General features: G+C 70.1%; 46 protein-coding genes, 3 tRNA genes and 2 pseudogenes (1 of these 51 running past the window's edge). 22 read left to right on the top strand and 29 right to left on the bottom strand.

The genetic code is table 11. The features are described 5' to 3' along the window. From A4R44_RS42335 to A4R44_RS42310, 6 genes are all read right to left on the bottom strand, one after another. Window positions 1–314: the 5' portion of a thioesterase II family protein gene (locus tag A4R44_RS42335; RefSeq protein WP_067594502.1), read on the bottom strand. Its footprint begins 421 nt before the window's first position; 314 of the gene's 735 nt are visible here — the first part of the coding sequence; it begins with the start codon at window positions 312–314; its stop codon lies off the left edge, out of view. Beyond that, on the bottom strand, window positions 311–1,501 hold the full coding sequence (locus tag A4R44_RS42330) for an exo-alpha-sialidase (protein WP_067594499.1): 1,191 nt from the start codon (window positions 1,499–1,501) through the stop codon (window positions 311–313). Before A4R44_RS42330 ends, A4R44_RS42335 begins: the two co-directional genes overlap by 4 nt. Before the next feature lie 80 nt (window positions 1,502–1,581). Next, on the bottom strand, window positions 1,582–2,628 hold the full coding sequence (locus tag A4R44_RS42325) for an AAA family ATPase (RefSeq protein WP_067594496.1): 1,047 nt from the start codon (window positions 2,626–2,628) through the stop codon (window positions 1,582–1,584). A gap of 49 nt (window positions 2,629–2,677) precedes the next feature. Beyond that, window positions 2,678–3,715, bottom strand: a complete 1,038-nt coding sequence (locus tag A4R44_RS42320) for an aliphatic amidase (RefSeq protein ID WP_067594493.1) — start codon at window positions 3,713–3,715, stop codon at window positions 2,678–2,680. A 24-nt stretch (window positions 3,716–3,739) separates the two neighbouring features. Then, window positions 3,740–4,366: an AmiS/UreI family transporter gene (locus A4R44_RS42315; RefSeq protein ID WP_067594490.1), complete on the bottom strand. Its 627-nt coding sequence runs from the start codon at window positions 4,364–4,366 to the stop codon at window positions 3,740–3,742. 88 nt (window positions 4,367–4,454) lie between these two features. Beyond that, window positions 4,455–5,525: a substrate-binding domain-containing protein gene (locus A4R44_RS42310; protein WP_067594487.1), complete on the bottom strand. Its 1,071-nt coding sequence runs from the start codon at window positions 5,523–5,525 to the stop codon at window positions 4,455–4,457. 94 nt (window positions 5,526–5,619) lie between these two features. On the opposite strand from A4R44_RS42310, the gene A4R44_RS42305 reads away from it, so the two are divergent. Further along, window positions 5,620–6,021 carry a MarR family winged helix-turn-helix transcriptional regulator gene (locus tag A4R44_RS42305; RefSeq protein ID WP_067594484.1) on the top strand — a complete coding sequence of 134 codons (402 nt, stop codon included), beginning with the start codon at window positions 5,620–5,622 and terminating at the stop codon, window positions 6,019–6,021. A 5-nt stretch (window positions 6,022–6,026) separates the two neighbouring features. On the opposite strand, the gene A4R44_RS42300 is transcribed toward A4R44_RS42305, so the two are convergent. Next, entirely contained in the window at window positions 6,027–6,509 is a 483-nt protein-coding gene (locus tag A4R44_RS42300) for a hypothetical protein (RefSeq protein WP_067594481.1), read from the bottom strand. Between the two features lie 76 nt (window positions 6,510–6,585). Continuing rightward, entirely contained in the window at window positions 6,586–7,332 is a 747-nt protein-coding gene (locus tag A4R44_RS42295) for an IclR family transcriptional regulator (protein WP_067594479.1), read from the bottom strand. 106 nt (window positions 7,333–7,438) lie between these two features. Between A4R44_RS42295 and A4R44_RS42290 the strand changes: the two genes are divergently transcribed. Then, the gene (locus A4R44_RS42290) at window positions 7,439–8,560 is read left to right on the top strand and encodes a CaiB/BaiF CoA-transferase family protein (RefSeq protein ID WP_067594476.1); all 1,122 of its coding nucleotides are present in this window, start codon (window positions 7,439–7,441) and stop codon (window positions 8,558–8,560) included. Further along, on the top strand, window positions 8,557–9,747 hold the full coding sequence (locus A4R44_RS42285) for an acyl-CoA dehydrogenase family protein (protein ID WP_067594473.1): 1,191 nt from the start codon (window positions 8,557–8,559) through the stop codon (window positions 9,745–9,747). Before A4R44_RS42290 ends, A4R44_RS42285 begins: the two co-directional genes overlap by 4 nt. A gap of 78 nt (window positions 9,748–9,825) precedes the next feature. Here the strand turns inward: A4R44_RS42285 and A4R44_RS52905 are convergent. The 3 genes and pseudogenes from A4R44_RS52905 to A4R44_RS42255 form a co-directional block, all read right to left on the bottom strand. Continuing rightward, a pseudogene (locus A4R44_RS52905) lies at window positions 9,826–11,112 on the bottom strand (MFS transporter); the annotation flags it as partial. A gap of 116 nt (window positions 11,113–11,228) precedes the next feature. Then, window positions 11,229–12,320, bottom strand: coding sequence for a 6-phosphofructokinase (locus A4R44_RS42260; RefSeq protein WP_232792032.1), 1,092 nt, complete (start codon window positions 12,318–12,320; stop codon window positions 11,229–11,231). 109 nt (window positions 12,321–12,429) lie between these two features. Then, window positions 12,430–14,565 (bottom strand): phosphocholine-specific phospholipase C, encoded by a 2,136-nt coding sequence (locus A4R44_RS42255; RefSeq protein WP_067594455.1) that lies wholly within the window; start codon window positions 14,563–14,565, stop codon window positions 12,430–12,432. Between the two features lie 287 nt (window positions 14,566–14,852). Between A4R44_RS42255 and A4R44_RS47070 the strand changes: the two genes are divergently transcribed. Then, window positions 14,853–15,260, top strand: coding sequence for a YbaB/EbfC family nucleoid-associated protein (locus A4R44_RS47070; RefSeq protein ID WP_095213967.1), 408 nt, complete (start codon window positions 14,853–14,855; stop codon window positions 15,258–15,260). A gap of 16 nt (window positions 15,261–15,276) precedes the next feature. Here A4R44_RS47070 and A4R44_RS42245 read toward each other — a convergent pair. The 3 genes from A4R44_RS42245 to A4R44_RS42235 all read right to left on the bottom strand — a co-directional run bounded on the left by A4R44_RS42245 (window position 15,277) and on the right by A4R44_RS42235 (window position 16,722). Then, window positions 15,277–15,348 (bottom strand) — tRNA-Val (locus A4R44_RS42245). 34 nt (window positions 15,349–15,382) lie between these two features. Further along, a tRNA-Val gene (locus A4R44_RS42240) sits at window positions 15,383–15,454 on the bottom strand. Window positions 15,455–15,537: 83 nt separating this feature from the next. Then, window positions 15,538–16,722, bottom strand: a complete 1,185-nt coding sequence (locus tag A4R44_RS42235; protein WP_067594534.1) for a GAF domain-containing protein — start codon at window positions 16,720–16,722, stop codon at window positions 15,538–15,540. Window positions 16,723–16,896: 174 nt separating this feature from the next. Here A4R44_RS42235 and A4R44_RS42230 point away from each other — a divergent pair, with 174 nt between their 5' ends. Next, window positions 16,897–18,714, top strand: a complete 1,818-nt coding sequence (locus A4R44_RS42230) for an NAD(P)/FAD-dependent oxidoreductase (RefSeq protein ID WP_067594452.1) — start codon at window positions 16,897–16,899, stop codon at window positions 18,712–18,714. Window positions 18,715–18,750: 36 nt separating this feature from the next. Here the strand turns inward: A4R44_RS42230 and A4R44_RS42225 are convergent, their stop codons facing one another. Then, the gene (locus tag A4R44_RS42225; protein WP_232792031.1) at window positions 18,751–19,287 is read right to left on the bottom strand and encodes a TetR/AcrR family transcriptional regulator C-terminal domain-containing protein; all 537 of its coding nucleotides are present in this window, start codon (window positions 19,285–19,287) and stop codon (window positions 18,751–18,753) included. Window positions 19,288–19,441: 154 nt separating this feature from the next. Here A4R44_RS42225 and A4R44_RS52900 point away from each other — a divergent pair. Together A4R44_RS52900 and A4R44_RS42215 are read left to right on the top strand one after the other, a co-directional pair. After that, window positions 19,442–19,861: pseudogene (locus A4R44_RS52900) on the top strand (alpha/beta hydrolase); the annotation flags it as partial. 448 nt (window positions 19,862–20,309) lie between these two features. Then, window positions 20,310–21,812, top strand: coding sequence for a class I adenylate-forming enzyme family protein (locus A4R44_RS42215; protein ID WP_067594445.1), 1,503 nt, complete (start codon window positions 20,310–20,312; stop codon window positions 21,810–21,812). A 128-nt stretch (window positions 21,813–21,940) separates the two neighbouring features. Here the strand turns inward: A4R44_RS42215 and A4R44_RS42210 are convergent, their stop codons facing one another. Then, window positions 21,941–23,350 (bottom strand): PLP-dependent aminotransferase family protein, encoded by a 1,410-nt coding sequence (locus A4R44_RS42210; RefSeq protein ID WP_067594442.1) that lies wholly within the window; start codon window positions 23,348–23,350, stop codon window positions 21,941–21,943. On the opposite strand from A4R44_RS42210, the gene A4R44_RS42205 reads away from it, so the two are divergent. Next, window positions 23,349–24,296: a DMT family transporter gene (locus A4R44_RS42205; protein WP_067594440.1), complete on the top strand. Its 948-nt coding sequence runs from the start codon at window positions 23,349–23,351 to the stop codon at window positions 24,294–24,296. The genes A4R44_RS42210 and A4R44_RS42205 overlap by 2 nt on opposite strands. A 30-nt stretch (window positions 24,297–24,326) precedes the next feature. Here A4R44_RS42205 and A4R44_RS42200 read toward each other — a convergent pair whose 3' ends face one another. Both A4R44_RS42200 and A4R44_RS42195 read right to left on the bottom strand, forming a co-directional pair. Further along, window positions 24,327–24,668, bottom strand: coding sequence for a putative quinol monooxygenase (locus tag A4R44_RS42200; RefSeq protein ID WP_067594437.1), 342 nt, complete (start codon window positions 24,666–24,668; stop codon window positions 24,327–24,329). Between the two features lie 16 nt (window positions 24,669–24,684). Next, the gene (locus tag A4R44_RS42195) at window positions 24,685–26,382 is read right to left on the bottom strand and encodes a CocE/NonD family hydrolase (RefSeq protein WP_067594434.1); all 1,698 of its coding nucleotides are present in this window, start codon (window positions 26,380–26,382) and stop codon (window positions 24,685–24,687) included. Window positions 26,383–26,474: 92 nt separating this feature from the next. Between A4R44_RS42195 and A4R44_RS42190 the strand changes: the two genes are divergently transcribed. Beyond that, window positions 26,475–27,368 carry an NADP-dependent oxidoreductase gene (locus tag A4R44_RS42190; protein WP_067594431.1) on the top strand — a complete coding sequence of 298 codons (894 nt, stop codon included), beginning with the start codon at window positions 26,475–26,477 and terminating at the stop codon, window positions 27,366–27,368. Between the two features lie 141 nt (window positions 27,369–27,509). Here the strand turns inward: A4R44_RS42190 and A4R44_RS47065 are convergent, their stop codons facing one another. Both A4R44_RS47065 and A4R44_RS42175 read right to left on the bottom strand, forming a co-directional pair. Next, window positions 27,510–28,007: a G1 family glutamic endopeptidase gene (locus tag A4R44_RS47065; RefSeq protein WP_157905144.1), complete on the bottom strand. Its 498-nt coding sequence runs from the start codon at window positions 28,005–28,007 to the stop codon at window positions 27,510–27,512. 771 nt (window positions 28,008–28,778) lie between these two features. Next, window positions 28,779–29,999: an MFS transporter gene (locus tag A4R44_RS42175; protein WP_095213964.1), complete on the bottom strand. Its 1,221-nt coding sequence runs from the start codon at window positions 29,997–29,999 to the stop codon at window positions 28,779–28,781. Window positions 30,000–30,064: 65 nt separating this feature from the next. Here A4R44_RS42175 and A4R44_RS42170 point away from each other — a divergent pair, with 65 nt between their 5' ends. Then, entirely contained in the window at window positions 30,065–31,261 is a 1,197-nt protein-coding gene (locus tag A4R44_RS42170; protein ID WP_161269289.1) for a citrate/2-methylcitrate synthase, read from the top strand. Window positions 31,262–32,124: 863 nt separating this feature from the next. Here A4R44_RS42170 and A4R44_RS42165 read toward each other — a convergent pair. The 3 genes from A4R44_RS42165 to A4R44_RS42155 form a co-directional block, all read right to left on the bottom strand. Continuing rightward, window positions 32,125–32,198: transfer RNA gene (locus tag A4R44_RS42165), tRNA-Arg, on the bottom strand. Window positions 32,199–32,968: 770 nt separating this feature from the next. Next, window positions 32,969–33,391 (bottom strand): peptidase inhibitor family I36 protein, encoded by a 423-nt coding sequence (locus tag A4R44_RS42160; protein ID WP_095213963.1) that lies wholly within the window; start codon window positions 33,389–33,391, stop codon window positions 32,969–32,971. A gap of 187 nt (window positions 33,392–33,578) precedes the next feature. Next, window positions 33,579–34,619 carry a LacI family DNA-binding transcriptional regulator gene (locus A4R44_RS42155; protein ID WP_067594528.1) on the bottom strand — a complete coding sequence of 347 codons (1,041 nt, stop codon included), beginning with the start codon at window positions 34,617–34,619 and terminating at the stop codon, window positions 33,579–33,581. Between the two features lie 156 nt (window positions 34,620–34,775). Between A4R44_RS42155 and A4R44_RS42150 the strand changes: the two genes are divergently transcribed. The 8 genes from A4R44_RS42150 (at window position 34,776) to A4R44_RS42115 (ending at window position 48,887) form a co-directional block, all read left to right on the top strand. Continuing rightward, a complete protein-coding gene (locus A4R44_RS42150; RefSeq protein ID WP_067594417.1) occupies window positions 34,776–36,794 on the top strand; it encodes a cytochrome c oxidase assembly protein in 2,019 nt (672 codons plus the stop codon). A 102-nt stretch (window positions 36,795–36,896) separates the two neighbouring features. Continuing rightward, window positions 36,897–38,573 carry an energy-dependent translational throttle protein EttA gene (ettA, locus tag A4R44_RS42145; protein ID WP_067594414.1) on the top strand — a complete coding sequence of 559 codons (1,677 nt, stop codon included), beginning with the start codon at window positions 36,897–36,899 and terminating at the stop codon, window positions 38,571–38,573. Window positions 38,574–38,591: 18 nt separating this feature from the next. Further along, complete coding sequence (locus A4R44_RS42140) at window positions 38,592–41,183, top strand: hypothetical protein (RefSeq protein WP_067594410.1); 2,592 nt, start codon at window positions 38,592–38,594, stop codon at window positions 41,181–41,183. A gap of 646 nt (window positions 41,184–41,829) precedes the next feature. After that, a complete protein-coding gene (locus tag A4R44_RS42135; RefSeq protein ID WP_067594407.1) occupies window positions 41,830–46,812 on the top strand; it encodes an NAD-glutamate dehydrogenase in 4,983 nt (1,660 codons plus the stop codon). Further along, window positions 46,809–47,231, top strand: a complete 423-nt coding sequence (locus tag A4R44_RS42130; RefSeq protein WP_067594404.1) for a thioesterase family protein — start codon at window positions 46,809–46,811, stop codon at window positions 47,229–47,231. The genes A4R44_RS42135 and A4R44_RS42130 overlap by 4 nt, the downstream gene beginning before the upstream one ends. After that, window positions 47,224–47,859: a hypothetical protein gene (locus tag A4R44_RS42125; protein WP_067594401.1), complete on the top strand. Its 636-nt coding sequence runs from the start codon at window positions 47,224–47,226 to the stop codon at window positions 47,857–47,859. The genes A4R44_RS42130 and A4R44_RS42125 overlap by 8 nt, the downstream gene beginning before the upstream one ends. 45 nt (window positions 47,860–47,904) lie before the next feature. Further along, window positions 47,905–48,162, top strand: coding sequence for a hypothetical protein (locus A4R44_RS42120; RefSeq protein ID WP_067594525.1), 258 nt, complete (start codon window positions 47,905–47,907; stop codon window positions 48,160–48,162). A 278-nt stretch (window positions 48,163–48,440) separates the two neighbouring features. Next, a complete protein-coding gene (locus A4R44_RS42115) occupies window positions 48,441–48,887 on the top strand; it encodes a DUF6292 family protein (protein WP_232792028.1) in 447 nt (148 codons plus the stop codon). A 103-nt stretch (window positions 48,888–48,990) separates the two neighbouring features. Here the strand turns inward: A4R44_RS42115 and A4R44_RS42110 are convergent, their stop codons facing one another. Both A4R44_RS42110 and A4R44_RS42105 read right to left on the bottom strand, forming a co-directional pair. Beyond that, window positions 48,991–49,887: an acyl-CoA desaturase gene (locus A4R44_RS42110; protein WP_067594398.1), complete on the bottom strand. Its 897-nt coding sequence runs from the start codon at window positions 49,885–49,887 to the stop codon at window positions 48,991–48,993. 387 nt (window positions 49,888–50,274) lie between these two features. Then, entirely contained in the window at window positions 50,275–50,478 is a 204-nt protein-coding gene (locus tag A4R44_RS42105) for a cold-shock protein (RefSeq protein WP_037814060.1), read from the bottom strand. A 389-nt stretch (window positions 50,479–50,867) separates the two neighbouring features. Between A4R44_RS42105 and A4R44_RS42100 the strand changes: the two genes are divergently transcribed. After that, window positions 50,868–51,056, top strand: coding sequence for a hypothetical protein (locus tag A4R44_RS42100; protein ID WP_009081303.1), 189 nt, complete (start codon window positions 50,868–50,870; stop codon window positions 51,054–51,056). Window positions 51,057–51,120: 64 nt separating this feature from the next. On the opposite strand, the gene A4R44_RS42095 is transcribed toward A4R44_RS42100, so the two are convergent. The 3 genes from A4R44_RS42095 to A4R44_RS42085 are packed head-to-tail and all read right to left on the bottom strand — an operon-like array spanning window position 51,121 to window position 54,129. Further along, entirely contained in the window at window positions 51,121–52,710 is a 1,590-nt protein-coding gene (locus A4R44_RS42095; protein WP_067594394.1) for a glycoside hydrolase family 13 protein, read from the bottom strand. Continuing rightward, window positions 52,710–53,099: a globin gene (locus A4R44_RS42090; RefSeq protein WP_369806064.1), complete on the bottom strand. Its 390-nt coding sequence runs from the start codon at window positions 53,097–53,099 to the stop codon at window positions 52,710–52,712. The genes A4R44_RS42095 and A4R44_RS42090 overlap by 1 nt, the downstream gene beginning before the upstream one ends. A 28-nt stretch (window positions 53,100–53,127) precedes the next feature. Further along, window positions 53,128–54,129, bottom strand: coding sequence for a mechanosensitive ion channel family protein (locus tag A4R44_RS42085; RefSeq protein WP_067594391.1), 1,002 nt, complete (start codon window positions 54,127–54,129; stop codon window positions 53,128–53,130). Window positions 54,130–54,581: 452 nt separating this feature from the next. On the opposite strand from A4R44_RS42085, the gene A4R44_RS52895 reads away from it, so the two are divergent. After that, window positions 54,582–55,034 carry an HNH endonuclease gene (locus tag A4R44_RS52895; RefSeq protein WP_051171840.1) on the top strand — a complete coding sequence of 151 codons (453 nt, stop codon included), beginning with the start codon at window positions 54,582–54,584 and terminating at the stop codon, window positions 55,032–55,034. 100 nt (window positions 55,035–55,134) lie between these two features. Here A4R44_RS52895 and A4R44_RS52890 read toward each other — a convergent pair whose 3' ends face one another. Next, window positions 55,135–55,560 (bottom strand): hypothetical protein, encoded by a 426-nt coding sequence (locus A4R44_RS52890; RefSeq protein ID WP_067594388.1) that lies wholly within the window; start codon window positions 55,558–55,560, stop codon window positions 55,135–55,137. A gap of 286 nt (window positions 55,561–55,846) precedes the next feature. Between A4R44_RS52890 and A4R44_RS42070 the strand changes: the two genes are divergently transcribed. Beyond that, window positions 55,847–56,101: a hypothetical protein gene (locus tag A4R44_RS42070; RefSeq protein WP_067594386.1), complete on the top strand. Its 255-nt coding sequence runs from the start codon at window positions 55,847–55,849 to the stop codon at window positions 56,099–56,101. Then, on the top strand, window positions 56,088–56,570 hold the full coding sequence (locus A4R44_RS42065) for a DUF5130 family protein (RefSeq protein WP_067594383.1): 483 nt from the start codon (window positions 56,088–56,090) through the stop codon (window positions 56,568–56,570). Before A4R44_RS42070 ends, A4R44_RS42065 begins: the two co-directional genes overlap by 14 nt. Window positions 56,571–56,693 lie beyond the last annotated feature (123 nt).

Below are 56,693 nucleotides of genomic sequence, written 5' to 3'. Positions count from 1 at the left end.
GCCTCCAGGCGCAGGCCGACTTCGTACGCGAGCGTCGCGCCCATGCTGTGGCCGAACAGCACTACGGGCAGGTCGAGCCACGCCAGAAGGGCTTGGGTGACGCCGTCCGCCAGTTCTTCGATGGTGTGCAACGCTGGTTCGGCCATTCGGTCTTGGCGGCCGGGGTATTGCACTGCCAGGACGTCGACGGCTGGGGACAGCGACTTCGACAGCGGGTGGAAAAACGGGGCTGCGCCGCCGGCGTGCGGCAGGCACACCACCCTGGCGGGGGCGTCGTCGGCGGGGTGGAAGCGGCGTAGCCACGAGTCCGTCATGCGGGCGATTTTACCGGGGACGGCCGCGGGTACAGGGGCAAGCGGCGGAATTCGATCTTTTCGTACGCGCTGGTGACGCCGGTCTCGAACAGGACTCCGACGGTGAAAGGGTCTGGCTGTACCAGGTCGGAGTACCCGGCGGGGGCGTCGGCGAGAACGGTGGACGGTTGCCAGGTTCTGCCTCGGTCTGAGCTGGTCCTGAGTTGCATCGTGCGGCGAACCGCTGGATCGGACGGGCCGGAGTAGAGGAGTACGCGGCGGTTCGTCGTTTGCAGGGCGCTGCCTTCTACTTTCGGACCGGACAGGGTTGGCTGCACTTGGTAGGGGCGGGTCAGAGTGCGGCCGCCGTCGGTGCTGTAGGCGTCCAGGCGGTTCTCGGGCGCGGAGCCTTGGTTGCGGCTCAAGAAATACACCGTGCCGTCGGATAGTTCGGTGGCGGTGGTTTCGTTGGGGGCGAGGACGCCGTCGGTCGGGTCGTCGGTGAAGCCGATGTGCCAGGTGCGGCCGTTGTCGTCGCTGTAGAGGTCGTGCCCGCCGTAGTACTTGGCTTCGGTTCCCACGTCGGCGGAGCCCGCGGGTGGGGCGCTGGAGTGGTTGGCGGGGACGATGATTCGCCCGGCGTGGCGGCCGTGGTGGAGGAGGGTGGCGTGGCCGGGGGCGGTGGCATACCAGCGCCAGGACGGGAGTTTTGCCGTGGCGGTGAGGTCGCGGGCCGGGGTCCAGGTGCGGCCGTTGTCGGGGCTGCGCCGGACGAAGACCCGGCGGCTGTCTTGGGGGGACACGGTGCCGGACATGATGGCTTTCTCGCTGACGGGTCCGTTGTGGACAGTCAAGAGCACCAGGTCGCCGTTGCGGGCTGCGACGGGGGTCGGGTTTCCGGCGGTGGCCTCGCCGTTGCTGTCGACTACGCGCAGGTCGCCCCAGGTGCAGCCGCCGTCGTGGGAGGTTTTGGCGACGGTGTGGATCGCGCCGGAGTCTCCGGGGGAGTCGCGGCGGCCTTCGGTGAAGGCGAGCAGCGAGTTGTTCGCCGCGCGGACCACCGCGGGGATGCGGAAGGTGTGGTAGCCCTCGGTGCCCGAGACGAACGGGGCCGACGACGTGCAGCTGCCGTGCGCGCTGGCCCGCGGGGCCGGGACGACGCTCAAGATCGTTGCGGCGAGCGCGAGCGTGATTGTTCTCGGGAGCACCGGGGGGACCGCCTCTCGCTCCGGACGTGGGATGTCCGACGTCCTATGTCCGGAGAACTTAGAGAGGCGGTCGCGCGGCGTCAAGACTCCGGATCGGTGGCGGTCGCGCGGACGGTTCCGGTCTCGGCGGTCGCGGTGATCCGCAGCGGGGCGGTGCCGGCCGGGCGTACTCGCATGATTTCCGCGGCTACCGGGGCGGCCAGGCGGGTGCGCAGGGTCCGGCGCAGGCCGCGGGCGCCGTATACCGGGTCGAAGCCTTGATCGGCCAGCAGGCGGACGGCGGACTCGGCTACCTGGAGGTCGACGCCGCGGCGGCGGAGTCTCGTGCGCAGCAGGTCGGTTTCGAGGCGGGCGACTTGTTCGATGGTGGTGCGGTCCAGTTCGTCGAAGATCACCGTTTCGTCGATGCGGTTCAGGAATTCCGGGTCGAAGAACGACTGCAGGGCTTTGTCGACAACGGTGCGGCGGGTGTGGCCGCGGTCCAGGAGCGCGCGCCAGCGGGAACCTCGGCGGCGAGCCAGTTCTTTCGAGCCCAGGTTCGAGGTGAGGAAGACGAAGCTGTTGCGGAAGGAGATCTTCTCCTGGCCGTTCGCGAGACGCAGCATTCCGTTGTCCAGGACGCCCAGAAGCGCGCGCAGGACGGTGGGGTGGGCTTTTTCCACCTCGTCGAAGAGGACGATTCCGGGAGTGTACGGGTCACCCTCCACAGTGGACCGGTCGAAGACGGTGAAGGCTTCCTTGCTGCCCGCGTAACCGGGCGGGGCGCCGTTGAAGGAGGCCGCGTAGTGCTCTTGGGCGAGGGAGTTCATGTCCACTCGGCACAGGTCGTCCGGGCCGGAGCGCAGGGCGGCGGCTACTTGGCGGACCAGTTCGGTTTTGCCTACGCCGGTGGGGCCGAGAAGCAGGACTGTCGCGGGTGGACGGTCAGGTTCCGTCGCGCCCGCGCGGGCCAGGGTGATGGCCCGGACGACGGCGTCGATGGCTGGGTCTTGGCCAAGGACGCGGCTGCGCAGGCGTCGCGCCAAAGCATCGGGGGTGTCCGGGGCGGACGGAACGGGGCCGGCGGCCGGAGCGGCTGGCTGCCGGTTCCGGTTCTGGTCGTGGTACCTGTCGGTGATGAACGGCATGGTGTCCTTTCCCTGAACCGAAAAACCGGAACCGGCGGCCAGCGGAGGATCAGGCCTGCTTGGTCTTTTCCGCGGGCAGCTGGCCGACCGGGCATTCGGCCACGCCGATCGTGCTGCGCGTGATGGCCTCGACGTTTTCCTGCGCCTTCTGCGCGTCGGTGACCCACGTGCGGTAGAACTCGAACGGGCAGTCCGCCACGCCCTTGTCGCCGTCGCCGGCCGCGTGCACGCCCGAGTAACCGCGATGCAGCAGCTTGAACAGGTGGTTCTGCGACTGGTCGTACTCGCGGGCGTCCCGGATCGCCGAAAGCGACAACTGGGCGAACTGGATGCCGTATTCCTCCTCGCCGGTTTCGCCGAGCGTCCGGCCGTCGAAACCGATGATCGAGGAGTGGCCGAAATACGAGTACACGCCGTCGAATCCGGCCGCGTTGGCGACCGCGACGTAGCAGTTGTTGGCCCACGCCATGGCCTTCGCCATCAGCACCTGCTGGTCCTTCGCCGGGTACATGTAGCCCTGGCAGCGGACGATCAGCTCGGCGCCCTTCATCGCGCAATCCCGCCAGATTTCCGGGTAATTGCCGTCGTCGCAGATGATCAGCGAGATCTTCATGCCCTTCGGGCCGTCCGTGACGTACGTGGTGTCGCCCGGGTACCAGCCCTCGATCGGGCACCACGGCAGGATTTTCCGGTACTTCTGCACGATCTCGCCGTGGTTGTCGATCAGCACCAAGGTGTTGTACGGCGGCTTGTCCGGGTGGTCCTCGTGCTGTTCGCCGGTGATCGAGAAGACGCCCCAGGTATCGGCTTCGCGGCAGGCGGCGGAGAAGATCGCGGTCTCCTCGCCGGGGACGGTCGCCGCGGTGTCGTACATTTCCTGCTCGTCGTACATGATCCCCTGGGTCGAGTATTCAGGGAACACGACGAGGTCCATTCCGGGCAGGCCGTCCTTCATGCCGACCACCATGTCGGCGATCTTGCGCGCGTTGTCGAGCACCTCGGCCTTCGAATGCAGCCGCGGCATCTTGTAGTTCACGACCGCGATGCCGACTGTGTCCGGGCTTGAGGAAATGTCACCGTGTCGCATGGGGTTTCTCCTTCAGGTGGCGGGTCAGGCCGCGGCCGCGGCGCGGTCGTGGACGGGGCGGGACTGGCCGCGGAAGCCGAGCACCGCGGCGAGAGCGACGAGCAGGACAGCGCCCGCCGCCGCGAGGAGAGCGGCGGTCGCGGTGGAGCGGTAGCCGCCGGTGAGCGCGAGGAACGCGGGCAGCGTGCAGGTCGGCTGGCTGAGCAGGACGGTCGTCCAGCCGGTGAACCGGGTCAGCTCCTCGCGGCCGAGCCCGAGCACGAGGAAGAACAGGCCCCACAGCAGCGCCCAGGACAGCCAGATCACGCCGAACACCGGATCGTGCTGCCGCCAGAACGCTATGCCGGCGTACACGATCGCGGCGCCCGAGACGAACAGCGAGAACCAGCCGATGCCCTCGGGTTCGAGCCCGGCGAGGTTCGCGATCCCGACGTACAGATAGGTGAAGCCGAACAGGAACAGCCCGGACGCGCCGAGGATCGCTTCGGAATCCCCGTGCGCCTGGACGATCAGCACTGTCGGCGTCACGCACTGGAGCCCGCCCACGAACAGATTCAGCGCGGCGGCCGACCGCGCGGGCACTCGCCCGAGCAGCATCAGCCCGTTGACCAGCAGTACCGCCCCGACGTAGAGCAGGCCGACGTTGTTCATCGCACGCTCCTCAGTTGGTACCAGATGAAATACTGTCAAGTGAAAATAAATGGCCGGACGGCGGGCGTCAAGACCGGAACGGAACGGGTCAGAGCCGGGTGATCGGATCGAAGTCGCAGCCGCGCGCGGCGGCGAGGTGCACGTGCTGGGCGGCTTGCTGGCCGTGGAATTCGACCGTGCCGCGCGGTCCGTCGTAGGCGACGCCGTCGATGGCGGCGTTGAAGGCGCGCATGTCCGGAGTGCCTGCCCGGCGAGCGAGTTCGGCGAGCGTATGCAAGCCCTCGTAACAGGATTCGGCCGCGTTGTTGAGCGGCGGCGCGGCCGGGCCGTGCAGGCGGACGTAGCGGCCGAGCAGGTCCATCGCGTCCGCGGTGACCAGGGAGCGGAAGTACGCGGCGGACGCGAAGAGGTTTCGGGTCGCCTCGGCTCCGCTGGCCAGCAGCATGTTTTCTTCCATCAACGGACTGAACCGCAGCATCTGCTCGTGAAGTCCGCGGGCGGCGAACCGGCGGTTGAACCGGACCGCGTCCTGTCCGACGAACAGCATCAGAACACCGTCGCACGCCGAGGTTTCGACGCGCCGGACCAGCCGTGCCATGTCGCCCGAACCCAGTCCGACGAACGCCTCTCCGGCGATCCGGAGGTCGAGTTCTCTTGCGTAGCGCCGGATCGCGTCCGCGGAACCGCGCGGCCACACGTAGTCGTCGCCCGCCACGAACCAGCTGCGCGCGCCGCAGTTGTCGCGCAGCCACCGCAGCGCGGGCTGGATCTGCACGCGTGGGACTTCGCCGGAACAGTAGATGCCAGAACGACTTTCGCCGCCTTCGTAGAGCGATGTGTACACGTACGGCACGCGGTCGGCGAGGACCGGCGCGAGCGCGTTGCGGACTGAGGAAATGTGCCAACCGGTGACCGCGTCGATCTCGCCCGCGTCGACCAAGCGCCGCACGGCCGACGCGACCTGGGCGGGCGGAGCGCCGCCGTCGACGACTTCCAGCGTCACCTCGCGGCCGAGGATTCCGCCCGCGTCGTTCAGTTCCCGGACCGCGAGTTCGCTGATCGCCTCGCACGAGGGCCCGAACAGGCCCGCCGGTCCCTGCAGCGGGACGACCAGCGCGACGCGCAGCGCGCTCGCGCGGCTGGCGACTCCGAGTCCCATGCCGGCTCCGGGCTTCTTCGCCGGTTGACTTGCTTCCATTTGGAAGTCTTACAATGCGGAGGCATTTGCGCAAGGGCGGAACGAGGGCGGGCGGATGAGGCAGGCACAGGCGGCCGAGGCGTCGTTGATCCGCGCGCTCACCCGCACCGCACGCGCGGTCGCGCTGCGGATCGAGCCGCTGCTCAAACAAGAGGGGCTGTCCCTCGACGGCTGGCTGGTGCTGGACGCGCTCGCCGCGGGCGACGGCCTCACGATGACCGAACTGGCCGGGCGCACGCTGGTCACCGGGCCGACGCTGACCCGCGTGGTCGACCGGCTGGTCACCACCGCGGCCGCGTATCGCGAGGTGGACGCGGAGGACCGGCGGCGGGTCCGGGTGTATCTCGCGCCGCGCGGACGCGGCGCGCATCAGCGGGCGACGGCTCGGCTGGTCGAGGTGGAACGCGAACTGGATCCGGACGGCGGGGTGCTGGCGAAGCTCTCGGAAGTCGAGTAGGGCGATCAGTTCTCCTGGCGTTGTGCCCACGGCGTTCGGAAGACGACGAGACTGCCGAGCAAGGCCAGGGCGAGCAGCGCAGCGCCGCCGTCGGTGATCACTGACGGGAGGATTCCCGCCGGTCCGTAGAGGGTGACGGAGGCGTCGAAGACCGCGGGCGGGATCGCGAAGACCCCGGCGGCTTGGGTGACGTTGACGGCCACGACGACCCAGAACGTCCGCGTCCGGCCCCGCAGCGCGAGCAGGCCGGCCGCGTTGCCGACGATGTAGAGACAGCCGACTGTGCGAAGCCCGGTCAGGAATCCCGGTGCGTCGGAGGCACTGGCTCCGGCCGACCGCATTGCGAGGCGAAGCATGTCGAGGTCGATGATCACGAAGTTCTGCAGGATCGTGCCGACAGTGAAGACCAGTGAACAGACGACGGTGGCGATCTGCAGCGGAGGAGTCCACGCGGTGGGGTGGTGCTTCCGGACAAGCGGGTGCGACATGAGTCCAGCTTTGCCCGGTTCGTGCTCGCGGACATCCGGTACGAGCCCCGGATGACGACCCCGGAATTCCCTGAGGCTAGGGCCGCTTCCGCCATTCGCGCTGATGCCGGGTCAGCACGTCGATCAGCTCGGCTTTGCGCTCGGCCACTTCGGTGTGACTGCCCATGATCCCGACCGCGGCGACCGTCCGGCCGTCCTCCACGACCGCGACCGACACGCCGTCCGCTTCGGTTGACGCACTCGGCGCGGCGACCAGGCCCTCGGCCTGGATCCGGGTCAGGTCTTGGAGAAAACGCTCGACCAGCTCGGCGTCCGCGGGCGGCAGAGCGCCGATCTGCGGCCACAGATCGCGGTTTTCCATGGCAGCCAGCAAGATCCAGCCGGTCGACGTGCGGATCGGCGAGCGGCGCACGAACCCTTCGGCGAGATAGGCGTAGCGGGGGTCGTGCGAGGCGTAGTCCACGTAATAAAGGTCGCTGCCCACCATGATCGCCAGCACCGCGGTCATCCCGGTTTCCGCGTGCAGCGCTTCGAGATCCTCGTGCGACACCGTGGTGACAGTGGGGCGGCCGACCAGCCGGATGAGCAGGAACGGAGCTGGGCCGAGGGAGTAGCGGCGGTCGTGCTCGTCGAGGTAACCGGTCGCGACGAGGCCGTTGACCAGGCCCTGGATCGAACTCATCGGTGCGTCGAGCTCGCGGGCGAACTCGGTGAGCGTGACCCCGTTCCGGGAGCGCGCGGCCTGCTCCAGGATGGTCGACACCCGGTCGATCATCCGGTGGTGCGGCCTCGGGCGGCCGTCCGGCGTGGGGTGCGTCGGCATCGGTGCTTTCTCTCCTCGGGTGATCGGGAACTCTACCCGGACCTGCGGGTTGCGTAAATACGTATTTTGATGCCAGTATGCGTAGCGAGGAGGTGCGCTCGTGAGCATGCCACTGGACGGTGTCGTCGTCGCGGACTTCAGCCGGGTGCTCGCCGGTCCGCTGGCGTGCGTGAACCTGGCCGACCTCGGGGCGACGGTGATCAAGGTCGAACGGCCCGGTTCCGGGGACGACACCCGTGGCTGGGGGCCGCCGTGGACGGCGCACTCCAGCTCGTACTTCGAATGCGCGAACCGGTCCAAGCAGTCCGTGGCGCTCGACCTCGGCGATCCGGACGACCTGGTCCTGGCGCGCGAGCTCGCCAGCCGCGCCGACGTGCTCGTGGAGAATTTCCGCTCCGGCGCGCTGCGGCGGCGCGGGCTCGACTACGAATCCGTCCGCGTGGGTAATCCCGGCATTGTGTACTGCTCGGTTTCCGGCTTCGGCGGCGACGCGGACCTGCCCGGCTACGACTTCCTCGTGCAGGCGATGGGCGGGCTGATGAGCGTCACCGGCACCGACGAACCGGCGAAGGTCGGTGTCGCGCTGGTGGACGTGCTCGCCGCGAAGGACGCCACCATCGGCATTCTCGCCGCGTTGCGGGCCCGCGAGCAGAGCGGACGGGGACAGCGGGTCGAGGTGAATCTGCTGTCCAGTTTGCTCGGTTCGATGGCCAACCAGGCTTCCTCGTACCTCACGACCGGACGCGCGCCGCGGCGGATGGGCAACTCGCATCCGTCGATCGCGCCGTACGAAACGTTGCGCTGCAAGGACGACGTGCTCGCGTTGGCCTGCGGCAACGACGGGCAGTTCCGCCGCCTCGCCGAGGTGCTGGGCGTTCCGGAGCTGGCCGACGACGAGCGGTTCGCGACGAATGCCGAACGCGTGCGCCATCGTCCGGAGCTGAGGGCGGCTCTCGAACAGCGGCTCGGCACCGACACTGTGGTCGCGTGGGCTGAGCGGCTGACCGAGGCCGGCGTGCCCGCCGGTCCGGTCGGCGATCTCGCGGACGGGTTCAAGCTCGCGGAATCGCTCGGTCTGGCTCCCATCGTGCCGGTCGGCGACTCGCCGCCCCAGGTCCGTCACCCGATCGGCTATTCGGAGACGCCGGTCGCCCGCTACACCGCCCCGCCCCGGCTGGGGCAGCACAGCGACGAGATTCGCCGCTGGCTCGCAGAGGAGAAGAAATGAGCGCCACGAAGTCCCTGCCGCCGCTGGATCCGCGCGACCCCGCCGGGCTCGGCGACCTGTTCACCGAAGACGAGAAGGCGATCGCGGACGCGGTCCGCCGGGTCTGCGCCGACCGGATCGACCCGTACGTCGGCGACTGGTTCGAGCGCGGCGAACTGCCCGACGTCCGCGGCCTCGCCAAGGACCTCGGCTCGCTCGGCGTGCTCGGCATGCACCTGGAGGGCTACGGCTGCGCCGGGATGTCGGCGACCGAGTACGGGCTCGCCTGCCTTGAGCTGGAGGCGACCGACTCGGGCATCCGCTCGCTGGTGTCGGTGCAGGGTTCGCTGGCGATGTTCGCGATCTGGAAATGGGGTTCGGAGGAGCAGAAGCAGCAGTGGCTGCCCTCGATGGCGGCGGGCGAGGCGATCGGCTGCTTCGGGCTGACCGAACCGGACGCCGGCTCGGACCCGGCCAGCATGCGCACCCGCGCGCGGCGCGACGGCGACGACTGGGTCCTCGACGGCCGGAAGATGTGGATCACCAACGGAAGCGTCGCCGACGTCGCGGTGGTGTGGGCGCAGACCGACAAGGGCGTGCGCGGCTTCGTGGTGCCCACCGACACTCCGGGCTTCTCGGCTCCGGAGATCAAGCACAAGCTGTCGCTGCGCGCTTCGATCACGAGCGAACTCGTTCTCGACGGCGTGCGGCTGCCCGCGGACGCGGTGCTGCCTGAGGTCACCGGGCTGAAGGGACCGTTGAGCTGCCTCAACGAGGCCCGCTTCGGCATCGTGTGGGGTTCGGTCGGCGCGGCGCGTTCGTGCTTGCAAGCGGCGATGTCCTACGCCGAGGACCGCACGCAGTTCGGGAAGCCGATCTCCGCGTTCCAGCTGACGCAGCAGAAACTTGTCGACATGACGCTGGAGTACACGAAGGCGTTGCTGCTCGCGATCCACTTGGGACGGCGCAAGGACGCCGGGGTGCTGCGGCCGGAACAGGTCAGCCTCGGCAAACTGAACAACGTCCGCGAGGCGATCGAGATCTGCCGCACCGCGCGCACGATCCTCGGCGCGAACGGGATTTCGCTGGAGTACCCGGTGATCCGGCACATGAACAACCTCGAATCGGTGCTGACCTACGAGGGCACTGTCGAGATGCACACGCTCGTGGTCGGTCAGGCGATCACCGGGCAGTCGGCTTTCCGCTGAGGGACGGCCATGGCCGCCAGCGCGGCTGCCGCCGGGGGCAAGGCTGAACGCGAGATGCCAGGCCCCGGCGGAGGCGGTCGTTTCGGCGAGGGTGAGCAGGAGTGCGCCGGCCAGTGCCAGGACCACCGGGTGTTCGGAAGCGCTGAGCGAGCCGAAGACGGTGCAGGCGGCGATCAGGAAGATTCCGGCCACGGCAAGGGATCGGCGGGCCGTGCGGGCGTCGCGGACCTGTCGGCTGATCGGCAGCTGGAGGAGTACGACGAGGACGGTATTGGCCAGCAGCGCCATTGCGGACGTCCATTGTGGAGCGGAGCTGCGGGTGACTATCCACAGTGGAACCGTGACGCTGAGGATCGGCATGGTCAGCTGCGTGACCGCCGCCAGCACCGNCCAGCCGGTCTGGCGTTCGGCCGGTGCGTCCGGTCGGGCGTGCAGGTACAGCGCGGTGGCGAAGACGAATAATCCAGCATCGGCAACAAAAACGGTGACTGCGTTCGTGCCTGCGGCGAGGACGAGTGCGCCGAGTCCGGAGCCCGCGCCGATGCCGATGTTGACGGCGGTGTGCAGCAACGCACGGGCTCGGACGCGGCCTTCGGGAGCGACGACGGCTTGGCGGCCCGCCGCGAGCGCGCTCTGCCCGCAGGCGAAGAGCGCGCAAGCGGCGATGTACAGCGGAACAGAGCGCGCGACGGCGAACAACAGCAGGCCCGCGACCGCGGCGACAGTCGCCGCGGCGAGCGCTCGGCGAGCGCCGATCCGGTCCAGCAGCGTCCCGAACGGAACGGTGGTGGTCAGGCTCGTCGCGGCGCCGAGCGACAGCCCGAGCGCCACGATTCCCGCCGGCAGGCCGACCCTGGTGGTGAAGTGGACGGCGGACACGGCCAGCACCGCGCCGTCGCCCGCCGAGGTCAGGGCTTGTGCGGTGGCGAGCCGCCGGATCGCCGTGCGCGCGGTGGTCATGCCGGGCTGACCGACCAGCAACGGGTCGTCACGCCGACCGTGTTCCACATGGTGATGGCGGTGAGGAGCGCGATCAGCGCGGCCGTGCCTTCCTCGCCGAATGCCGTGACGGCCTCGGAAACGGTCGACTCGGGCACGTGCGTTTCGGAGAGGCGCGTGACGTCCTCGGTGAGCGCGAGCGCGGGTTCGCTCGGCAGCGGTGAACAGGCCGGATTCCGTCCAGACCGCGAGCGCGTCGACCCGCTGTGCTGGCACGCCTTCCTTGCGTGCGGCTTGCGAATGCATGTCGACGCAGTATGCGCAGCCGTTGAGCTGGGACGCGCGGAGGCGGACCAGTTCGCGCAGGGCCGGGTCGATGCCCGCGTGGTCAAGCTGCTGGGTCGTGGCGTCGTCCAAAGTGCTCATCGCACGGGAGAAAATCGGGGCCAGAGCGTCGAAATCGAGGCGTGATGGGATGGGATCGGCGTGGTCACGGACCTAGGCTAGGTCGCGAATGGACCGGATTCTCGACCAATCCGGAGCTAAGAAATCAGTCCATTTGCCAGGGCGTCGGCAGCCAAGGCGAGGGCGAGCGTGCGTTCTTCGGCGGCGAGTCGCGAGTAGACCTCGGAGACGGTGCTGCGGGCGATGCCGAGGTCGGTGGCTAGTGCGCGCGAAGCGGGCAGCCGGGTGCCTGCCGGAAGACGGCCGTCGACGACTGCGGCGCGCAAAGCCGTTTCGAGCGCGTGCGCTGGGCGGGTGGTGGACGCGGGCAGGTAGAGGTCGAGCCCGTCGGCCGCCGATGCGCGCTTCATGCGCCGGACTTTAGCCCGCTTCGTCAGCTGAGCAGAGCGTCGACTTCGCGGTAGCGCTCGGGAGAGACCGTTTTGCGCACGGCTGCCGCGGCCAACGGGACGGTGATGACATCGGTGCCGCGCAACGTGACCATGACGCCGGACTCGCCGGAGTGCACCGCGTCGACCGCGCGCAGGCCGAACCGGATGCCCAGTTCCGGTCGGACGCGGTCGGCCGTCCGCCTTCCTGGCTCGCCGCGAAATCTCCTCGGACAGCCAGGTCGCCACGCCGTTCGGCACCGGAATCCCGTCCGGGAGCGCGCCTTCGGAGACCACGATGATCGGCGCGCGGCCTCGGTCGAAGCGGCGCGTCACCCGGGGCAGCACTCGGTCGAGACCGCATGGGTGCTCCGGGCCGAGGATCACGTCCGCGCCGCTGGCCAGCCCGGCGTGCAGGGCCAGCCAGCCGGAATCCTGGCTGGCGACCTCGACGACCAGCGCGCGCTCGTGCGATTCGGCGGTAGTGCGACAGCGGTCGAGCGCGTCGGCGGCGAGTTTCGCTGCCCCGGCAAGGGCATCCGCCGAGCCGAGCACGACGAGCGCGTCGAGGTTGTGCAGCGAATCGCCCGGCTTGACCGGGCCGCGCGACGAGCTGAGAAAGGGCCGGTGGCGGATTTCGCCGATCTCGGGAGACCCGATCGGCACGCTCCGGTTCTCCCGCAGCCCGGCCCAGCCGTCCTGGATGCCGGAGATTTCCCAGTCGTGCACGTGAATGCCTTTGCGGGCGAAAGCCCGGAGCACCGCGTTCGCTCCGGGACAGCCGAGGTCGCCGATCCGCATGCGCCGAGCGTGGCACGACTGAATCGATGAAGCGAGCGGAATGCGGAAACGCCCGGAAGGGTCCACCCGGCCGGGCGTTTCCGCTCTCTTTCGTGGTTTTCCGGCGGGATTACCGGCGCGGACCGGGGTCGCTGAAGCTCGGCCGGCCTGTCTCGTTGTGCCCGGCGAACCGGCGCAGGTAGCCCGGCGAGGCGGGGTCGGTCACCGAGATGTCGAACCAGCCGAACGCGGACGCCGTTTCGCACGGCACCCGCCGGGTTTCGCCAGGACCGAGCACGATCGTGCGGGCGGCGCCACGGCTGTAATCGTTGCGCAGCTTCAATTTCCGGCGCTGACGGCCCGGGTTCGTGACGGTCAGGGTCAGCAGCGGGGCGCCGTAGTGGTTCGTGGACACCGAGACCTCGGGTTCGGTGGCGTCCGCGGTGGTCCCGGTGAACTGCGCGAGGTAACCGTTCGCGCCGGTGACGCGCAGGTCGTAGTTGCCGTGCTCGTCGGTGCCCGGCGCGCCCTCCCAGATGTCGCTGATGGTGTCGTGCGCGGCGACCGTGTAACGGCGGGGCGAGTCGCCGTGCGCGTAGACGTAGAAGTACGCGCCCGCGGTGCCGTCGTTGGTGAATCGCACCGAAACCGAGCGCCCGTCGCGCTTTCCGGCGAGCGCGGTGGTGAACCGGTACGGCAGCGCCCGCGCGGGCCGGACGCCCGGCTCCTGCTTCGGCATCGTCTGCGGAAGCTTCACCGAGAACGGCTGGTTCTTGCTCGGCAGCGGGGCGGGCGTGGGCGTCACGACCGGTTTGGCCTGCGGGCGGGAGAAGTCGAACGCCGAGGTGAGGTCGCCGCAGACGGACCGCCGCCACGCGCTGATGTTCGGCTCCGCCACGCCGAACCGGGCTTCGAGGAAGCGCAGCACCGAGGTGTGGTCGAAGGTTTCCGAGCAGACCCAGCCGCCGCGCGACCACGGCGACACGACGAGCATCGGTACCCGGGAACCGAGCCCGGCCGGGTGTTTGCCGGTGAGCGCAACGCCGGTCGGCGCGCCGCCGGTGCCCTTCGGGAGCTTGTCGAAATCGAGGGTCTCATCGGGCAGGCTCGCGGCGAGCGAGCCCGAGACCAGGCCGTCCGTGCCCGCCTGGTTGAGCAGCGGCGGCATCGGCGGGACGACGTGGTCGAACAGGCCGTCGTTCTCGTCGTAGTTGATGAAGAAGACGGTCTTGCTCCACACCTCGGGGTTCGAGACGAGCGCGTCGAGGACGAGGTTCAGGTAGTACGCGCCGTCGCTGGCGGAAGCGGCGGCGTGCTCGCTGTACTTGTACGGCGGGACGATCCAGGTGACCTGCGGCAGCTTCCCGGCCTGGACGTCGGCGCGGAACTCCTTGAGCGTGTGCGTCGAGACGCCCTGCTCGACCAGCGGCCCGGACGCGCCTTCCTGCGGGTGGTACTGCGCGAAGAACTCAAGCGAGTTGTCCGTGTAGTTGTCCGTCGGCTCGCCGGGGATACCGCTGCCGCCCTGGTAAAGCTTCCAGCTCACCCCGGCCTGCTGCAGCCGTTCGGGGTAGGTCGTCCAGCTGTAGCCGTTGGTGCCCGGCCGTTCCCCGAGCCCGGGCCCGTTCTTTTTGCTGCCGAGACGGTTCTGCGTGTCGATCGTGCCGGACCACAGCAGGATCCGGTTCGGTGCGGTGTCCGCGGGGACGGAGCAGTGGTAGGCGTCGCAGATAGTGAACGCTTCGGCGAGCGCGTAGTGGTACGGCAGCTCGGACCGCTGCTGGTAGGTCATGGTGAACACGTCTTGTTTTTCGTTCACCCAGCCGTCGTAACGCCCGCCGTTCCACAGCGGTTCGCCGCTGCCCCAGCCGTGGTGGGTGCCGGCGATGTGCTCGCTGGTGCGCAGGGCGTCGAGCGGGAACGGCAGTACGTACTCGGCGTCGTCAGGCAGGCCGCGGCTGTGGTAGGCGGAGGTGCGCACCTTCGCCGGCGGCTGGTAGAAGACCGGCCGCCCGCCGGGCAACAGGTGCGGCCGGGGGTCGCCGTAGCCGCGCACGCCGCGCATGGTGCCGAAATAATGGTCGAAGGACCGGTTCTCCTGCATGAGGACGACGACGTGCTCGACGTCCTCGATGGTGCCCGACCGGCGGGCCGGTTCGACCGCGAGCGCCTTCCCGATAGACCCGGGCAGCAGCCCGCCTGCCGCTGCTCCGGCGAGCGATGCGCCCGCCATGCCGAGAAAATTCCGGCGACTCGTACCCGCCATGGTGCGTTCCTCCACGTGTTCGCGGCGAGACAGCGGTCGCCCGGAGTCACCGGCCGCCGCTCGCCCGGGGAAGAGCATGAACGAGCTGAGTGTCCCGGATCTGGCGCGCGGGTGAATACTCCGTCCGGGGACGGCTTCTCGTGATCGCCGCGGTGCGCCGGGCGAGACTCGGGACCAGGTTTCCGGGCAAAAAAGTCATGGGTGCTTCTTGGCGCACAAGCACTTCGGCTGAGCGGGCCGAACTGTGCTTTCCTGGCGGACGGTCCGGACGGAAGAAGGAGCACACCATGAGCGATCCGCCGCCGAACGGGCCCGGCCCCGCCGCGCGGATCGACCAGATGGTCGCCCAGGCGAAAGCGAAAGCCGAGCGGTACCAGGCGATGCAGGCCGCGGCCGGGCAGGTGTCGGTGACCGAGACCGGCGAGGACGGCTTGGTCGCCGTCACGGTCGATTCGGCGGGCAACCTCACCGACCTGCGCATCTCGGACCGGGTCCGGGAACTCTCGGGCGACCGGATCGCCGCCGCGGCGACGCTCACACGCGAAGCCCGACCCCGCCAAACCGAAACCCACAAAATCGACGGGACCACGCACCTTGGGGGGTCCGGGGGGCGAAGCCCCTCCGGGCGGGGCCTGGGGGTCGCACCCCCAGAAAACACGACGAGACGAGCAGGCCCGCGCTCTGTGCGGGCATAGCTCGCCTCAAGTCGAGTGGGCGATACTGGGATCGAACCAGTGACCTCTTCGGTGTGAACGAAGCGCTCTCCCCCTGAGCTAATCGCCCGTTGTGCAACGCACCAGCCTGGGGTGGACTGGAGTGCGCGATACTGGGATTGAACCAGTGACCTCTTCCGTGTCAGGGAAGCGCTCTCCCGCTGAGCTAATCGCGCTTGCTGCTGTGCAACGTGTCGTAAACATTAGCGGACGCCTCGGCGACGCCCGCATTGGGGGCCGGTTTGCCGGACTGTGCTGGTCACTGTCCTGCGTGGACAGTCATGCGCACGCCTTCGGCCAGGCGGTAGGGGCGGGTGTCGACGATGGCGCCGAGCAGGCGGCGCAGGCGCGACACCTCGGCGCGGACGGTGACCAGGTGTTCGGCGTCGCCGTAGAGGGCGTGGCTCAGCGCGACCGCCGACAGGCCTTCGCGGCCTGCTTTGTGGAGGCGGACCAGGATTTCGGCGTGCCGTTTGGTGACCGGGCGGCGCCAGCCGGTGTCGCCTGCCTGGAAGCTCAGCAGGGGAGCGGGCGTGAGGTCCAGGTCGAGCCGGACGGTGCGGGCGGTGTCGGCGGGGCGGACGAGCCAGCCGTCGGCGATGGGTTCGGGGAGGCAGGCTCCCAGGCCGGGGACGGCGACTACCTGGCCTGCTCGGGGGGCGGCGATGCGTTCTCCCGCGGAGACGCCGACGCTGTGGGCGACCCAGCCGTCCTCGTCCACGACCAGGGCGGGGCCGGCGGAGAGGACAGGTTCAGCCATTTGGCGCAGTCGTTCTAGGCGCTGGCGGTGGGTGCGCCACAGTTCGGATTCGGCCAGGCGCTTGCCGGTTTCGACGAGGGCGCCGATCGCGGGGTGCAGAGTGAGCGCGGGGCCGCTGACGTCGATGACGCCGAGCAGTTCGCCGGTGCGCGGGTCGTGGATGGGCGAGGCGGTGCAGTACCACGGGTGCTGGTTCTGCTCGAAGTGTTCGCCGGCGAGCAGTTCGATCGGCGCGGCTTCGGCGAGCGCGGTGCCGATCGCGTTCGTGCCGACGCGGGATTCGGTCCATTCGGAGCCTTCGACGAAGCCCAGCGTGTCCGCCTTCCGCCGGACGGCGGACGAGCCTTCGCGCCACAGGATGATGCCGTCGGCGTCGGTGACTACCAGGAGCATGTGCGCCGAATCGGACGTCGCGCCGACGACCTGGCGGAGGTCTTCGATGACGTGCCGCAGCGGGGAGCCGTGCCTGCGGCGTTCGACCTCGTCGCCGGGCACCGAATCGCGGGCGTTCATCCCGTCGGCGGTGAGGCCGAGGCTCAGCACGCGGGACCAGGAGCGCGAGACGAGCGGCCGCGGCGGCACCGCGGGACGGCTGCCGCCGATGACCGCCTCGTGCATGCGGACGAGGTCGCGGGCGTGGGTGGGCAGGTTGCGGCCCGGAGGCACCGCACTGTGCACCACCACAGTCACCTCCCGCACCGTCGCGTTAGCCGCCCAGCATAGGTGACCTGCGCCGATGTTTCCACGCACCGGGCGCGTGCAACTCGCTGCAACCCTTGCCGCACGCCCTGCCCGGGGAGTGTGATCGGCGCTACACCACCGACGACGCTGGCATCGCGAGCAGATGGAGGAGCAGCCATGACACAGACGGTCGACCGGCCCGCGCGGGCGGGCACGCCGCAGGCCCGGGCCGAGGACTGGCTGGCCCGGTTCGAGGCCGCGCTGGCCGCCCGCGACATCGAGGCTGCCTCGGCGTTGTTCGCCGTCGATTCCTATTGGCGCGACTTGGTTTCGTTCACCTGGAACCTCAAGACCGTCGAGGGCCGGGACGGGGTCGCCAGCTTGCTCGGCGGCTGTCTGGAAGCGACCGGCCCGAGCGGCTTCCGCACCACCGAACCGGCCACCGAGGCCGACGGCGTCACCGAGGCGTGGATCGAGTTCGAGACCGCCGCCGGACGCGCGAAGGGGCATCTGCGGCTGAAGGAAGAAGGCGCGTGGACGCTGCTCACCAGCTTGCGTGAGCTGAAGGGCTTCGAGGAGTCGCAGCGGGAACGCCGGCCCAAGGGCGTCGAGCACGGCGTGGTCCGCGGCCGCCGGTCGTGGGCGGAGAAGCGGGCCGAGGAGCAGGAGACGCTCGGCTACGACCGGCAGCCCTACGTCGTGGTGATCGGCGGCGGCCAGGGCGGGATCGCGCTCGGCGCCCGGCTGCGCCAGCTCGGCGTGCCGTCGCTGGTGGTGGAGCGCAACGACCGGCCCGGCGATTCGTGGCGCAAGCGGTACAAGAACCTCTGCCTGCACGACCCGGTCTGGTACGACCACCTGCCTTACCTGCCGTTCCCGGAGAACTGGCCGGTGTTCGCGCCGAAGGACAAGATCGCCGACTGGCTTGAGATGTACACGCGGCTGATGGAGGTGCCGTACTGGACGCGTTCGGCGGTCACCTCGGCGGTGTGGGACGACGACGCGAAGCAGTGGCACGTCACGGTGGACCGCGACGGCGAGCAGGTGGTCCTCACGCCGCGGCACGTCGTGTTCGCGACCGGGATGTCCGGAAAGCCGAATCTGCCGTCGTTCCCCGGCATGGACGAGTTCGAGGGCGATCAGCACCACTCGTCGCAGCACCCCGGCCCGGACGCGTACGCGGGCAAGAAGGCGGTCGTCGTCGGGTCGAACAACTCGGCGCACGACATCTGCGCGGCGCTGTGGGAGCACGGCGCGGACGTGACGATGGTGCAGCGCTCGTCCACGCACATCGTGAAGTCGGATTCGCTGATGGATCTCGGCCTCGGCGACCTGTACTCGGAGCGCGCGCTCGCCGCGGGCGTCACCACCGAGAAGGCCGACCTGATCTTCGCCTCGATCCCGTACCGGATCATGCCGGAGTTCCAGATCCCGGTGTACCAGGCGATCCACGAGCGCGACAAGGACTTCTATGCCCGGCTTGAGGCAGCGGGCTTCAAGCACGACTGGGGCGACGACGGCTCCGGCCTGTTCATGAAGTACCTGCGCCGAGGTTCCGGCTACTACATCGACGTGGGCGCTTCGGAACTCGTCGCCAACGGCAGCATCAAGCTCGCGCACGGCCAGGTCGACCGCTTGACCGCGAACTCGGTGGTGCTTTCCGACGGTACGGAACTGGAGGCCGACGTGGTCGTCTACGCGACCGGCTACGGCTCGATGAACGGCTGGGTCGCCGACCTGGCCGGCCAGGAAACCGCGGACAAGGTCGGCAAATGCTGGGGCCTCGGCTCGGAGACGACGAAGGATCCCGGCCCGTGGGAGGGCGAGCAGCGCAACATGTGGAAGCCCACCCAGCAGGAGGGATTGTGGTTCCACGGCGGGAATCTGCACCAGTCGCGGCATTACTCGCTGTATCTGGCGCTGCAGTTGAAGGCGCGCTTCGAAGGGCTTGAGACGCCGGTGTACGGGCTGCAGGACGTGCATCACCTGTCTTGACGCAGTGCGGGAGACCCGGTGACCGCTTTGGGGCGGTCACCGGGTTTTTTCGTGCAGGCCAGCCAGAACGATGCGCATTCCCTCGGCGAACTCGGCTTCCGGATCGCTTGCCGCGGCGGCCTTGGCGATCTCGGCCAGTCCGGCGAACGGCAGCTCCGCGATCCTGCCGGTGGTCTCGCTGACGTCCGTGTCGCGTGACAGCGGACCGGCCAGTTCGGCTTGCGCAAGCCCGGTGACGAAGGCCGCCACGGTCCGGAACGCGACCAGCAGTTCCGTGCCGGACCGTCCGCCCCGCGCGAGCGCTTGCACGAGAGCCTCGGCCGGCCGGAGGGCCGGCAGGTCGAAGCTGCGGCGGGTCAGGATCAGCGGGATGGCGTGCGGATGCGCCCGCACCGCCCGCCACATTCCCTCGGCGACGGCATGGACGTCGGCGCGCCAGTCGCCGGAGGGATCCGGCCAGGTCGCCGAGGCCAGCACCGCTTCCGTGACGAGTTGTTCCAGCCCGTCCCGGCCGTCGACGTAGTTGTAGATCGTCATCGGCCCGGTGACCAGTTCGGTCGCGAGGCTGCGCATCGTCAGGCCGTCCAGTCCGGCGGTGTCGACCAGCGCGAGCGCGGCGGCCTGCAGCCGTGCGCGCGTGAACTTCCGCGGTGCGGGCAGGAATCTCTTTGATTAAGTGCAAGGCACGTGTTCAGCTGGGTTCACGTACAACGTACTTGATGGAGGGATGGTGTGCACCGCCTTTCGTTCCGGCCGCGACGAGTGCGCGGCCTGGCTCACCGTCCCGGACTGGCCGGGGCCGCATCCGGCGCTCGTGCTCGTGCACGGCGGCGGCGCGACGCACGAGATGACGCTCGGCCAGTACGAAACCTGGTTCTCCGCAGCGGGTTTCGCCGTGCTGGCGTTCGATTTCCGGCACCTCGGCGAATCCGGCGGCGAGCCCCGGCAACGGGTCAGCCAGCGCCGGTACGCCGAGGACGTCGACGCCGCGCTGGCGTTCGCCCGCGGCAGGCCGGAGATCGAGGCGGGCCGGATCGCGTTGTGGGGAACCTCGTTCGGGTCCAGTCACGTGCTCGCCGCGGCGGCGCGGGATCCGTCGCTGGCCGCGGCGGTCGTGCAGGGTCCGGTGTTCAGCGGCCGGGCCGTCGTGGCGCGAGCCGGGCCGCGGCACCTGGCGCGGTTCGCCGGGCCGATCGTGGCGGACCTGGTGCGGTCCGCGTTGCGGTTGCCTCGCCGGTACGTTCCGCTGGCCGGCCGTCCGGGCGAGCTGGCCTTCGTGAATCAGCTCGGCGCGCTGGAGGGCGGGGAATCGGTCACGCCGGAGGGCGGTGAGTTCGACAACCGGATCACCGCCGCGTCCGGCTTGGGCATGGTGTTCTACAACGCCGCCGCGCGGGCCTCGCGGGTGCGGTGTCCGCTGCTGATCTGCGCCTGCGACCGCGAGAATCTCATCGACCCGTCGATCGCCGCCGCGGGCCGTGCTGAAGCACTACGATGCGGATCACTTCACCGTCTACCATCCGCCTGTGGTCGAAAAGGTCGTCGCGGATCAGCTCGACTTCCTCGCCGTCCACCTGACCCAGTGAGGACGAGCGATGACGCGTATTCACGACCTGCTCCGCACCGCGCCTGCGGACGCCGTCGGCTGGACGGCCGGTTCCCAGGACCTCCGGTTCGCCGAGATGGACGCCTGGTCGGACCGGATCGCCGCCGATTTCCTGCGGCGGGGCGTGCGGCGCGGCGATCGGATCGCGGTCAACGGGCGCACGACGCCGGAGTGGCTGGCGGTGTACTTCGCCGCCGCGAAGATCGGCGCGGCGGTCGTCGGGCTGAGTCCTCGGTACCGGGAAACCGAATTCGCGCACATCCTGAACGATTCCGGCGCGCGTCTCGTGGTCACCGAACCTTCGGCGGGGGACGTCGATTTCCTCGCCCTGCTGGGAAACCTCAAGCTGCCTGGCGTTTCCGCGGCGACTTTCGCCGAACTGGGCGCAGCGGAGCCGGACACCGAGGCGCTGGCGGCCGCGTCGGCGGCAGTCGAGAAGGACGATCCGGTGATGATCATTTACACCTCCGGCACCACCGGCCGTCCCAAAGGCGCGACGCTGACTCATCGCGGCCAGCTGGCGTCCGCCGCCGCGGAAGCCGATCACCTGCAGCTGAGCGCCGACGACGTGCTGCCGGTGGCCGTTCCGCTGAACCACGTCAGCGGCATCACCTGCTGCATCCTGTCCGCTTTGGTCGCGCGCAGCCGGACGGTGCTGTTGCCGTCCTTCGACGCCGGTGCTGCCGCTGATCTGTTCCGGACGGCTGGCCTGACGATGTGGGTCGGCGTGCCGACGATGCACACGCTGCTGCTGAACCACGAGCGTTTCGCCGGCATCGACACTTCCGCGATCCGCGTAGTCGTCACCGGTGGCGCGAATGCGGAACCTGCTTTGCTGCAACGCCTTACGGCTGCGTTCCCGAAGGCGACGGTGATGAATCTGTACGGGCTGAGCGAGGTGTCCGGTGCCGTGGTGATGACGCCGTGGAATGCCGGCACGGAAGCGACCGAACGCTCGATCGGCGTCCCTTTCCCCGGGGTGGAAGCAAAAATCGCGTCCCCGTCCGGAGAAGCACTGCCGACCGGCGAAACCGGCGAATTGCTGTTCCGGACCCCGTCGATCATGGCCGGCTACCACAACCTGCCGGCCGAAACCGCCGCGGCGCTCGACGCGGACGGCTGGCTGCACACCGGCGACATGGCCCGCGCGGACGAGGACGGTTGCCTGACGCTGCAGGGCCGCGCCAAGGACATGTTCGTCCAAGGCGGATTCAACATTTATCCGGTCGAGGTGGAGAACGTCCTCGCCGCGCATCCCGGGGTGCTGCTGGCGGCCGGGGTCGGCGTGCCCGATCCGGTGCTGGGGGAGATCGGCCGGTATTACGTTGTCCCGGCACCGGAATCGGCGGTCACCGAAGCGGAGCTGAAGGAGTTCTGCGCGGTGCAGGTGGCCGATTACAAGGTTCCGCGCCAGATCGTGGTCCGGGACAGCCTGCCGCTGACGCCGGCCGGGAAGGTGCGAAAAGCGGCTCTGCGCGCGGAAAACGGCTAGCGGCCGGACGAAACGGGCCGCAGGCTTCACTGGCGAGAAGTCCGTCCGGGCGTCGCGCGCCGGGCCAATCGGCGCGGGGGAAGGCCCCGAACGCCGCTGAGTCCGCACACGCTGCTGAGAAACCGTGGTCAGGCGTTCGCCAGGACCGCCGCCTGGATCACCCGCGCGGCGTCGGCGAACGCGTCCGGATTCGGCCCGGCGTAGTTGAGCCGGATGAACCGTCCGGTCGGCTCGGCGGGGAACCATTCGTCGCCAGGGCCGATGACCACACCAGCGGATTCGCAATCGCGGACCACCCGTGCCAGGTCGACCGTTCCGGGAAGGCGCGCCCAGAGGTTCAGTCCGCCCTGCGGCACGGATTCCGCCTGGACCGCGGGCGCGTGTTCGCGGAGGCCGGTGAGCAGCAGGTCGCGGCGGATCTTGAGCTGGTGCCGGACCCGGCGCAGGTGGGTGCGCCAGGCGGGCTGGGTCACGACGTCGAGTGCGACGGTCTGCAGCACCGTGCTGACGTACATCGATTCCGCCAGCGTGTCGACGAGAATCCGGTCGCGCGCCGGGCCGCGGGCGATCAGCGCGGCGACGCGGATCGCGGGGGAGACGCTCTTGGTGAGGGAGCGAAGGTAGACCACGTGGCCGTCGTCGTCGCGGCCCGCGAGCGGCTGCGGTTCCGCCGTGATGCCGAAATCGTGCGCGGAATCGTCCTCGATCAGGAAAGCGCCGTGCTGGCGGACGGTGTCGAGGACGCGGCCGGCCAGGCCGGGCTGCCACAGCGCACCGGTCGGGCTGGCGAAACTGGGCTGCGCGTAGAAGGCCCGCGCGCCGGTTTGCTCGAACGTCCTGGCCAGTGCGTCGGGATCCGGCCCGTTCGGGCCGCTCGGCACCGGAACCACCGCGACGCCCGCTTTCGCCGCCGCGAGGATCGCGCCCCAGTACGTCGGGGATTCCAGCAGCAGCGGCTGTCCCGGGCCGACCAGCGCGCGGAAGGCGGTGACCAGGCCGCTCTGGCTGCCCGGGGTGATCACGACGTCGCGCGGGGTCACCGGGGCGATATCGGCCGGGGTCGCCGCGCGCAGTTCCGCGGCGAACCAGGCCTGGAGTTCGGGAACACCCGCGGTCGGCGGCCGTCCGACCAGTGCCGCCGTCCGTGCGGCCCGGGAGAACGCGCTCCGGACGAGACGCTCCGGCAGCAGCTCTGGGTCGGGATAGCCGGAATGAAGCGCTACTGAGCCAGTGGAGACCGGCTGCAGCGACGCGGGCTGTTTGAGCAGCCCGTGCCCCGGGGTGCCCAGCGCCGCGGTCTGCCAGCCGTAGTCGCCGGACCCGGTGGCGGGCGCCGCGCGGACGAACGTGCCGACTCCCGGCAAACTCTCCACCAGTCCTTGGGAAGACAGGCTGCGCAGTGCCTTCTGGACAGTCACCGGACTGGCCGAATACCGTGCGACCAGCTCCCGCGACGAGGGCAGCTTCGCTCCCGCCGGGGCGGTGGCGATCCACTCGCGCAGTGTCGAAGCGATCCGAGAGCTGCTATCGTCGGACATGAAACTGAATGATAGCGCTACTCTCCCAGAAGCACCGGCGCTACCCCGGACCGGTCTTTGGTGGGGCCTGCTCGGTGTCGTGGCGTTCTCGTTCACCGTGCCGTTCACCCGGGTCGCGGTGGAAAACGGCGGCCTCTCGGCGATGTTCATCGGCGCTGCCCGGGCAGCGGCCGCCGCGGTGCTCGCGAGCGTCGCGCTGATCGCCGCCAAACAACGACTCCCGCGCGGCACCCAGTGGTTCCGCCTCGCCGTCGTCGCGGGCGGAGTGGTGATCGGCTTCCCGATGCTGACCTCGTACGCCCTCACCACAGCCTCCGCCAGCCACGGCGCCGTCGTCATCGCGCTGCTCCCCGCCGCGACCGCGGTAGCAGCGGTGCTCCGCACCCGCGAACGTCCACCCGCGACTTTCTGGGCCCTGGCCATCGTCGGTGCCGTCGCGGCGATCGGCTTCGCCGTCCTGCAGGGCGGTGGCCTCAGTGGACTGCAGTGGTCGGACGCGCTGTTCTTCGGCGCGGTGCTGGCCGCCGCAGTCGGTTACGCAGAAGGCGGTTTGCTGGCGCGGGAATTAGGCGCCTGGCAAACCGTTTCGTGGGCGCTGGTGGTCGCCTCGCCCTTGATGGTCGCGTTGACCGTCGTGTCGGTGGCGAGCCACCCTCCACATGCGACCGTAGGCGAGTGGGCCGCTTTCGCTTATTTGGCGGTGGTGAGCATGTATCTGGGTTTCTTCGCGTGGTATCGCGGGCTGGGCATCGGGCCGATGACTCAGGTCAGCCAGGTGCAGTTGGTGCAGCCGGTGCTGAATCTGTTATGGGCAGCGGTATTCCTCGGCGAGGAGCTGACCTGGCAGACCATTCTGGGCGGGCTGGCCGTGATCGTCTGCGCGGGGAGCGCGGTGCGGGTGCGGACTGCTACGCGAAGCAGCAGGTCGTCCTGCGGACAATGCTGAGGGCGGGATCTGGTGGCCTGCTTTTCCCGGCTAGAGGCCCAGCCGGGCCGCGTCGTCCGTGCTGACCGAGACCGCCAGCTCCGCCGGTCGCAGCTCGACAGTTTCGGGTGCGCCGTCGAGCAATTCGAGCAGCCGGGGCAGGTATTTGGTCAGCACGCCGGTGTTGTGCGCGTCGAGTGCCGTGCGCGAGGGATACTTCTCGACCACTGTCACTCGCAACGGGTCGGAATCCGGCTCGACGTAAAAGGCATACCGCAACGTGTCCGGCTCATCGCGCAGCACTTCGGGGACCAGTTCGGAAAACAGTGCGAGCATTTCGGACCCGCGGCCAGGTTTGGCTTGGAGGCGAGCGATAACCACGATCTCGGACATGGAATTCTCCTGGTTCTTACGCGCCGAGCACCGGAAGGCGCAGCGCTGAGGTGTGGTGCACGGTGTGCTGCGCGACGACCGCCTCGTCGAGAGTGCCGAATTCCGGCACCGTGCGAGTGTGCAGATTGCGGCTGTAGCGCGGAAAACTGAACCCGGCGAGCTGGACCCTGATTCGGTGTCCCCGGGCGAATCGGTGCGCGACGTCGTGCAGGGCAACCGTTACGCGGCTGGGTTCTTCGGCATCGAGCCAGTCAGTGTCTCCGCCGTTGCGATATCGTGCCCGTTGCGCGCCCTCGGCGACATTGAGCGCGAAACCGCCGGGCTCGACGTCCACCAAGGTGACGCAGATGTCGGCATCCGGCGCGGTGCTGGTGACGTACGCGATCAGTTCAGCCTGCCCGGCGATCGTCACTTCCTCGGTCAGCGGGGCACTGGTGTAGCGGAGTGCGTCTTCGCGCTTATCGACCGCGCGCTGGTCCTGGATGCCGCCCGGTGCCGAGGCTGGATCGCCTTCGAACGCGACTACCCCGCCGTGGGTGGGAAATGGATCATGTGGATCGGCAGTGAATGTTTCCGAACCGTGCCCTCCCTCCTGTGTCAGCAGGCCGGCTGCGGAAAGCGCCCATTCTTCGACTGTCGATGCGGGCGGCCACGCCGGTGCGGTTGCCCAGGTATTCGATCCGCCAACGAAATAGCGGACCCGCCCGGACAGATACGGTTCAGCCGCCGGGTAATCCGAGCCGTCTCCGCCGCGCAGATGCCTGTCGAAGAACGCGGCGAGCACCGGGCTCCAGGTCGGCACCCCCGCCGCTGCGTTCGGCAACACGCGCGCACCGACGTCGCTGAACGCGCTGTAGGTGCCCGCGTGGGTCCACGGCCCTGCGATCAGCCCCGCTTTTTCGTTGTCGGCCAACCGGGTCGCGAGCCGGAACTGGGTAGGACTCGTGAAATCCCGGTACCCGCTGATCTGCAGAAACGGAATGTCGACCCGCTCAGGCTCGGTGAGCAGCGTCGGCCGATCCCAGAACGGGTCGTGCGGCGACCGCAGCCAATCCGTCCCGAACGGCGCGACACGGCGGTCGTCGAGCGGGGCAAGGCTGGTCAGCGGCAACTGGCTCACCGCGGCACGGCGATCGGCGAAGGCCTCGTCCAGCAGTTCGCGCACCCGCTTCCGTTCGGCCGCGCTCAACGACGTGTGGTCCAGACCTTCCTGCACCATCCCGAGTGCGTACAGCGTCAGAAAGCCCAGCTCGAACAGCCCGCCCGGACGCGCGGTGTGGCGCAGGTCAGCGGTCCCGATCATCGCGACGGCCGCCTTGAGCCGCGGATTCCGCGCGGCGACCGCCTGCAGCACGGTCATGCCCAGGTAGGACGAGCCGTAAATCCCGACGTTTCCGTCGCTCCAGGGCTGCGCCGCGGCCCAGTCGATCGCGTCGGAGGAATCGTTGTACTCCTGCGCGATGAAGTCGAACTCGCCGCCGGACCCGAACCGCCCGCGGCTGTCCTGCACCAGCACCGCGAAGCCTTGGCGGGCCAGCCAGACCGGATCGGCCACGAGCCCCGAAACGCGGAAAACGCCGGTGCGGTCGTAAGGGGTCCGGTGCAGCAGCACGGGCCAGCGGCCGTCCGTTGCCGGTCGGTACAGGTCGCCGGCGAGGGTGACGCCGTCGCGGGTCTTCATTTCGACGCCGGCGTCGATGCGAGGTGGATGCACGGTTACTCCCGTTCGGAGAGGAGCTGGCTCGGTGCGGCCGACCATAGCACTAACCGTTGCAAAACACTAACCGTTGTTGTTAAGTTGGCGGCATGAAAGCAGTGCGCTTCGCCGCCTATGGCGGCCCCGAAGTCCTTGAGCTGGCAGAAGTCCCCGAACCCCACGCCGGACCCGGCCAGATCCGCGTCGCCGTGCGCGCGGCAGGCGTGAACCCGCACGATTGGCGCACTCGCGAGGGCCAGTTCCAGCGGATCCGCCCGATCGAACTGCCCTCCGGCGTCGGCCAGGACGCCTCCGGCATGGTCGACGAGGTCGGCGAAGGCGTCACCGGCGTCGCGGTGGGGGACCCGGTGCTGGGTCGAGGTTCGAATACCTACGCCGAGTTCGCCGTGCTGAATTCCTGGGCGCCGTTGCCGTCCGGGCTGACCTTCGCCGAAGCGGCCGGGTACCCGTCGGTGGTCGAGACCGCGCTCCGCGTCCTCCGGCTGGTGGGCGTCCAAACTGGACAGACCCTGCTGGTGAGCGGCGCCGCGGGCGGAGTCGGATCGGCGGTGTTGCAGGTCGCCCGTGACCGGGGAATCAAGGTGATCGGCACGGCCAGCGCCGCGAATCAGGACTACGTGCGAAGCCTGGACGCGATCGCGACCACCTACGGCGAGGGCTGGGTCGACCGGGTGCGCCGGCTCGGCCAGGTCGACGCCGCCCTCGACCTCAACGGCACCGGGGTGATCCGCGGCCTGCTCGACCTGACCGGGGACCCGGACAAGGTGATCACGATCGCCGACCTGGAGGCCCCGATGCTGGGCATCCGGTTCGCCGGGACGGGCGGGAACATGAAGGAAGCCCTGGCCGAGACAGTCGACCTGGTCGAGCGCGGAAAGCTCCGCATCCCAGTCGCCAAGTCCTACCCGCTGGCCGAGGCTCCGGCGGCACACGCGGACAGCCAGGCGGGACATACTCGTGGACGGCGGGTCTTGCTGGTCTGACGATCGCGAACCGAGCAGGCGTTACTCGTAGACCCACACCGTGTTGAAGGACGCGCCCCGCGGTCCGCCTGCTTGAGGACACCGCTCGACGGGCTGACTTGGCTGACATGTCCGAGGTCCCGCCGAGCGGTGTCTCGGCGATCAGCTCGGCGTTGACGCGAGGGCATCCGCCCGTTTCCGGGTAGCAGGGCTGGACCGGCACCAGCGTCTGCCGGTTATGAGGTCCTTGACGACGATGCGGAACTTCCTGGTCGCGGGCTCGCAGGTGACGGCGGCGTCGATCGGGTCGCCCGGTTCGGCCGGGCTCGCAATGTGGATGTCGTTGTGCGGGAACATCTCCCACCAGAGCACGTACTGCGCGATCCCGTTCACGCGGCGCGCCGACGAACCGCCTTGCTCGACGACGTCGTTCCACCAGCCGTCCATGCCCGCCCAAGAGACGCCCCAGACGTCCTGCGCGGCCGGGCAGCTGATCTTGGGTTGGATCCAGCGCGCGTGCGCCGACCGGAAATCGGTCGGGTGGGCCGCGCTCGCCCGCGATCGTGGTGGCGGCCGCCGACGCTCAACCAGTGCGGTGACGCTCGCCGAAGCGCAGGTGCGCGCCGCATTCGGGGACTGGCCGCGGATTCCAGCCGGCACTGCAACGGCGGTGCGGCGCAGAGAACCAGGACACGCGGAACCGCACTTTCTCGCCCGCCTGGCAGAGCGGATGCCGCGCGACGAGGAACCTGTCGCCGACGCGTACTTGGCGATGCTCGACGCCCTGCTGCCCGACCGGGACATGTCGTCGACAAAGGGGGAAATGCTTGTCGACCTCGCGCTGGATCTCGATCTGGGGCGGAACGAATTGGTCGCACTGCATGTGAGCTATGAGCGCGATCTTGCCCGCGAGGCAGGGGCCGACGAGGTCGTCACCGACGAGGAGCGACACGATTTGCTCACTGTCGCGACGCTTCTCGCGCTCGATCACGCGGTGGTGGATCAAATCCTCGACGAGGAACGCGCTGCGGCGTCTTCCGGCAGCAGACTCGGCGGGCTCGCGCTGCGACCAGGGGACAAGGTGGTGCTGACCGGGAGCATGGCGCGGGGACGCGAGGAGATCGTCGAGCAGGCCGCGTCCGCGGGCGTCAGAGTGACCGGGCGCGTCTGCAGGCAGGCTCGCGTGGTCGCGGCGGCGGACCCGAACTCGTTGCCGGGCAAGGTACGTGAGCTCGGTGTTCCGGTGGTGCCGGAAGATGCGNGATGCGTTCCTGGCGGTCCTCGACCGGCTGGCGGAGCTGGTTTCAGCACCGGTTGTGACGATCGAGCCGGCGATAACCATGTGTTTGAATGCGGAGGTGTCCCGGGCTGGTGATGCTTGAAGAAGTTTTGCAGGAACGGATTCGCTTCGTGCGAGCGTGAACTGCTTCGTCAAGTGAGGTCCGTGCGGTGAGTTTCGCTCCGGAGGCTTTCGCTGCTGGGGACAAGGGCGACGGTGGCAGCAGTGAGCGCTGCGGCAGCGCAGAGCAGTAACTGACTGCTGACGGTGTTCTGGAAGGTAGTGGCGGTGAGACTCCCGAGCGGTGTGGCTCCATAAGCCAGGGCTCGGAAAACGCCAAGGACTTGCGCTCGCTGGCCAGGGCTGGTGGCGCGTTGCCGCAGATTCATGGCCTGCACAGCCCACATCGCCCCGAACGCGCTCCCCACGACCATGACAGGCGCGATGAGCCAGGGAGAGCGCAATAATGGGCTGAGAAACAGCAAAGCCCAGCCGAGGCGGGTGAGCCGCATCGTGGCGACCTCTCCGAAGAGCCGTTCGGCCCGGCTCGTGAGGCAGGCCCCGACGCCTGCTCCGGCGCCGACGAGGCCGGTGAGCACTCCGTAGGCCGCCGGGGTGAGGCCGAGGCCGGTGCCGGAGTTGGCGTAGACGGCAAAGGCGGTCAGATAGCTGCCGTTGGCGATGCTCGTGAGGCCGCTGATGGCGATAGCGGCTTTGAGGGTCCGGTTCCGGCCCACTACACGCAGGCCGCTCCGGATGTCGATCTTGCCTCTGGCTCCGCGCCGGTGCGGCCATGGCTGCCGTACGGCGGCGATGCACAACGTCGAGAGCCCGCAGAGAGTGCTGGAGAGCGGAGCCGCTGCCGACGGCCAGAGCGCGTAGGCCAGACCGGCGATCGGGGGCCCGAGGAACTGGCAGAAGACCCGAGTCGACACGGACAGCGCGCCGTTCGCGTCCGAGAGTCGTTCGCGGGCGACGAGTTCGGGGACAAGTGCTTCTGCCGCACCGTCGACAAAGGTTTGGAGCACGCCCGAAGCGAAAACAGCTACGGCGAGAACAACGGCGGAGATGTGCCCGGTGGCGCTGACGACGCCGACCGCGAGCATCGTTGCCGCGCGCGCGAGGTTGGCGACCTGGATCACGCGGTGCGCTTCCATGCGGTCCACGACGATTCCCGCGGGGATGGCCGCGACAAGCCAGGGAATGGTCGCCAGGGTGAACAGGAGCCCGGCGAGGGCGGGGCTTTCCCAGGTGCGGATGGCGAAAAGTGTCGCGCCGACAAGGAAAATGCCGTTGCCGGTGTCGGAGAGCGCGGTCGAGCACCACAAGCCACGAAAACGCGGACCGAGTCCGCCCCTGTTCGAGATGGCCATGCACTGACTCTGACCAGCGACAATCAACGTTGTCAACGTTGATTGACTGCACTATGGTCCGGGACATGGCCTGCGAGTGGATGACTGCGGCCGAAGCCGCGGATCGGCTGGGCGTCACCGTGCGCACTCTCTACGCCTACGCGAGCCGGGGCGTCCTGACCGCGCGGCCCGTACGCGGCGGTGGCGGCCGCCGTTCCGAGTACGAACGAGCACAGGTCGAGGCTCTCGCCCACCGTACGGCGAAACGAGAACGAGCCGGTCAGGTGGAGATCCGCGTCGAGACCGCTGTCACCGATCTCAAACCGGCGGGCGCGCTGGCGTTTCGCGGCTATCCGATCGAGGACTTGCTGGACCGGAGTTTCGAGGACGTCGCGGAATTGCTCTGGACCGCGGAGTTGCCCGACGGCCCGGTTTTCTGGCCGAGCGCGAATCGGCGGGAGGCCACCCGCGTGCTCGCCGCGCTCCCCTCGGCCGCAGGGGTGCTCGACCGGATGTGCGCGGTGGCATCGGTCCTGGGCATGATGGATCCGGCACGCCATGAGCTCGGACCGGACGCGGTCGCCGGCGTCGGCAGGCGGCTCATCCCAGCCATGGCCTCGGCGATCTCGGCACACCCGGATCCGCGCCCGGCGTCAGGACCGGTCGCGGCCGTCCTCGCCGACAGGCTCGCCCGCGAGGACAGCCTTCCCTCCGCACCGGTCGACCTGGCCCTGTGCCTGCTGGCCGACCACGAACTCGCGGCGTCCACCTTCGCGTCGCGAATCGCCGCCACCGTCGGCGCGGATCCCTACGCCGTGGTGGGCATCGGAATTCAGGCCATGCGAGCGGTCGATCACGGCGGAACTGCCCGCGACGTTCACCGGATGCTGCGACGGGTCGCGGAAGAAGGACTGTCCGTTGTGGCCTCAGCAGACCGGCGCGCGGGTGAGCTGCCGGGATTCGGGCACCCGGTGTACACCGACTGCGACCCCCGGGCTCCGCATCTGCTGGCCGCTCTTGAGCGGGTCCACGCGGGCAGCGATCGGCAGGACCTCGTGCGGTCGGTACTGGAGTCGGCAACCCGGCGTGGCCTGCCTGCGCCCAATATCGACTTCGCGCTCGGTGCCATGGCTTGGCTCCACCGCTGGCCCGAGGAATCTTCGACGGGATTGGTGGTCGTGGCCAGGACCGCAGGCTGGCTCGCCCATGCGGCGGAAGCCTGCGAACGGCCGTCCCGGCTACGGCCCCGAGCGGTCTACATTGGACCGCGACGTCGCCGCTGACCTATTGTCCGAAGGGCGCGGTCGGTCATCGGTCCAGCGCGATTTCGACGCCGAGGCCCTTGCCGACGAGGCCGGCTGCTCCGGCTTTCCAGGGACGGTGGAAGTCGGTTTGCTGCCGCTTGGTTGCGCAATCAGTCCGCCATCGTTGGTGGTGTCCTCGTTGTCGAAGTCTTCCCGGCGGAGTTCCCGCTGGCCGTTGTCGGCACTGGCCTTCCCCGGATGTACCGCGCGGCACGGGTAGTGGCACCCCGGGGGAACGCGAGACAGGTCGGTCCGGTGCCACCACCTGAGTCGAAAGCCGTTTTGCTAGGCGGCTACGCGGCTTCGTCCGATGCGGTGGTCTTTGTGGACTGTCGGGGTGGCGGTGTCGCGGGCCGGTGGGCGAGGTCTATGCCGAGGGCGAGTTGTCGCTGCGTCCGGGGCGGTTGGCTGAGGTGTGTGGGTGCCGTGGCGGCGGTTGGTTGCGGTGTGCTTGCTGTGGGTGGGTTCGGGTGCCGGGCGAAGTGGTGGAGCTTGCGGAGGTGTCGTTGGACTAGACCGGCGCGCCGGGCTTGCTCGAAGAGGGCTCTGGCGGCTCGGTTTTGAGTTCGTCTGCTGGGGTCGGGGCGGTCGGGCATGGCGGATTCCTGGGGTAGCGAGCTGGTTGCGGGCGAGATCACGAATGCGTTTCGGCCTGGTTGAGGCGTCGTGATGGCGGGTGGTGCAGCCGTGCGGCGAGGTACGGCTCAATGAGGAGGAGTGTCGGCTCGGGTCAAGGCCTGCGAGCGGGATCGCCGGTGCGCTGCGTACGGCAAAGGTGTGGGCCGCCTGGTTTCCGGCCCTCGGCCGGGCCTGGCCAGGGGTTCCCCTGACCAGGCCGTTTGTGCCCCCGGCAGGACTCGAACCTGCGACCTAGAGATTAGAAGGCTCTTGCTCTATCCAGCTGAGCTACGAGGGCCCGGGTGGCTGACAGCTGCTGACCTCCAGCATGGGCAGCTTAGTCATCGCCAATCTCTCGATCGTTCGACACCGTCGAATCGTTTCAGCTTCCGTTCGTCGGATTTGCGGGTCTCCGGAGGCGGAATGCCACAGCGTGCGACGGTTCCGGTACGCACTGCGCGGGGGAGCGGCCTGTTGTGGCGGGCGGGCGGCGGTTTGTGCAGCTTGGGCACCTGGATCTCCTGGACGGGGCGGCGGGACGGGGCTCGGGGGGCGGGCTGTGCGGCTGGGCAGACTGTGGCGATCTTGTGATGTACGGCGGCTGGCCGGGCGGGGCGGTTCGGCGGTTCGGCGGTTGCGGTCAGGCTCCGAGGCGTCCGACCGGCGCTGGGGTTGGACCACGTCGTCCGGGCAAACGGTGTGGCGGAGGGCCGCGCACGGGACCCTGCCACCAGGTCCGTGCGTGAAGCTGACGCCAGGTGGATGCTGGTCTGCTGCGACGGGGAAGCGGGCAGCCACGGAGCACGGCAGACTCGCACCCCGAACGGTGCCGAGCCGCCTGAGCTTCGGTGGAACGCAGACGGAGTCCGGGCCTCGCCTCCCGTTCCCAGGTCGGGGGCCGGGAGCGGGAGGCGAGGGGCAGCGGCCCGTGGGCGCGGATCTTCCGGGCTGCGCGCCCACGGGCCTAGGGGCCGCTCGGGGGTGCGGCCCCCGGGCCGGCGAACTGGGGCTGCGAGTCGACTCGGCCTGGAGCTGCCTCGTTCGCCTGGCCCGGTCTCGGAGGAGGGGTTATTCCCACACTTTCAGGGCACGCACCGCGAACGGGGACTGCGGAACGTACGTGCCACCGCCCGGATAGGTGATGAAATCGCCCTCGGTGGAACAGTCGGCTCCTTGGTAGATGGTGACGTCGCGGGTCATCCGATTGACGAAGGAATGGCCCTGGAATCCCTCGGGCAGGGGAATGCAATCACCCGGATTCGCCGCGCGCAGGTCATAACTCCGCACGCCGCCGGAATAGGTTTCGGTGTCCCACAGGCAGAACTCGCCCGCACCGCAGGCGGGGGCGGGGGGAGCGGCTTGGGCCAGGCCGGAAGTGGTCAGCAGACCGGCGGTGACCAGCAGCAATATGCCGGGCAGGCGGGATGGGGCGGCGGTGGGCCAGGAGCGGCGGCCGGGGAAGGGCAGGGACGGCAGCAGGCGGCGGAACATCGTGGGAACTCCCCCTCAATCGAAGCGATGCCGGGCGAAGAAGCCGGCGGTATCCCGGGAAACCGGGCATGTCTCCACCTTGGCGGGTTTCGTGCGATTTGTCTGCCCGCATTCCCGCGTCTGTGGACAAGTAGTTTCCCGTCACCCGGACGAGACCTAGTTGTCCACAGATCGCCGAGCGGTCTTGCTAAATCGCCGCGGTGCTTTCGCGGACGGCCAGCGACACCGGGAGTTCGACCGGCGGCGGGACCGGTTCCCCCGCCAGCAGATCCATCACCAGTTCCCCCGCGACGCGGCCCTTGCCCGCCAGGTCCTGCCGCACGGTGGTGAGGGGTGGTTCAGACCACGCGGCCTGCGGGGTGTCGTCGAAGCCGACGATCGAGACGTCGGCGGGCACGCGCAGGCCCAGCCGGTGGGCGGCGGTGATCGCGGCGAAGGCCAGCTGGTCGGACATGCACAGCAAGGCCGTCGGCCGCACGGAAACGGTGAGCAGGTCTGTCGCGGCGGCGCGGGCGGTCGAGGCGGAGAGCCAGGGGGCTTCGGTGATGGTGATGTCGGTGATTCCGGCGGCGGAGAGAGTGCCGAGGTAACCGGCGAGGCGTTCGCGGGTGCCGTGGAAAGGGCTGGTAACCGCGGAAAGGCGCGGGGCGGCCAGGATTCCGAAGCGGCGATGTCCCAGCTCGACTAAATGGCGTGCGGCCAACGAAGCGCCGCCGCGGTCGTCGCAGCCGACTCGGGCCGTGTCCGGGAGGGGTGGCTGGTCGATGACTACCAGCGGCAAACCTCGTGCCCGCACGGCTTCCAGCGCGGGAGTGCCGTCGGCGAGGGAGTACGCCACGGCGATGTCCGCTTGCGCGGCCAGGACACGCGACGCGGGCGGGCCCTCCTGGGCTTCGCGGCCGGGCAGCAGCAACAGCGCGTTGCCAGTGGGTTCCACGGTTTTCGCGAGCGCGTCCAGGGTGATCGACAGCGCGGGGTCGGAGAAGGCCGCTGACAGCGACGAATCGAGCAGGAAAGCGATCGCGCCGGTGCGGCTCGTGGCGAGGCTGCGGGCGGTCGGGTTCGGGCCGGGGTAACCGAGTTCACCCGCCGCGCGCAGAATCTGCTCCCGCAACTGCGCCGACAGCTGGTCAGGCCGGTTGTAGGCGTTCGACACAGTGGCGCGCGACACCCCGACCGCCTCCGCGACGTCGTCCAGCGTCGGGCGGCGGCGACGGCTGCTGGTCATCGGCGGAGCATAGAGGAAAGCCTTGCCGCGCACCGGATTCCGTCCGGGAACCCGGCTCGACCAGCGCAAACACCGCAAGCGAGCGATCCGGCGCGAAACCCGGCGAGCGCCCCGCCCCGCGCACGGTCGCGCGCGCGACCGGCCTACTCTCGTACCGTGAGCTCGGAACCTGTGACGAAACCCGCCCCGAACCGCGGACGCAAGACGAGCGTGCTCCCGCTGCTTTCGGTCGGAGTCGTGCTCGGCGCGGTCGTCGCGGTCGGGCTCGTCGCGCTCACCGGCGGCGCGGGCTACGTCATCGCCGGGCTGCCGGACCCGGGACTCGTCACGCGTTACGGCGTCACGGTGGTCCGGGTGCTCGCCGAAGCGGCCTCGGTCGTGTGCGTCGGCGGCTTGCTGCTGGCAGCTTTCCTTGTGCCGCCACAGAAATCCGGCACGCTCGCGCCCGAGGGGTACGCCGCGGTCCGCACCGCGGGGATCGCCGCGTGGGTGTGGTTCGCCGCCTCGATCCTGTCGGTCGCCTTCACCGCCGCGGACAGCGCGGGCAAGCCGTTCGGCGACGTCCTTTCCCCGGACACCCTGCTGAGCCTCGTCGGCGCGATCGAGCAGCCCAAGGCGTGGCTGTGGACGGCGCTGATCGCGATCCTGCTCGCCCTCGGCTGCCGCCTGGTGCTCAGCTGGGGCTGGACGGCGGTGCTGTTCTTCCTGTCCGTCGCCGGGCTCGTCCCGGTCGCGGTCACCGGGCACTCGGCCAGCGGCGGTTCGCACGACCTGGCCACCAACAGCCTGCTGTTCCACCTCGTCGCGGCCGCGCTGTGGGTCGGCGGGCTGCTGGCCGTGCTCGCGCTCGGCTGGCGCCGCGGCAAGAACCTCAGCCTCGCCGCGCAGCGGTTTTCCAAGCTCGCCCTGGTCTGCTGGGTCGTGATGGCGGTGTCCGGCATCGTCAACGCGCTGGTCCGGATCAACCTCGGCGACCTGTTCACCACCGATTACGGCCTGCTCGTCGTCGCCAAGGTCGTCGCGCTGCTGCTGCTCGGTGTCTTCGGCCAGCAGCAGCGCAGCCGCGGCGTCGCGAACCTCGTCGACGGCAAGGGCGGCAGCCAGCTGCTGCGGCTCGCCGCGGTCGAGGTGCTGATCATGTTCGTCACCATCGGCATCGCGTCCGGGCTCGCCCGCACCCCGCCGCCGCCGGACGCGGTCACCCAGCCGGGCACCGTCGAACTCCTCATCGGCTACGACCTCCAGGGCCCGCCGACGTTCTGGCGGCTGCTCACCGACTGGCGGTTCGACCTGATCTACGGCACCCTCGCGATCGTTCTCGCCGGCCTCTACCTGCTCGGCGTGCGGCGGCTGCGCAAGCGCGGCGACGCCTGGCCGGTCGGCCGGACCGTCGCGTGGCTCGCCGGTTGCGTGGTGATCCTGCTGGCCACCTCGTCGGGCATCGGCCGGTACGCGCCCGCGATGTTCAGCGTGCACATGGGCACCCACATGCTGATGTCGATGGTCGCGCCGGTCCTGCTGGTGCTCGGCGGCCCGGTCACGCTCGCCCTGCGCGCGCTCCCTCCCGCCGGCCGAGACGCCCCTCCCGGACCGCGCGAATGGCTGCTGGCCGCCGTGCACTCGCCGGTTTCGCGGTTCCTGACGAACCCGATCGTCGCGCTGCTGCTGTTCGTCGGGTCCTTCTACGGGCTGTACTTCTCCGGCCTCTTCGACGACGCGCTCAACTACCACTGGGCGCACCTGGCGATGAACGCGCACTTCCTGCTCGTCGGCTACGTCTTCTACTGGCCGGTGATCGGCGTCGACCCGGCGCCGCGGCGGCTGCCGCCGGTCGGCAAGCTCGGGATGATGTTCGGCGCCATGCCGTTCCACGCCTTCTTCGGCGTGATCCTGATGAACATGCAGACGGTGATCGGCCGCGAGTTCTACACCTCGCTGAAGCTGCCGTGGGTCGGCGACCTGCTGACCGATCAGCGGCTCGGCGGCGGCATCGCGTGGGCCTCAGGCGAGGTGCCGGTGCTGCTCGTGCTGATCGCGCTGCTGGTGCAGTGGGCGCGCCAGGACGAGCGCGAGGCGAAGCGGCGCGACCGGCGCGAGGAGACCACCGGCGGCGAGGAACTCGCTGCCTACAACGCGATGCTGAAGAACCTCGCCGAGGGCAAACGGGCGGAATGACTCCCCGGAGGTGATATCGCCGGAGTGAGGATGACCTGACCCTCGGTAGCGCGGTGGTGACCGCCGTCAGGCCGCCGGAGGAGCCACTCTACGATCGATGGCATGGCCGAGTTCATCTACACCGTGAAGAAGGTGCGCAAGACCGTCGGGGACAAGGTGATCCTCGACGACGTGAGCACCGCGTTCTACCCCGGAGCCAAGATCGGCGTCGTGGGCCCGAACGGCGCCGGCAAGTCGACCGTGCTCAAGATCATGGCGGGGATCGAGCAGGCCAGCAACGGCGAGGCGTTCCTGCAGCCGGGCGCGAGCGTCGGCATCCTCATGCAGGAGCCGGAGCTGAACGAGGAGAAGACCGTCCGGCAGAACGTCGAGGAGGGCCTCGGCGAGACCAAGCAGAAGCTCGACCGCTACAACGAGATCGCCGAGCTGATGGCGACCGACTACAGCGACGCGCTGATGGAGGAGATGGGCCAGCTCCAGGAGGAGCTGGACCACGCCGACGCCTGGGAGCTCGACTCGACCGTCGAGCAGGCGATGGACGCCCTGCGCTGCCCGCCGCCGGACGAGCCGGTCACCCACCTCTCCGGCGGTGAGCGCCGCCGCGTCGCGCTGTGCAAGCTGCTGCTGTCCGCGCCCGACCTGCTGCTGCTCGACGAACCCACCAACCACCTGGACGCCGAAAGCGTGCTGTGGCTGGAGCAGTTCCTCTCCAGCTACAAGGGCGCCGTCCTCGCCGTCACCCACGACCGGTACTTCCTGGACAACGTCGCCGAGTGGATCATGGAGCTCGACCGCGGCCGCGTCGTCGGCTACGAGGGCAACTACTCCACGTACCTGGAGAAGAAGCGCGAGCGGCTCGAAGTCCAGGGCAAGAAGGACGCCAAGCTGGCCAAGCGGCTCAAGAGCGAGCTGGACTGGGTGCGGTCCAACGCCAAGGCGCGCCAGACCAAGTCCCGTTCGCGGCTCGACCGCTACGAGGAGATGGCCGCGGAGGCGGACAAGCACCGCAAGCTCGACTTCGAGGAGATCCAGATCCCGCCGGGCCCGCGGCTGGGCAGCGTCGTGGTCGAGGTCGAGAAGCTGCGCAAGGGCTTCGACGACCGGGTGCTGATCGACGGGCTCTCCTTCGACCTGCCGCGCAACGGCATCGTCGGCGTGATCGGCCCGAACGGCGTCGGCAAGACCACGCTGTTCAAGACCATCGTCGGGCTGGAGGAGCCGGACGGCGGCTCGGTCAAGATCGGCGAGACGGTCAAACTGTCCTATGTGGACCAGAGCCGCGGCGGGATCGACCCGAAGAAGACCGTGTGGGAGGTCGTGTCCGACAAGCTCGACTACATCCACGTCGGGCAGACCGAAATGCCCTCGCGCGCTTACGTGAGCGCGTTCGGCTTCAAGGGCCCGGACCAGCAGAAGCCGGCCGGCGTGCTGTCCGGCGGCGAGCGCAACCGGCTCAACCTCGCGCTGACGCTCAAAGAGGGCGGGAACCTGATCCTGCTGGACGAGCCGACGAACGACCTGGACGTCGAAACGCTGGGCTCGCTGGAGAACGCGCTGGAGCAGTTCCCCGGCTGCGCCGTCGTGATCTCCCACGACCGGTGGTTCCTCGACCGGGTCGCGACGCACATCCTCGCCTGGGAAGGCACCGACGAGGACCCGGCGAAGTGGTTCTGGTTCGAGGGCAACTTCGAGGGCTACGAGAAGAACAAGGTCGAGCGCCTCGGCGCCGAAGCGGCTCGTCCGCACCGGGTCACCCACCGCAAGTTGAAGCGCGACTGACCGGCGCGGGGGTCCCGAGTGGAAACCAGCAGGCACAACCGGCCCAGCCCGTCCGCGACCGCGGACGGGCGGCCCGCCGTTGCCCGTGGCGGGACCCTCGCCGACCTCGGCCGGCTCATCGACCGGGCGGAATCGCTGCGGTTGCGGGCGCCCGAGCTGTCCTTGGTTCTGGGCGAACGCTCGGCCGCGCTCGCGGAGACGGCGGGCGCGGACGGGCACTGGATCCGGGCGGAAGCGCTCGTGGTGTCCGCTCGCGTGCGGACCGGGGCACGGACGTCCACGGTCGGCCGCGCGGTCGCGGCTTTGCGCGCGGCTGAACACGCCGGATACGCGACGACGGCTGCGCGGCTGCGCGTCGACCTCGCAGTCTGCGCGCGCAGCCTCGGCGTTCCGCTGATGGGGCTGGCCGCGCTGCGGCCGGTGCTGTCCGAGGACGTGCCGCCGTCGCTGCGCGCGGAAGCGTTGTGCCATCTGGTCGGGTGCCTCGCCCAGTTCGGCCGGAAGGCGGAACTGGACCGGGTGCTCGTCGAGGCGGACCGGCTGCTGGTGGCCGACGATTCGCTCGACGCGGACGACCGGCTGCTGATGCGTGCCCTGCTGCGCAACGGAACCGCGGCGCACCGGCGCCGGCACGGCGACCTCACCGCGGCCGCGGACGCCGCGCGGACCGGGCTCGGGTTCCTGGAGAAGATGGACCGGCCCGGCGACGACGGCGGTCTCGTCCGGATCCGGCTCGTGCTGCAGCTGGTCAGCACGCTGCTTGACCGCGGCGACGCCGACATGGCTTACGACATCGCCGAACCCGTGCTGCGGGAACCGGTCCGTGCGGCCGGAGTCGCGCCCGCGGCCTGGCTGCGGCTGGCGGTGGCGACGCGCATTCACCTGCCTTCCGGAGCCGGCGACGCCGCGGCCGAGCTGGTGGGGGAGGCCGTCGCGGCCACCGACCGGCACGGGCTCGCGGCGGTCACCGCGCGGTTGTGGCTGGAGCTGGCGCAGATCGAGGAACGGTTCGGCAGCGCGGAAGAGGCCATTGGCTGCCTGCACCGGGCGCGGGCCGCGGAACACGTGCACGCGCGGGCCCGGCGCCAGGCCTGCGGGCTGATCGCGGGCGAGCTGGGCGCCGAATCGGTCGCGTCGATGGACCTCGACGACGTCCTCGCCGCGTCCGCCCCGCGCGACGGCCGTCCGGTGTCGATGGAGGTCGAGCCGAGGGTGGCCGCCGAGGAGACCTCGGTGCTGCCGGCGATCCGGGACCTCCCCGCCGAGCGGCCCGACCCGGTCGCGGCTCCGCTGCCGGTCGTTCCGGCGCAGGTCGAGGTGCCGGTGGTGCCGGTTTCGGCCGCGGCCTGGGTCGCGGCGGCGGACAAGAAGCCGGCGTGGTCGTTCCGGCGGGCCGCGGCGGAGACGGAGGCCGAGCAGACCTCGGTGCTGCCGGCGATCCGGGAGACGGCCGAAGAGACCCCGCGGACGGGCGGACGGCGGCGGGCCGAGGACCGCAAGTCGCCGGTGCTGCCGGGATGGACGCGGCCGTTCGGGCGGAAGAGCGCCGAAGCGCCCGCGCCGCGGAAGCGGGCGGCTGCGGAGCCGGGCAGCCGGACGGAGGCTGCGGCAGAACGTCCGGCGCAGGTCGCTGAGAGTGCGTCGGCGCAGGTCTCGGCGGTGCGTCGAGCGGACAGCGCTGCTGGGGCACGGGCCGCCAAGGACGTGTCGGTGCAGAGCTCGGCCGCCGAGGCCGCGCCGGGTCGCCGCCGGGCGGAGACGGCGCAGCCTGCCGAGAACACGCCGGTCAGCTGGCCGGAGAAGCCGCCGGCCGCGCGTCGGTCGGCGGCGGACGCGCCCGCCGGTCGGGACGAGAAAGCGAAGTCCGAGGAGACACCGGTGCGGGCGGCTGACGAAGCGCGGACCGAGGCCCCTCGTCGCGCGGCGGAAGAAGCGCGGGCCCCGGCCGAGGAGGCGCCGCGGTTCTCGCTGCGGATGCCGGATCTGTCGGACCTGCTGCCGGAGCTGCCGCTCGCCCCGGCTCCCGCGGACGAGCCCGCCGCGCCGTTGTGGGAAAGCGCCGAGTGGGCCCGGGAAGAAGCGGCCCGCCGCGACGTGCGCGGCCGCAAGACCCGGCACGACGCCGAACACGGGTCGGTCGCCGCGAAGTCCGTGCTGGACCGGCTGGGCATCACCGCGAGCGGCGGAGGCGGCGGACGGCGCCGGGCCGACGAGCCCGGACGTCCCGAATCCGTCGCGCCGGAACCGGAAACCGCGGCGACGGAGAAGCCGGAACTGGCCCCCGCGCCGCGGCCGGAGGAACCAGAGCCGGTCGTCGAGGAACCGTGGCTGCCGCGACTGCGGATGCCGCCTGCGCTGGACCCATTGTCCGACGTCGATGCGTGGACGCCGCCGGAGCAGCCGTTCCCGGAGGGCTACGCGCGAGCCATCGCGGAGGACGAACCGCCGCCGGACGCCGGTCTCGCCGAACTGCTCGCCCGCGCCCTCGCCGAACACCAGGCGGGCACCGCGAGCGCGGCCGCGCTGATGAAACGTCTCGGCCCGAACGACGAGCCGAAGCCGATCAACGGCCGCGCGACCGCGGACCGTCACCGCAACAACGGCGACTGACGCGCGCCGGAAATTTCTTGCGCCGCAGGGGAAGCGCTGGCTTGGCCGGGCGGATTCCGCGGCAGGGCAGGGGATCGCGCACCGACGCGGACGCGGTCCAGCGAGGTCCGTGAGGCGCTCAGGGTTTCCCTCACGACCCGCTGCGGGAGTACTCCGTGCCGGAACGGTCGCCGCGTTTTGCGCTGCGCCAAGCGGTTTTCCCAGTCACTGGCTGGACGCGCCGAGATCAGGCGGCACAAGCCGCCCGGCCCCGCCGATCCGCGGTCGCCCCATCCGCAAGCCCCGGCTCCCTCCGCCGCGACGGAAGAATTAGCCCGTCCGGGTGGGAATTCTCGCAGGGGAGGGACGCAACCTTTTCCGTTCTCGCCGCGGGCGATACGGGCACTGAACCGATCCCGAAGCGGCCGACGTGCCCGCGGAACCGGCGCTCCGGCCTCGTGCCAAGCCTTTTGCCGGAAACCGCCCGCGCCGAACCCGCCGGTAGCTGAACCGATCCCGCCCGAGCCCGTCGGCAGGGACCCCTGAACCGAACCTTAAGTCTTTCCCCGCCGCGCACAGGGGCCGTCGAGAGCGGATTAGGGTGAGGGAAGTCCGGCACGTTGTGGTGACGGACGCATCTCGGTCTCGCATACTGGAGAGTTGCTCAATGAGCTCGACGGGAGTTTCGTCCCCGCCCGATGTCGGCACCGAAGCCGGCGCCGCCCGCCGCACGACGGCCAGCCCGGAGCAGATCCGGGACGAGCTGATCGACACCGCCGCGGCGCAGGCACCGGAGATCGCGGATCTGATCCGCTTGTACTACCGGCACATCCCGGCCGACGAGATCGTCGGCGACGACCCGGTCGCGCTCGTCGGCGCGGTGCGGTCGCACCTGCAGCTGGCGAAGCAGCGCATGCCCGGGCGCCCGGCGGTCCGGCTGCTGAACCCGACCACCGCCGAGGACGGCTGGACGCGCGACGCGACCGTCGTGCAGGTCGTCACCGACGACATGCCCTACCTCGTGGACAGCGTCACCGCGGAGTTCGCCCGCGACGGCGTGCAGGTGCAGCGCATCGTGCACCCGATCGTCGTGGTGAGCCGCGGCCTGACCGGCGAGCTGGAGGGCCTGCACCTGGACGCCGACCCGGCCGATCCGCCGGCCGGCGCGTCCGCGGAATCGTGGATGCTGGTGGAAATCGACCTCGTCACCGACCCGCAGCGGGCGCGCGAGCTGGACAACCGGCTGACGTCGGTGCTCGGCGACGTGCGCGAGGTCGTCGAGGACGCCGAGAAGATGGCGCAGACGGCCTGCTCGCTCGCGGAATCGCTGGAGCGGCACCCGCCGAAGCTGCCCAGCGACGCGGAGGTCGCCGAGGGCGCGCGCCTGCTGCGCTGGCTCGCCGACGGGCACTTCACCTTCCTCGGCTACCGCAAGTACGAACTGGTCGACAGTCCGCAAGCCGACAGCGACGAGCCCGCCCTGCGCGCGGTTCTCGCGTCCGGGCTCGGCGTGCTTCGCCAGGACAGCCTCGCCGCGCGCAGCCTCACCGCGGGGCCGGACAGTTCGGTCGACGCGCTCGCGCCGTCGCTGCTGGTGCTCACCCAGGCCAGCGCGCCGAGCACGGTGCACCGTCCGGTCTATCCGTATTACGTCGGCGTGAAGACGTTCGACGAGCACGGCAGGGTGACCGGCGAACACCGGTTCCTCGGCATGTTCACCACCACCGCGCTGCACGAGAACGTGCTCGACATCCCGGTGGTCGGCCAGCGCGTGCGCGAGGTGATCCACCGCGCCGGGTTCCCGATGGAGTCGTTCTCCGGCCAGCGGATGCTGGAGGTCCTGCAGAACTGGCCGCGCGCGGACCTGTTCTCCGCGGACACCGATTCGCTCTTCTACACCACCACCGGCGCGATCACCCTGTCCGACCGCCGCCGGCTGCGGCTGTTCCTGCGCCGCGACCCGTACGGCCGCTTCTACTCCTGCCTGGTCTACCTCCCGCGCGACCGTTACACCACGCGTTCGCGGCTGGCGATGCAGGAAGTGCTGCTGGAGGAACTCGAAGGCACACAGCTGGAGTACAGCGCGCGCGTCGGCGAAACGCTGCTCGCGCAGGTGCACTTCATGGTGCACACCGACCCGTCGAACGCGGTCGAACCGGACACGCTGCGGATCCAGGAACGCCTGAACACCGTCGTGCGCAGCTGGGACGACCGGCTGGTCGAGGCGATCATCGCCGAACGCCGCGAGCGAGTCGGCGACGGCAGCCCGACCGGGATGATGGGCGAGGAGTCCGCGGTCGACCGGGGGCAGCGCTTCGGCGCGGTGTTCCCCGAGGCGTACAAGGAAGATTTCACCGCCGAGGAGGCGCTGGCCGACCTGGCCAAGCTCGACACCCTCGCGGACGAGGGCGACCTGGCGCTGTCGTTCTACCTGCCCGCCGACGCCGAACCCGGCGAGCGGCGGTTCAAGCTCTACCTGCGCGGCGAGGGCGTCACCCTGTCCAAGGTGCTGCCGGTGCTGCAGGCGATGGGCGTCGAGGTGGTGGACGAGCGGCCCTACGAGCTGTTCCGCGAGGACGGCGGGGCCAGCTGGATCTACGACTTCGGCCTGCGCGTCGACAAGAAGGGCCTCGAAGAAGCCGACGAAGCCGCGGCGTTCGAGGTGCGCGAGCGGTTCCAGGACGCGTTCCACGCGGCGTGGCAGGGCGAGGCGGAGGTCGACGACCTCAACGGTCTCGTCCTGCGCGCCGGGCTCACCTGGCGCCAGGCCGCGGTGCTGCGGGCCTACTCCCGGTACCTGCAGCAGGCGCGCAGCCCGTTTTCCCAGGCCTACATCCAGAACTCGGTCGTCAAGCACACCGAGGTCGCGACGAAACTGGTGCGGCTGTTCGAAACCCGCTGCGATCCGCAACTGTCCGATGTGGACCGGAAGACGCACGCGGAATCGCTGACCGCGGAGATCTCCGCGATGGTCGACGAGGTCACCAGCCTCGACGAGGACCGGATCCTGCGCAGGCTGCTCGCGGTCATCAACGCGACCCTGCGCACGAATTACCACGTGCGCGACGCCGAAGGGAACCCTCGGCCGTACCTGGCGCTCAAGCTCGACCCGAGCGGCGTGCCGGAGCTGCCCGAGCCGCGCCCGAAGTACGAGATCTTCGTGTACTCGCCGCGCGTCGAGGGCGTGCACCTGCGGTTCGGCGAGGTCGCCCGCGGCGGCCTGCGCTGGTCGGACCGGCGGGAGGACTTCCGCACCGAGATCCTGGGCCTGGTCAAGGCGCAGGCGGTGAAGAACGCGGTGATCGTGCCGGTGGGCGCGAAGGGCGGCTTCGTGGTGAAGCGCCCGCCGGCCCCGACCGGCGACGCCGGGGTCGACCGCGACGCCCAGCTCACCGAAGGCATCTCCTGCTACCGGATGTTCATCTCCGGCCTGCTGGACCTCACCGACAACCGGGTCGAGGGCGAAACCGTGCCCGCGCCGGACGTCGTGCGCCACGACGCCGACGACAGCTACCTGGTCGTCGCGGCGGACAAGGGCACCGCGAAGTTCTCCGACATCGCCAACGAGGTCTCGGCGCAGTACGGCTTCTGGCTCGGCGACGCGTTCGCTTCCGGCGGTTCGGTCGGCTACGACCACAAGGCCATGGGCATCACCGCCAAGGGCGCGTGGGAGAGCGTGAAGCGGCACTTCCGCGAGCTGGGCAAGGATACTCAGACCGAAGACTTCACGGTCGTCGGCATCGGCGACATGATGGGCGACGTCTTCGGCAACGGGATGCTGCTGTCCGAGCACATCCGGCTGGTCGCGGCGTTCAACCACATGCACGTCTTCCTCGACCCGAACCCGGACGCCGCGGCGTCGTACGCGGAACGGCGGCGGCTGTTCGACCTGCCGCGCAGCTCGTGGGACGACTACGACCGTTCGCTGATCAGCGAGGGCGGCGGGATCTACTCGCGGTCGGCCAAGACCATCCCGATCACCCCGCAGGTCCGCGCGGCGCTCGGCCTGGACGAGAGCGTCACGAAACTCGCGCCGATGGACCTGATCCAGGCGATCCTGCTGGCCCCGGTCGAGCTGCTGTGGAACGGCGGCATCGGCACCTACGTCAAGGCCGAGAGCGAAAGCCAGGCCGCGGCGGGCGACAAGGCCAACGACGCGATCCGCGTCAACGGCAACCAGTTGCGCGTGAAGGTCGTCGGCGAGGGCGGCAACCTGGGCCTGACCCAGCTCGGCCGCATCGAATTCGCCCGTACCGGCGGCAAGATCAACACCGACGCGCTCGACAACTCGGCCGGCGTCGACTGCTCCGACCACGAGGTCAACATCAAGATCCTGCTGGATCACCTGGTGGCGGGCGGCGAACTGGAGCACGCGCGGCGCAACGAACTGCTCGGCGAGATGACCGACGAGGTCGGCGCGCTCGTGCTCGCGGACAACTACCGGCAGAACGCGGTGCTCGGCGTCAGCCGGGCGCACGCCGGGCCGATGGTGTCGGTGCACGCGCGGCAGGTGTCCGCGCTGGTCGCGAAGGGCGCGTTCGACCGCAAGCTGGAGGCGCTGCCGAGCCCGTCGCAGTTCCGCGCGCTGGAGAAGGCGGACGAGGGCCTGACCTCGCCGGAGCTGGCGACGCTGCTCGCGCATGTGAAGCTCGACCTCAAGGACGAGCTGCTCGCCTCCGACCTGCCCGAGTCCGAGGTGTTCACCCGCAGGCTGCCGGAGTACTTCCCGGCCCCGCTGCGGGAACCGTTCGCCGCGGCGATCGCGCAGCACCCGCTGCGCCGTCAGATCATCACCACGCTCATCACCAACGAGCTGGTCGACGGCGGCGGCATCTCGTTCGTCTACCGCCTGATGGAGGAGATGAACGCGACCGCCACCGACGCGGTGCGCGCGTACGCGGTGGTCACGCACGTCTACGACCTGCCGAAGCTGTGGACCGAGATCGACGCGCTGGACAACGTGGTGCCGACCGAGGTCGCGGACGGGATGGTGCTGGAGACCCGGCGGCTGCTCGACCGGGCCGCGCGCTGGTTCCTGACCAACCGCCCGCAGCCGCTCGCGCCGCTGGCCGAGATCAACCGGTTCGGTCCGGTGCTCGCGGAACTCGGCCCGAAGCTGGGCGAGCTGCTGCGCGGGCGCGAACTGGAGTCGGTGGAACAGGACGCGGCCGCGCTGGTCGAGGAGGGCGTGCCCGCCGATCTCGCCCGCCGGGTGGCACTGCTGCTGCACAGCTACGGCCTGCTCGACGTGGTCGAGGTGGCGGAGCTGGCCGAACAGCAGGTCGGGCTCGACGCGACGCACACCCCGGCGGACACCGCCGAGCTGTACTTCGCGCTGTCGGACCACCTGGACATCGACAAGATGCTCACCGAGATCAGCGCGCTGGAACGCGGCAACCGCTGGCACGCCCTCGCCCGGCTCTCGCTGCGCGACGACGTGTACGGTTCGCTGCGCGCGATCGCGCTCGACGCACTGCGGCACAGCGACCAGGACTTGTCCGTCGACGAGCAGATCGAGCAATGGGAGAAGGCCAACGCGTCGCGGCTTTCGCGGGCGCGCGTGGCGCTGGACGAGATCACCCGTTCCGGGCGGCTCGACCTCGCGACGCTGTCCGTGGCCGCGCGCCAGATCCGGAGCACGGTGCGGTGACATTCGTTTCCCACGTCCAGCCGCGATGGTCGGACATGGACGTGTACGGGCACGTCAACCACGCGAACGTGGTGACGCTGCTCGAAGAGGCCCGGGTGCCCGTGCTGTTCGGCGCTGCCGAACGCGCGGGGCTCACCGAGCTGCCGAAGGGCGTCGTGGTCGTGAAGCTGGGCGTGCATTACCGCGCGCCGATCGTCGCGGCGCCCGGCCGTTCGGTGCGCGTGGAGATCACGCTCACCGAGCTGAAGGCCTCGACGGTGACGCTCGGGTACGTCGTGCGGACCGGCCCGGACGCGACCGATCCGGTCGCGGTGACCGCGGAAACCGTGCTGGCCCCCTACGACACGGCCAACCTCCGGCCGCGCCGGCTCAGCGACGAGGAATCCGAATTCCTCAAGCGGGTGCTGGCCGATGCCTGAGCTGCGGATTCCCGATCCGGGCGACCGGGAGACGCTCAGTGCGTTCGTGGCCCGCGCGGTGCGGCTGGACGGCACGACCGCCGTCCGGCTGCGCCGCCGGGGCGAGGACGTCGTCGAGGCGTGGACGGCCACGCCGTTCGAGGTTCTCGCGACCCGCGCGGTGGCGGGGACGGTGACCCCGGCGGACGTCACGGTGTCCGGCAACGAACTGCTCGCGGCGCTCGCTGTCGCGGGCGGCGAGGTGATGGACCCGGGTCCGGCGCGCGATCTGCTGTGGCACGCCGAGCTGCCGGTGTCCGGCCGGTGGCAGAAGATCGACGAGCTGCCGGTCGGCGTGGTGTCGGATCTCGCTGACCGCGGCGTCGCGCTCGCCCGCGACAACGCCGGGCCGCACGGCACGCCGCCCGCCTCGCTGATGGACCAGGCGGTGCTGACCGTCACCGGGGGAGACCTCGAGGTCAAGGTCCAGATGCGGTGCCTGTTCGCGCTGTCCGGGATGGGCTTGTTCGACTCGTCGATCGACGGCGACGTCATCCGGGTGACCGCCACTGATTCGTGGCTGCGCCTCGACGCCCGTTACGGTGCGGTGCTGAAGCGGCGCCAAGCGTTGCTGCCGCTGTTGTTCTGACGATTCTGCTGGCGGGCGCCGTCCGGTGGTGTCATCGTGAACGGCATGACCGAACCGGACGGCGACCCGACCGCGGACTTCCTCGCCGAGGTCCGGCCCGAGGAGACGCCGTGGCGCACTGACCGGCCCGCGGCCGCTGATCCCGCGCCGGAAGCCGAACCCGCACCGGGGCGCGCCCGGTCGGTGGTGCGCGCGGTGGGCGAGGCCGCGCCCTACGTCCAGGCGGGGTTGTTCGCCGCATGGGTCGCGACGTCGATCGCGGAGTCGGCCGACGGCGGAGATTTCGGCGGCCAATCGGGGTGAATGCGGCGTCCGTCCTCATCGGACTGTGCGCCGGGCGGATCGCCACGTCGAGCGCGGCTTTGGCCGGCGGACGCGGCCGATCGAGCGATTTCGGCGACGGCCAGACGGGTCGATCCCGGCTGCGGGCTTGTCCCAGCGGGTAGAGTCGGTGTCCGGTCCAGCTGCCGGATGCCCGATCCGGTGCGACCCCGATCATCGCGACCGCCTGCCTTCGCGCGATTCGACAACCCCGGTTCGCTTTCCGCGCGAAGCGGAAGCGGCGGCGGAAGAGGAGACCCATGCTCCTGTCCGGTCCCGAACGCCCGATGTCCCTGCCCACCGCCGACGACCCGCAGCTGCTGCGGCAAGCGCTGGCCGCGTATGTGCGCGAGGTCGCCGCCGCGGTCGGAGTGTCGGTGGAGTGCACGTCGTGCGAGGTCACCGACACGATCACCGCGTACGTCGCGCTGAGCGGCCGGTCCCCGCGTTACCCCGGCCGGGATCTGATGCTGTTGTGGACGATGCGGCAAGGCTGGTCGGTGGCGGTGGAGACCACGCCCGCCGAATCCCCGCAGCCGGTGGCCCAGCTGGGCGGCGACGTGACGCCCGCGCCGGAACGGGTGCGGCGGTTCGTCGCGGAGGTCGTGAGTTCGGCCGGGACGGCCGGGAATCCGGGGCCGGTGCTGGCGGTGTCCGGTCACGGCGACCTGCGGACCCGGCTCGAGAACCGGGTCCGCGGGGCCTGAGTGGCGCTGCCGCTGTCTTGATGTCGGTGAGGGGAACCCCGCGGGAATCAGATTCCCGCGGGGTTCCCCTCACCGACCGCGAATCTCACCTCGGCGGAGGTGCTCAGGCGGCCTTGAGCTTGCGGGCGAGGCGTTCGGGCCGGGGCCAGCGCACGTGCGAGGCCCAGCGGAACTTCTCGAACATCCAGATCAGCCGCGCGGAGATGTCGAGCTGGCCGCGGCCGACGCCGTGCCGGGCTCCCGTCGGGTCGGCGTGGTGCGAGTTGTGCCAGGACTCGCCGAACGACGCGATCGCCAGCGGCCAGAAGTTCGCCGAACGGTCGCGCGCCTCGAACGGGCGCTCGCCGATCAGGTGGCACAGCGAGTTGACCGACCAGGTCACGTGGTGCAGCACGGCGACCCGGACCAGCCCGGCCCAGAAGAACGCGGTCAGCGCGCCCCACCAGGTCATCGTGATCAGCCCGCCCAGCAGCGCGGGCCCCAGCAGCGTCGCGAGGGTCAGCACCGGGAAGAGCCGGTCGATCCGCTTCAGGTCGGCGTCGTCGAGCAGATCGGGGGCGAAGCGGCGCGGGTTGGTCCGGTCGCGGCCGAACAGCCAGCCCATGTGCGCGTGCCAGAAGCCCTTCGCGAGCGCGGCGGGCGACGTGCCGAAGCGCCACGGCGAATGCGGGTCGCCGTCGCGGTCGGAGTACGCGTGGTGGCGGCGGTGGTCGGCGACCCAGTCGATCACCGGTCCCTGCATGGCCATGCTGCCCGCGACGGCGAGCGCGATCCGCAGCCCGCGGCGGGCGCGGAACGCCCCGTGGGTGAAGTACCGGTGGAAGCCGACGGTGATGCCGAGGCCGCTGACGCAGTAGAACGCGGCGGCGAGGCCGACGTCCAGCCAGCTCAGCCCCCAGCCCCAGGCCAGCGGCACCGCGGCGGCGACCGCGAGGAGGGGGACGACGGCGAAGAGCTTCACCAGGAAGGCCTCGGTGCCGGTCTTGCGGCCGGCGAGCATGGGCTGCGGCGATTTCGGGGGACGCTGGAGGGTGCTCTGGGTGTCGATGGGTAACGCTCCTCCTCGAGCTGGTCCGGCCGCCGCGCTCTGCGGGGCCGAGGCCGGCGCGGCGCGGCCGGGCGGAAGGGGAGCCGCCTCGGGGACGTGCCGTGCGTTGCGAACTGACCGGGCAGGGGAGGGCTTCGAGGCCAGTCGCGACCTGCCCTGGTCAACGGGTGATCTCGCGTCCGGGTTCCCGGGACGCGGAAGAGTTTGCGCGGCCGGGAAAACTCACCGGCGCGCACCGGGATGCCGAGCTGTTTCGGCTGCCGTGGGCGGAAAAGTCCGCTTCGGCGTGGGTCCCCTGGTGCGAAAAGCCAATCGCACCAGGGGAAACACCGGGGAAACTCAGATGGCGCGAACGCCGGTGGCCTGCGGGCCCTTCTGGCCCTGGCCGACCTCGAACTCGACGCGCGCGTTCTCCTCAAGGCTGCGGAACCCGTTGCCCTGGATCTCGGAGTAGTGCACGAAGACGTCGGCGCTGCCGTCGTCCGGGCTGATGAACCCGAAGCCCTTTTCGGCGTTGAACCACTTAACGGTGCCTTGCGTCATAAAAACGATCTCCATCGGACTCACAACAGATGCCACCTCGGCATCCGGGCCTGGCAACCGACGGTGTGCCTTCCGGAAAGAGAAACACCACGCCCGCTACATCTTGCGAGCGTGGCTGCGGGACGTACCCACCGCACGAACACAAAACACGACCGTCGTCAGTAAAGCACGCCCAGGCCGGTCTCACCAGGGCTGTCGCCCGGCGTGTCCACTGTGGACGCGGTGCCGCGCGCGGGTGGGACGGGCTCGCGGGCAGGTCGGGGGCGGGGAGTAGCGTCAACAGGGTCGAGAAGTCTCATCGTGCGCCGGCGTTCGAGCCGGCGTCGTCCCCGGCGGGTCCGCCGCATGCGGTGCCGCCGGTGGCCCCTTCCACCTCGACGAGGAGCGACATGCGCTCGGAACGACGTCCGCTGTCCGCCGAAACCAGTGAATTCGCCCGTGCCCGGGTGTCCGCCGAACAGGACCTGCGCGTCCAGCAGGAGCACGCTGCCCGCACCGTTGCCGGACACGCGCACGACGTCGACGACCTGCGGGGATTGCTCGCCATGCTCGGCCTGGAGGCGGGTGCCCGCGTCTGACCTGGCCGGGCCGGGCCGCGGGCGTCGCCGCCTGCGGTCCGGCCCGCCCGAGCCGGGCTGAGCTTCACCCGAGCCAGGCGGCCGAATCCGGAGCGAGCCTGCCGTCCACCAGCGGGCTGCTGGTGAGCAGCACCTCTCCCGGCGGCAGGGCGATCGAGCTGGCCGAGGTGTTCAGCGCGCAGATCAGGCCGTCCCGGCCGCGGCGGAACGCGAAGCAGCCCGCGGGCGCGCCGAACCACTGCAGCTCGTCGCCGCCGCGGAACGCCGGATGATGTTTCCGCAGCTCCACCGCGCGCCGGTACAGCGACAGCGTCGATTCCGGTTCCTCCAGCTGCCGCTCCACGGTGAGCGCCGCCCAGTCCGCGGGCATCGGCAGCCAGGTCTGCGCGGTGCGCGAAAACCCGTACGGCGGGAGCGTGCCCTCCCAGGGCAGCGGCACGCGTTCGCCGTCGCGGCTGAACTCCGGGCCCTGCGAGCGGGCGCGCGGGTCGGTCATCGCCTCAAGCGGCAGATCGGCGTTCGGCAGGCCCAGCTCCTCGCCCTGGTACAGATAGACCGCGCCGGGCAGGGCGAGTTCCACCAGCGCCATCGCACGCGCCCGGCGGACCCCGGCCGCGCCGCCGCCGTAGCGGCTCGCCGCGCGCCAGACGTCGTGGTTGGACAGCGTCCAGGTCGCCGGTGCGCCCGCCGAACGCGGCACCGCCAGCGAGCGTTCGATCGACGTGCGCAGGGCGTCCGCGTCGAAATGGGTGAGCACCAGGCGGAAGTTGAACGCCAGATGAAGCTCGTCCGGCCGCAGGTAGCGGGCCAGCCGCTCCTCGTCCTGCACCCAGATCTCGCCGACGGCCATCGCGTCCGGGTACTCGTCGAGCACCTTGCGGATCAGCTGGTGCACCTCGTGCACGCCGTCGTCGTCGAAGCGCGGGTCGCCGGGCGCGCCGCCGCCGTGCGCGGGCGTGCCCGGGTCCATGCCGGGCAGCCCGGCGGGTTTGGCCATCCCGTGCGCGACGTCGATCCGGAACCCGTCCACGCCCCGGTCGAGCCAGAACCGCAGGGTGCGTTCGAGGTCGGCGCGGACGTCCGGATTGGCCCAGTTCAGGTCCGGCTGCTGCGGCGCGAACAGGTGCAGGTACCACTGCCCGTCCGGCACCCGCGTCCACGCCGGGCCGCCGAACACGCTGACCCAGTTGTTGGGCGGCTCCGCCCCGCCGGGACCGCGGCCGTCGCGGAAGTGGTAGCGCTCGCGTTCCGGGCTGCCCGGCCCGGCGGCCAGCGCGGACTTGAACCACGCGTGCTGGTTGCTCGTGTGGTTCGGCACGACGTCCACGGTGACCCGGATGCCGCGCCGGTGCGCCTCGGTGAGCAGCACGTCGAAGTCGCCGAGGGTGCCGAACATCGGGTCGACGCCGCGCGGGTCGGCGACGTCGTAGCCGTGGTCGGCCATCGGCGAGGGGTAGAACGGCGTCAGCCACAGCGCGTCGACGCCCAGCAGCTCCAGGTAGCCGAGCTTGCTGCGGACGCCCTCCAGATCTCCGATGCCGTCCTCGCCCGAATCGGCGAACGACCGCACGTAGATCTCGTAGAACACCGCGTCCGACCACCACGACGGCCGCGGCGGGCGCTCCGGCCGCCGTCCCGCGACCCCGCGTCTCATCAGACGAAGCTGTTCATCATGCTGTGCGCGGCCATTTCCAGGTACGCCCACAGCTGGCTGAGGTAGGGCTCGGGCAGGTTCTCCTCGTCGATCGCGATCCGGATGCAGCGCAGCCAGGCGTCGCGCTCGATCGGGCCGATCTTGAACGGCGCGTGCCGCATCCGCAGCCGCGGGTGGCCGCGCTGGTCGGAGTAGGTGTGCGGACCGCCCCAGTACTGGATGAGGAACAGCCGGAACCGTTCCTCCGCCGGGCCGAGGTCCTCCTCCGGGTAGAGCGGGCGCAGCACCTCGTCGCGGGCCACTTCCTCGTAGAACCGCTTGATGATCCGGCGGAAGGTCGGCTCGCCGCCCACCGCCTCGTACAGGTTCGCCGGTTCCGGCTCGCTCACAGTCGACACACCTCCATCTTGCCCTGCCTCAGCTCCGCGGCGCGCCGGACTGTTTGTCTTGCATCGACGACAGCAGCCTGCCGAGCGGCGGTTCGAAACCGGCCTCCTCCAGCGCGCCGAGCAGCTGCCCGCGCAGCTTCCGCTGCACTGCCCACTGCTTGCCCGGTCGCACCTTGACCGTCAGGCGCACCATGATGCCCTCCGGCGTGACCTGTTCGACGCCGAGCATCTCCGGCGGCTCCAGCACGTTCGCCGAGAGCGCGTCGGCTTCGACCGCCTTCGTGGCGGCGCCGCTGAGCACCTCGGTGGCCTTGTCGACGTCCGCGGAGTAGCTCAGCGGGACGTCCACCACGGCGTAGGCGAAGCCCTGGCTGGAGTTGCCGACGCGCAGCACCTCGCCGTTGCGGACGTACCAGACGGTGCCCTTGAGGTCGCGCAGCGTGGTGATGCGCAGGCCGACCGCCTCCACGGTCCCGGTGGCCTCGCCGACGTCCACGACGTCGCCGACGCCGTACTGGTCCTCGATCATCATGAACATCCCGGAAAGGAAGTCCTTGACCAGATTCTGCGCGCCGAACCCGAGCGCGACGCCGACGATCCCGGCCGAGGCGATGATCGGGGCCAGGTCGATGCCCAGTTCGCCCAGCACGAGGATGAACGCGAGGCCGTAGATCAGGAACGTCGCCATCGATTTCAGCACCGAGCCGATCGTCTTGGCGCGCTGCCTGCGGCGCTCCACCACGGCGGACCCGAGCATCTCCGGCGCGCGCTCGCGCAGCGGTCTCAGCAGCGACGGGATCTTGCCGTCGCTGCCCGAGGCCGGAAGCGTCGTGACCCGCTCGATCAACCGCTTGGTGAGATAGCGCACCACGAAGGCGATGACGAGGATCATGATGATCTTGAGCGGCTTCGTGACGAGCCAGCCCGCCGACGCGGCGAGCCACTCGTTGTGCGTGACCGAATAGATCTGGGCGCACCACGACCCGGTTTCGGAGATGCAGCTGGGCGGAGCGCTGAGCACGGCATTCACTGGCTGATTGGTCCTTCCTTCGCGGCGCGGCCGCTCGATTGAGGGTGGTAGCTGGGCTTTTTCGGTTCTGGTCCCGGCAGCGGGCAGGCGGCCGCGGGGTGGCCGCCGGGTCGCGGGTATGTGACACGTCACAGAACACGCGTGCGCGGGGGCCCTGATGTGTGGTCGACTATGCCTGCACCGGTGGAGGTGGTCGAGTGCCAGACCGACAACCCGTCCCCCTCGGCGGCACCGGCCAAGCCATGGCCGAGCTGCCGCCGGAGGCGATCCTGCGTGCCTGCCCGGGAGGGTCCGCATCCGGCGGCTCCGTCCCGTCCGGGCCGGGGACCCGTCCAGGGGGAGCTTCCCGTCCGCCCGGACAGCGTAGAGCCCGCGATCCGGGAGCCCCGGCATGGGGCCGTCGCAGGGTCCTCCTGCTCAACGCCACTTTCGAGCCGCTGACCGCGGTGCCCATGCGGCGCGCGGTGGTGCTCGTCATGTGCGGCAAGGCGGAGGTCGTCCACGGCGATCCGGGCGGCGTCGAACTGCACGCCGCGACGGTGTCGCTGCCCGTTCCCTCGGTGATCCGGCTCAGCACGTACGTGCGGGTGCCCTACCGGGCGCAGGTGCCGCTCACCCGGGCCGGGCTGATGCACCGCGACCGGCACCGCTGCGCCTACTGCGGCGGGCGCGCGGAGACTATCGATCACGTCGTCCCGCGCAGCAAGGGAGGACCGCACAGCTGGACCAACTGCGTCGCCTGCTGCGCGAAATGCAACCACCGCAAGGCCGACCGGCTCCTGTCGGAGATCGGCTGGCGGCTGCGCGTGGTCCCCCGCGCCCCGCACGGCCCGCACTGGCGGCTGCTGGCGCATTCCACAGAGGCCGACCCGCTGTGGCGGCCGTATCTCGGCTCGGCGGCCTAGCCGCCCGGCTCCGGAGACGCCGGCGCCCCGGCTGCCTGTGCGGCGGCCGGGGCGAGCCGATGGGTCGTGCTCGACGTCTCTGTTCCAGTGCTGGCTGTGCTCAGGCGGCGAGGCTGTACTCGGCCTGGCAGGTGACGCGGGTGCCCATCGTGACCCGGGTGCCGCAGGTGACGCGGGTGCCTGCCGTGACGCGGGTGCCTGCCGTGACGCGCGTGCCCCGGGTGACGCGGGTTCCGCGCGTGACGCGGGTGCCCATCGTGACGCGGGTGCCCATCGTGACGCGAGTTCCGGCCGTGACGCGGGTCCCGCGGGTAACGCGGGTTCCCCTGGTGACTCGAGTTCCCATGGTGACCCGGGTACCCATTGTCACGCGAGTGCCCGCGGTGACCCGGGTTCCGCGGGTGACTTGAGTGCCCCGCGTAACCCTGGTGCCGGAGGTGACCCGCGTTCCGGGCACGAATCCGGTCTCGCTGGGTGACGAAATGGTCTCGGTGATCGCCTGAGCGGGGGGCTGGACGCTCTGCATGAGGTGTCCTCCTGGGACCGGTGCGTGACGGGCTGGGGCTGGGGAGGCGGGCGCAAGGCCCGTACAGGTGAAAAAGCTACGAGGATTTCAAGGTTCGGACAAGCAGGTATCGCCCGGTACGGCCGCCTGTACGGCGAGTTGCCATCTTTCGGCCCGCAGCCCTTCGCCCCAACGTTCCAGTGGTCGCGGGCCAAGCGGCGGACGGCGCCTCAGCGACGACGAACGGTCGCCCCCGGTCGCCGGTGTCGCGCGGTGGCTGCCGGAGGCATCCGATACGCTCACCGGCGTGAACGTTGTCGAGACGATCCTGGTCTACGCGGTCATCCCCGGGGCCATTTACTTCGTGGTCGGCGCCGCGACCTTGCGGAAGAAGTTCTCGGGGACGCCGCGGTACCGGCCGGGGCAGCCGTGGGAGTACCCCGCGATGTGGTGGACCGCCAACCCGGACGGCGTAGGAGTCGGCCACGGCCCGGCGGTTGACGTGAATGCGGCGCCCGCGGGCGCTTCGACGGCCGCAGGAGGCGCTCGTGGCAAGTGGTGAAGTGACCCGGACCGCGGTCGCGGAAAAGGACCTGGCCTTCGGCGAGGTCATCACCAACAGCGGCAGGCTGTCCGCGGCGAAGATGTACGAGCCCGCGGCCCCCACGAGCCCGTTCACGGTGCAGCAGCTCGCCCGTCTTGACGAGGCCCTGACCTTCGCGACGCGCGAAACCGGCCTCGGCTTCAGCATCTATCTCGGCGACCTGGGCGAAGACACCCGCGCCGGCGCGGAAAAGCTGCACGCCGCCACCGACGACCCCTCGAACGCGGTGCTGCTCGGCGTTTCCCCCGCCCAGCGCGCGATCGAGATCATCACCGGCGAGCGTGCCCACTCGCGCCTGCCCGACCGCGGCGCGAACCTGGCCGTGGCGAGCATGGTGGCTTCCTTCAAGGAAGGCGATCTGACCGGTGGCCTGGTCAACGCCCTGCGCATGCTGAGCGACCAGGCGGGCCCCGCCCCGAAGCACTGACCCGCAAACGCCAAGAGCCGTCCCGCTGGCAGCGGGACGGCTCTTCTACGTTCGGCCCCCGCCGTCCGTGAGGGCCACCCTCATTGACTCTGATTCCCTCAGCTTGAGTTTTAAGGTCCGGGT

This window comes from Amycolatopsis sp. M39, from assembly GCF_001651785.1.
GTDB classification, from domain to species: Bacteria; Actinomycetota; Actinomycetes; order Mycobacteriales; family Pseudonocardiaceae; genus Amycolatopsis; species Amycolatopsis rubida.
The sequence above is the reverse complement of the archived record's forward strand: the minus strand, read 5'-3'. Positions and strand labels throughout refer to the sequence as shown.

What these genes read in the sequence shown, in the direction of transcription:
- A4R44_RS42325 (WP_067594496.1), bottom strand. Translation starts at nt 2,628, where the DNA reads ATGCCGTTCATCACCGACAGGTACCACGACCAGAACCGGAACCGGCAG.
- A4R44_RS42320 (WP_067594493.1), bottom strand. Translation starts at nt 3,715, where the DNA reads ATGCGACACGGTGACATTTCCTCAAGCCCGGACACAGTCGGCATCGCG.
- A4R44_RS42315 (WP_067594490.1), bottom strand. Translation starts at nt 4,366, where the DNA reads ATGAACAACGTCGGCCTGCTCTACGTCGGGGCGGTACTGCTGGTCAAC.
- A4R44_RS42310 (WP_067594487.1), bottom strand. Translation starts at nt 5,525, where the DNA reads ATGGGACTCGGAGTCGCCAGCCGCGCGAGCGCGCTGCGCGTCGCGCTG.
- A4R44_RS42305 (WP_067594484.1), top strand. Translation starts at nt 5,620, where the DNA reads ATGAGGCAGGCACAGGCGGCCGAGGCGTCGTTGATCCGCGCGCTCACC.
- A4R44_RS42300 (WP_067594481.1), bottom strand. Translation starts at nt 6,509, where the DNA reads ATGTCGCACCCGCTTGTCCGGAAGCACCACCCCACCGCGTGGACTCCT.
- A4R44_RS42295 (WP_067594479.1), bottom strand. Translation starts at nt 7,332, where the DNA reads ATGCCGACGCACCCCACGCCGGACGGCCGCCCGAGGCCGCACCACCGG.
- A4R44_RS42290 (WP_067594476.1), top strand. Translation starts at nt 7,439, where the DNA reads ATGCCACTGGACGGTGTCGTCGTCGCGGACTTCAGCCGGGTGCTCGCC.
- A4R44_RS42285 (WP_067594473.1), top strand. Translation starts at nt 8,557, where the DNA reads ATGAGCGCCACGAAGTCCCTGCCGCCGCTGGATCCGCGCGACCCCGCC.
- A4R44_RS42260 (WP_232792032.1), bottom strand. Translation starts at nt 12,320, where the DNA reads ATGCGGATCGGCGACCTCGGCTGTCCCGGAGCGAACGCGGTGCTCCGG.
- A4R44_RS42255 (WP_067594455.1), bottom strand. Translation starts at nt 14,565, where the DNA reads ATGGCGGGTACGAGTCGCCGGAATTTTCTCGGCATGGCGGGCGCATCG.
- A4R44_RS47070 (WP_095213967.1), top strand. Translation starts at nt 14,853, where the DNA reads ATGAGCGATCCGCCGCCGAACGGGCCCGGCCCCGCCGCGCGGATCGAC.
- A4R44_RS42230 (WP_067594452.1), top strand. Translation starts at nt 16,897, where the DNA reads ATGACACAGACGGTCGACCGGCCCGCGCGGGCGGGCACGCCGCAGGCC.
- A4R44_RS42225 (WP_232792031.1), bottom strand. Translation starts at nt 19,287, where the DNA reads ATGCGCAGCCTCGCGACCGAACTGGTCACCGGGCCGATGACGATCTAC.
- A4R44_RS42215 (WP_067594445.1), top strand. Translation starts at nt 20,310, where the DNA reads ATGACGCGTATTCACGACCTGCTCCGCACCGCGCCTGCGGACGCCGTC.
- A4R44_RS42205 (WP_067594440.1), top strand. Translation starts at nt 23,349, where the DNA reads ATGAAACTGAATGATAGCGCTACTCTCCCAGAAGCACCGGCGCTACCC.
- A4R44_RS42210 (WP_067594442.1), bottom strand. Translation starts at nt 23,350, where the DNA reads ATGTCCGACGATAGCAGCTCTCGGATCGCTTCGACACTGCGCGAGTGG.
- A4R44_RS42200 (WP_067594437.1), bottom strand. Translation starts at nt 24,668, where the DNA reads ATGTCCGAGATCGTGGTTATCGCTCGCCTCCAAGCCAAACCTGGCCGC.
- A4R44_RS42190 (WP_067594431.1), top strand. Translation starts at nt 26,475, where the DNA reads ATGAAAGCAGTGCGCTTCGCCGCCTATGGCGGCCCCGAAGTCCTTGAG.
- A4R44_RS42175 (WP_095213964.1), bottom strand. Translation starts at nt 29,999, where the DNA reads ATGGCCATCTCGAACAGGGGCGGACTCGGTCCGCGTTTTCGTGGCTTG.
- A4R44_RS42170 (WP_161269289.1), top strand. Translation starts at nt 30,065, where the DNA reads ATGGCCTGCGAGTGGATGACTGCGGCCGAAGCCGCGGATCGGCTGGGC.
- A4R44_RS42160 (WP_095213963.1), bottom strand. Translation starts at nt 33,391, where the DNA reads ATGTTCCGCCGCCTGCTGCCGTCCCTGCCCTTCCCCGGCCGCCGCTCC.
- A4R44_RS42155 (WP_067594528.1), bottom strand. Translation starts at nt 34,619, where the DNA reads ATGACCAGCAGCCGTCGCCGCCGCCCGACGCTGGACGACGTCGCGGAG.
- ettA (WP_067594414.1), top strand. Translation starts at nt 36,897, where the DNA reads ATGGCCGAGTTCATCTACACCGTGAAGAAGGTGCGCAAGACCGTCGGG.
- A4R44_RS42135 (WP_067594407.1), top strand. Translation starts at nt 41,830, where the DNA reads ATGAGCTCGACGGGAGTTTCGTCCCCGCCCGATGTCGGCACCGAAGCC.
- A4R44_RS42125 (WP_067594401.1), top strand. Translation starts at nt 47,224, where the DNA reads ATGCCTGAGCTGCGGATTCCCGATCCGGGCGACCGGGAGACGCTCAGT.
- A4R44_RS42120 (WP_067594525.1), top strand. Translation starts at nt 47,905, where the DNA reads ATGACCGAACCGGACGGCGACCCGACCGCGGACTTCCTCGCCGAGGTC.
- A4R44_RS42115 (WP_232792028.1), top strand. Translation starts at nt 48,441, where the DNA reads ATGCTCCTGTCCGGTCCCGAACGCCCGATGTCCCTGCCCACCGCCGAC.
- A4R44_RS42110 (WP_067594398.1), bottom strand. Translation starts at nt 49,887, where the DNA reads ATGCTCGCCGGCCGCAAGACCGGCACCGAGGCCTTCCTGGTGAAGCTC.
- A4R44_RS42105 (WP_037814060.1), bottom strand. Translation starts at nt 50,478, where the DNA reads ATGACGCAAGGCACCGTTAAGTGGTTCAACGCCGAAAAGGGCTTCGGG.
- A4R44_RS42100 (WP_009081303.1), top strand. Translation starts at nt 50,868, where the DNA reads ATGCGCTCGGAACGACGTCCGCTGTCCGCCGAAACCAGTGAATTCGCC.
- A4R44_RS42095 (WP_067594394.1), bottom strand. Translation starts at nt 52,710, where the DNA reads ATGAGACGCGGGGTCGCGGGACGGCGGCCGGAGCGCCCGCCGCGGCCG.
- A4R44_RS52895 (WP_051171840.1), top strand. Translation starts at nt 54,582, where the DNA reads ATGCGGCGCGCGGTGGTGCTCGTCATGTGCGGCAAGGCGGAGGTCGTC.
- A4R44_RS52890 (WP_067594388.1), bottom strand. Translation starts at nt 55,560, where the DNA reads ATGCAGAGCGTCCAGCCCCCCGCTCAGGCGATCACCGAGACCATTTCG.